The following is a 57,671-nucleotide window of genomic DNA, read 5'->3' as shown; positions in this document are numbered from 1 at the left end:
GTGGTAGATCGGCTTGAGGGCCTCGAAGACGCGGTGCTGGTCGCTGGCCGCCTGCCAGATGTCGAGCTTCGACCAGTCGGCCGGATCGGGCCGGGACGGGGTGAAGAAGCGGTACTCCATCGAGACCTGGTTGCCGTCCACGATCTGGGTGGGCTCACGGCGGCCAGGGTTCGTCGAGACGTTGTAGCCGCCGGTGTAGAAGACCGTCGGGCGGGAGACGTCCTTGTGCAGCACGGTGATCCGCTGCTGGAACGTGCCCTTGGACGGGTGCCGGTGGTCGATCGGCTGGGTGTAGTTGAGAACGAAGAAGCGGTAGCCGGTGTACGGCTTCTCCTCGATCAGGCTCATGCCCGGTATCGCGAGCAGCCTGTCCTTGATGTCGGTGTCCGTGCTTGTGGTGCCTGGTGCGGCCTCCGGCTGGGCGGCGGTGGCCGCTCCCGCCGTGCTCAACGTGCCTATGAGCACCGTGAGCGCCAGCAGCCATCTGAGCGCCTTGCGCATGCACACTCCCCTGTGAAACGGATGTGCGCTGGAAGCTATCGGAGCAACTCACAGGCGCACCAGGGGAGATGGGGAAAACCCTATGGGAAGGCTGTGTTCTTGCCGGCTCAGCAGAGGATCCAGTTCGAGCTCACCGAACCCGATCCGACCGAGCCCTTGACGCGGACGCAGCGGTGGCCCGCGTGGACGGTCACCGGGCCCGCGTGCTGCGAGAAGCTGCCCTGGTCGACCACGGGGCGGCTGCCGCGCGCCTGCACGCTGACGGACATCGACCGCTTGCGGGACTGCTGCTCCTTGGGGACGGTCATCGCGCAGACATAGCCGTCGCGCTTGTAGATCTGGATGGAGCCGGTCGAGAAGGTGAGCGTTCTGACCTTGCGACCCGAGCAGTACGAGTCGGCCGCTTGCGCGCTGCCTGGGCTCATCAACGCCATCAGCCCGGCCGCGGTCAACACCGCAAGGCCCAGCGCCAGGCGCCGGCGTATCGCACCACCACGGTCCACTGTCGTCCTCCCCCGGCCATTCAGCGTACTGGTGTACGGACGCAGGACGTACATCGGATGGTTGCCTTCGCCCGAGAGAGGTTTTCTTCCATGTTTGGGGCAACCACACCTCTTTGTTCGGTGTCCAACTGGTCAGAAAAACGAACGAAAGGTGCTCATCCATGTCCCGCACGTCACGTTCACGTACGGCCGTCGGCGCGCTCGTCGGCGCGGCGCTCCTCGCCACGGCGGGTGCCTCCGTGCCCGCGTTCGCCGGCTCCAGCGCTCCCCCGCCCGCCCGCAGCGGTGCCAACGGTCCCGCCTACGACCGGGTGGCCGACTTCTACGGCGCCTACGTCGACGCGGTCACCGACGAGGGAAGCGGTCACCTCGGCTCCCAGTTGCGCACCTTCTACCTGACCAAGGATCTCCGCACCCGCCTGGCGAAGTGGGAGAGCCGCGAGCACGCCGACGGGGTGCTCCGCGCTCAGGACGTGCCGCGGGCGTGGAAGGTGACGGCGGGAGACAGCGGCGCGGGCCACACCTGGTCGACGGTGCGCCTCACCTGGGGCTCCGCCCAGCACCCCACGTACACCTATCTGACCGTGCAGTCGGACCTGGCCACGAAGAAGATCTCCGACATCAAGGCGAAGAGCTGAACTCAGGCCGATGAGGGAACCGGCTCTTCCTCCTCCGGGGCCCCGATGAACGTCCTCCACAACTCCGCGTAATGGCCGCCTCGCTGGAGGAGTTCGTCGTGGGTGCCGTCCTCGGCGACGCGGCCGTGGTCCATGAGCACGACCCGGTCGGCGCGGGCGGCCGTCGTCAGGCGGTGGGCGACGACGAGGGTCGTACGGCGTCCGGCGAGGCGGTCGGTGGCCTGGTTGACCAGGGCCTCCGTCGCCAGGTCCAGCGCCGCCGTCGCCTCGTCGAGGAGCAGCACGTCCGGGTCCACGAGTTCGGCGCGGGCCAGCGCGATCAGCTGGCGCTGGCCCGCGGAGAGGTTGCGGCCGCGCTCGGCGACCTCGTGGAGGTAGCCGCCGTCGAGCGTGGCGATCATGTCGTGGGCGCCGACCGCACGGGCCGCGGCCTCCACCTCGGCGTCGGTGGCGTCGGGGCGCCCGTAGGCGATGGCGTCCCGGACGGTCCCCTGGAAGAGGTACGCCTCCTGCGGGACGACGCCGAGCCGGTGCCGGTACGAGGTCAGGTCGAGCGAGCGCAGATCCGTGCCGTCGACCGTCACCCGCCCGCCCGTCGGGTCGTAGAACCGGGCGACCAGCTTCACCAGTGTGGATTTGCCCGCGCCGGTCTCGCCGACGAAGGCGACGGTCTGTCCGGCGGGGATGCTCAGCGAGATCCCGCTGAGCGCCGCCTCCGCGTCTGCCTCGGCGGCGGAGCCGTACGCGAAGTCGACGTCCTCGAAGGCGATGTCTCCCCGCAGGGAGAGGACGTCCAGCGGTGCCTCGGCGGCCTTCGTCGAGGTCGGCTCCTGGAGCAGTTCCTGGATGCGGCCCAGCGAGACCGTGGCCTGCTGGTAGCCGTCGAAGACCTGCGAGAGCTGCTGCACCGGCGCGAAGAACAGGTCGATGTAGAGGAGGTAGGCGACCAGCGCGCCCGTCGTGAGGGTGCCGGCGTCCACCCGGTGCGCGCCCACGATCAGCACCGCGGCCGACGCGACCGACGCCAGCAGCTGCACGAACGGGAAGTAGATCGATATCAGCCACTGACCGCGGATGCGCGCCCGGCGGTAGCTGTCGCTGCCCTCCGCGAACCGCTGCCCGCCCGAGCGCTCGCGCCGGAACGCCTGCAGGATCAGCAGTCCGGAGACCGACTCCTGGAGATCGGCGTTGACCGCCGACACCCGCTCGCGGGCGAGTTCGTACGCCTTCACGCTCGCCCGGCGGAAGAAGAAGGTGCCGATGACCAGCGGCGGAAGGGTGATGAAGACGACCAGCGCGAGCTGGACGTCGATCACCAGCAGCACGCCCATGATGCCGAAGAAGGTGACGACCGAGACGAACGCGGTGACCAGGCCCGTCTGGAGGAACGTCGACAGCGCGTCGACGTCCGTCGTCATCCGGGTCATGATCCGGCCGGTCAGCTCCCGCTCGTAGTAGTCGAGTCCGAGGCGCTGGAGCTGCGCGAAGATCTTCAGGCGGAGGGAGTAGAGGACCCGCTCGCCGGTCCGGCCCGTCATCCGGGTCTCGCCGATCTGCGCGGTCCACTGGACGAGCACGGTGACCAGCGCCAGCGCCGCGGCGGCCCACACCGCGCCGAGGGCCATCCGGGACACACCCTGGTCGATGCCGTGCCGGATCAGCACGGGCAGCAGCAGGCTCATGCCCGCGTCCACGGCCACGAGACCGAGACTGACGAGCAGCGGGAGACCGAAGCCGCGCAGCAGCCTGCGCAGCCCGTACGACTCCTCGGGCCTGACCGCACGCGCCTCGTCGATGCCGGGGGTGTCGGTGGCCGGGGGCAGCGCCTCGACCAGGGTGAGGAGTTCGGGCGTGGCGGGCATGCCGGACAGGGCGTTGTCCTTGGGCTCCCGGTCGCCGGTCCACAGATGGGGAGTGACCCCGCGCTCGGCGTCGAACTCGGCGTCCAGCTCGTCCCGTACGGAGGTGTCCTCCTGGGGCACGGCGGGCTGGGCGTGTCCGGGCGAGACGCCGCCCAGCTCGTCCGGGTCGGTCAGGAGGCGGCGATACAGCGGGGAGCGCTGCTGGAGTTCCTCGTGGGTGCCGATGTCGGCGAGGCTGCCGCCGTCGAGGACGGCGATGCGGTCGGCGAGGTTGAGGGTGGAGCGGCGGTGGGCGATGAGGAGGGTGGTGCGCCCCTCCATGACCTGCGTGAGCGCCTCGTGGATCTCGTGCTCGACGCGGGCGTCCACGGCGGAGGTGGCGTCGTCGAGGACGAGCAGGCGCGGGTCGGTGAGGATGGCCCGGGCGAGGGCGACGCGCTGGCGCTGGCCGCCGGAGAGCGTGAGGCCGTGCTCGCCGACCTTGGTGTCGTAGCCCTCGGGCAGCTCGGCGATGAAACGATCCGCCTGCGCGGCGCGGGCCGCGGTCTCGATCTCCTCCTGGGTGGCGTCCGGACGGCCGTAGGCGATGTTGGCGCGCACGGTGTCGGAGAAGAGGAAGGAGTCCTCGGGGACCAGGCCGATCGCGGCGCGCAGCGACTCCTGCGTCAGTTCGCGGACGTCGTGGCCACCGATGAGGACGGCTCCGTGCGTCACGTCGTAGAAGCGGGGCATCAGGAGCGAGACCGTCGACTTGCCGGAGCCGGAGGAGCCGACCACGGCGAGGGTCTCGCCGGGGCGGATCTCGAAGCTCAGCCCGTCGAGCACCGGCTGCTTTTTCGAGGTGCCCTCGTACGCGAAGGACACGTCGTCGAACTCGACGGTCGCGGGCGCGTCGGCCGGAAGGGTCTTGGTGCCGTCCTTGATCGACGGCTCGGTGTCGATGAGTTCGAGGACGCGCTCGGCGCCCGCGCGGGCCTGCTGCCCGACGGTGAGGACCACGGCGAGCATCCGCACGGGTCCCACGAGCTGGGAGAGGTACGAGGAGAACGCGACGAAGGTGCCGAGCGTGATCTGTCCCCGTACGGCGAGCCAGCCGCCCAGCGCCAGCATCGCGACCTGGCCGAGGGCGGGCACGGCCTGGAGGGCCGGGGTGTACTTGGCGTTGAGCCGGATGGTCCGCAGCCGCCCCGCGAAGAGCCGCCGCCCGACGTCCCGGAGCTTCCCGGTCTCCTGGTCCTCCTGCCCGAAGCCCTTCACCACGCGTACGCCGCTGACGGCGCCGTCGACGACACCCGCCACGGCGGCGGCCTGCGCCTGCGCGTACCAGGTGGCGGGGTGCAGCTTGGAGCGGCTGCGCTTGGCGACGACCCAGAGAGCGGGGGCGACGGCGAGCGCCACCAGGGTGAGGGGCAGGGAGAGCGAGGCCATGATCCCGAGGGAGATCAGGAAGAGCAGCACGTTCCCGATGGTCATCGGGAGCATGAAGAGCAGGCCCTGGATCAGCTGGAGGTCGCTGGTGGCGCGGCCGACGACCTGGCCGGTGGACAGCTCGTCCTGGCGTCGTCCGTCGAGCCGGGTGATCGTCCTGTACATCTCGGTCCGCAGGTCGTGCTGGACGTCGAGGGCGAGGCGGCCACCGTAGTAGCGGCGGATGAAGGTGAGGACGTAGACGAGGACGGCGGCGCCTATGAGCGCGCCCGCCCAGGGCGCCATGGCCTTGCTGTGGTTCCCGATGACGTCGTCGATGATCACCTTGGTGATCAGCGGGACCACCGCCAGGACCGCCATGCCGCCGAGCGAGGAGCCGAGCGCCAGCAGGACGTACTTCGGGTACCGCCACGCGTACCCGGCGAGCCGCTGCGCCCAGCCGCCCTTGTCCCCTTGCTCGAATGCCACGCCGGTGCCTTCCGTAGATCTCACTCCACCGGAAGACACCAACGCTGAAGGAAGCGGATTTCATCCCTCCGCAATAATCAGCCGTTCACCGTGTGTGGCAGGCGGGCGCTCAGGGAGTACAGGCGGGTGGTCTGGACGGCGTTCTGGTTGTCGTCGCTGACCAGGAGGAGCCTGAGACGGCCGTCCGGGGTGCGGCCGGTGATCGTCAGGCCCTCGATGTTGTCGAGGAGGGGGTTGGGCTGGGGCTGCTTGGCCTGGGCGCCCAGTGAAGGACAGTTCACGAGGTCGGCGAGGAGCGTCTTGCGGGCGAGCCGCACACCGTCCTGGCCGGTCAGGGTGTCGACGCGGCGGGTGTCCGTGGCGTGGCGGAGGTCGGCGAGATAGAGGCGGACGGTGTTGCCGACGCCCGCGGTGAAGCCGCGCTCCAGGACGAGAAGGCGGCCGTCGGGGGTGGCCTGCGCCTCGGAGACGCCGAGGCCGGAGTCGGTGCGGTAGCCGTACTGTGCGGCGAGCCGGAAGTCACCCTGCCGGGTCGTGCGCTCCCAGGTCTGGAAGCGCACGATGCCGGCGGTGTCACCGCTCAGTGACCCCTCCATGGCGGCGAGCAGGGTGTGGCCGCCGGGCAGGAGCGTGAGCCCTTCGAAGGTGAGGTTGGAGGTGGCGCGGCCCGCGGGAGCGACCTTGAGCGCGTCCGGTACGGGGAGGCTCCCGACGAGGGTGCCGTCGCGCTCGTAGCGGCGTACGGAGGGCTCGGTCTCGGAGGTGACGAGGCGGGTGCCGTCGCCGTCCACGGCGAGGCCCTCGGAGTCGAGCGCGGCGCCCTTCTCGTCGACGAGTTTCACGACGCTCGTCGGCTTCAGCGTCTCGCGGTCCAGGGTGAAGAGCGAGGACCGGTCGGAGAGCGCGGCGATCCGGCCGCCGCGGTCGACGGCGAGCGCGGAGAGGTTGCCGACGAAGGTGGCGTCGTACGTCGTCTTGTCGAGCGCGTCGGAGTAGCCCGTGATCGAGACGGCGGGCGAGCAGGCGTGGGCGCTCGGGGCTGTGCCGCTCTGGGCGTTGACCGGAGCGGCGGCGGTCACACAGGTGGCCGCCGCCAGCCCGGCGGTGACGGTGGCGAGTACGGTTCTCAGGCGCATGCCGGTCACGGTAGGACGGCCGGGTGACGCGCGGGAGACCGCCTCGTGAAGCGTCAGCCCGCGGACGGCACCGCCGGGATCGCTTCCTGGGGGTTGCTCGTGGGCACGTACCGCAGCACGCTCGCGCTGGTCGTGGACGGCACCAGGTCCTTGTGGATGGCCTTGGCGACGGCCTGGATGGTGTTGACGCCGTACTGCATGGTGCTGTTGTCCTGCGTCAGCACGGTGATCATGTAGTCGTGGCCCGCGCCGTTGAAGGTGCCGATGCTGTGCACCCGCCAGCCGTGCGTGGCACGCGACAGCCAGCCGTTCTTCACGTGCACGGCGACCGAGGAGGGCGCTCCGGCCGGGGTGCCCCAGCGCTGCGAGGAGATGACCTTGCCCATCAACTTCAGCTCGTAGGCGCGGGAGTTGTCGCTCAGCACGGAGTTCTTGGCGGTGAGGAGCGCGAGCAGCTTCTGCTCGTCCCGGACGGTGATCTGGGTGAGACCCCAGTAGTTGTTGGCACCCGGCTTGGTCTGCGTCATCCCGGCGGCGGTGAGGAAGCCCTTCACCTTGGTCACACCGAGCTGCCTCCACAGCGTGCTGGCGGCGTCGTTGTCCGACTTGGTGATCATGGCCGTGGCGAGGGTCTGCTCGCGGCTGGTCAGATACCGGTTGTGCTTCTTGGCGTCCCACAGCAGCGTGGCCAGCACGGTGGCCTTGACGACGCTGGCGGAGTCGTACGCCGTGCTGCTCCGCAGGGTGCAGGTGGTCTTTGTCGAACGGTCGTAGAGACCGACGGCGACGGTGCCGGCGCGGCCCCTGAGCGCCGTGGTGATGTCATTCTGCAGCTTGGCGGCCAGGCCCGTCTTGCTCGACGTACAGCTGACCTGCGGTGCCGTGGCGGCGGCGGCCGGTGCGGCGGCGGCCGCGAACGGCACGATCACCCCGGCGCCGAGGCTCGCAGCGAGCACACGGGCACGCCGGGATATCCGGTGAGTCATGGAGGTTCCCCATCCCCTTCAACCAATACGAGCGCGCCTGTGGCGCACTCGTCTCTCATGACTCGTTCAGGTCGCCGAAAGTTGTACGTGTGTTCCCAGGAGGGAATTTCGAGGCAGGGAAGTTCAGGGTCCGGTGGCTGAGGGCATCTGGAGGGTTGCGGTGAGTGACAGGAAGGCGGGCTCCCCTGCTCTCCGCGATGCGGTGTACATCACGCAGCGCCTCGGCCATGCGGGCCGCCAGGAAGCGGAGTTGGACGGCAGTGACCTTGTGGTCGTCGAGCATGTCGGCCGCATGATCGAGGAGTACGGCGGACATCCCCAGCTGCACGCTCTCGACGGTGTCCGCGACCCGGGAGAGGTAGCCGGTCCCGTCACCGACGAGATAGCAGGGCTTGCCGCCCTCGCCGGACCACGGGAGCAGCCGTGCCGTTTCCGTCCCGCCGGTGATCACGGGGCCACCTCCACACCGTGGATGAGCCGCGGCCCGATGTCGACGCCGTGCACGGCCAGCCACAGGGCACGCCGCCGGGCCCGCTGCCTGCGCGCCTCCTCACTCCGTTCATGGGCGACGAGGTAGGGGCGGACGATCTCATGGTCCTCGCCGCGCAGAGGTCGAGAACCAACGCGGCGGGTCGTCTGACCAGGGGCGTACAAGAGGGTGGGACGTCGGTACGCCGGAGCGGTGACGGTGGCCACGCGACGGCGGCGCCCCGAACCGGGGAACAGCAGCCGCAACAGCGGCTCGAAGAGGCGGGCGACCCGGTGACTCATGTCGTCAACTCCGTTGGGTTCAGACTCAGGGGCATCGCTTTGCGTAGCGATCCACTTACAGAGTGAGACGGGTCGGGCTAGGCTCGCCAGGGGGTGGGATGTGACCAGGCATTTGTCACAAGGGAGTTGGCCATGACCAGCACGTACGGTGACTGGCTGAAGCAGCAGCGTGAGACGGCGGGGCTGACGCAACAGCAGCTGGCCGACGCGGCGGTCATGACCCGTTCGCACATCGCGCACATCGAGGCGGGGCGCCGGATTCCCTCCCGGGAGGACGCGCGACGGCTGGACAGGGCGCTGAACACGGGGAATGTGCTGAGCAGCTTCCTGCCAGTCGAGGACGCGGCGGTCGCCGACTACTTCGAGGCCGCGCGGCTGCTCGAACAACAGGCGGTGATGATCAGGGAGTTCGCCCTGTCGTTCGTCCCTGGCATCCTTCAGACGGAAAGGTACGCACGTGCGGTTCTGAGCACGTCCTTCCCTCCCACGAGTGAAGAGGAGTGTGACAGGCTCGTTGTCACACGCCTTGAACGCGCGAAGATCCTCGACGACCCGGTGACGCCGGTAGTCTGGGCGCTGCTTGACGAGGCGGTGCTACGTCGTGCCGTGGGCGGCCGGGATGTCATGGCGGAGCAGATCATGCACATGGTTCGTCTTGCCGAGAGAGGCCGCGTACGCCTCTATGTGTTGCCCTTCGAACTCGGCGTCCATCCGCTCATGCAGAGCATGCTGACGCTGATGAAGTTCGAGGACCAGCCGCCGGTCGCTTACGGCGAGGGCCTGCATATGGGCAAGGTCCATGACACACCTGCCATGGTCGATCGGCTCGAAGGCATCTACGATCTCGCGCTAGGCGACGCGATGCCGCTGAAGGAGTCACTGGCCCTGATGAGGGCGACAGCAAAGGACTACGGACGCCATGACTGAACGCACCATCCTGGACGCGGCCGCACTGGCTGGCTGGCGTAAGTCGTCCTACAGCGGGAACGAGGGCGGCAGCTGCGTCGAGGTACTGGACCACCACCCCTCCGGCGTCCCCGTGCGCGACTCCAAGGTCCCGCACGGCCCCGCGCTGGTCTTCTCGGCCGCGGACTGGTCGTCGTTCGTCGCGGCGGTCAAGCACCGCAGGTTCCCTGCCTGAACAACAACGGACGGGCGTCAAGGCGGAGTTCACCGTCGGGCATGAAGGCAACGACGACGGCTTCCAGTTCCGAACCCACGGAAGGGAAGTCCTCTGGAGGGACGTGCCTGCCCCCATCCGCAAGCAGGACGAAGTCGATGAACGCCGGGGGCTTCTCCGTGTCCGAGATGATCTCCACCTCGACGCCGAACCGCCCACGGTGCCCCGTGACCCGGCACCGCACCACGGTGCCTCGAAAGAGCCCGGTACGTCGTTGCAGTTCCGCGTCATCGGCCACCACTCGTGCTCCTTTTTTGGGGGGGGAGGGGAGTTGACCCGGCTCGGACCTCAATCCCGCGGGGTGAGGCCCAGCCCGGCCACGTCGTCGTGGCGGCGGCACATCTCCTCGACCCGGGCCTCGACGAAGGCGAGTGCCTCGTCGAGGCCGAGGCCGTCGGCCCGCTGCCGGTACGGGGTGTGGACCCCGGCCGGCCACTCGCCCATGTCCCGCTCCAGGTCGAGCCGGACGAACGCCTCCACCGCGATCCCCGCCCCGGTGAAGGTGAGGGTCACGGCCAGGCGGTACTCGCTCGGCTCCTGGTCGCGGGTCAGGTCCATCCAGGTGATGGCATGGTCGAGCGTCACCTGCGGTGAGCCGCCCACGGCGTCGAGCCGTACCTGTGGGCTGAGTGCCGAATCGCCGTCGTCCCCGGAATCGCTGCCGAAGTCGCACGCCAGGTAGGCGCCGAGCATGAACTCGGCCAGTTGCTTCTGGAACCGGTCCAGCGACAGTAGGAGCACCGCGAACCGCTGTTCCACGGAAGGCACTGCGACACTCTCCTACGCTCACCAGGCCGGCAACGTGCCACCACCGACGGGATCGTCGCGACCGTCACCTGCCCCGTCCGTGAGGCAATCGACGAGGACCGAACCGGATATCGGGCCGACGGTGACTCACCGTCGGCCCGACATACCGTTTTCGGACTTCCCAGGACGTCAGTCCTCGTCGTCCTCCAAGTACCACCCTCGCTCGACCATTTCCGCCTTCAGTTCCTCCACCCGCTCAGCGGACGGTTTCCTGATGGACAGGGCCGCTGCCGCCTGGTTCCGCACCACATGCCGGTCAAGACCGAAGGCGGCTTCCACCACCACGCCGAGGTTTCGTTCCGACAGGAGGTCGGACACGATCACGAGCAGCGGCCCGTAATCGTCATCGTCCTCTCGGACGCCCGCGGGAAATACCTGGCCGAGCTGGTCGACGACTTCGGCGAGGTGGGGTTCCAGATCTGTCATTTTCCCATCCATGATGCTGGTGCGCGCACGATTCATCGAGCAAGCATTTACCTGTGCATGACGTGACGTGCGCCATATGAAGGGTGCTCGGATCCACAGCTGACCCCCAGGCAGACCACAGTGCGCACTCATCACCCCCCGGCACGGTGCAGTGGTGACGTCTGCCACCGATCCGCATCCCCACGCCTCCGCGCCCCTCGCGGCCGACACCGACTCGCCGCCTTCCGCGCGGTCCGGACCACCGGAGACACAGTCCGGCCCGCCGGAGAAAGCGCCCCGCTGGTCCCTCCCCGCCCTGATCGCGATCATGGCGCTGGCCACGGTGCTGTACTCCTGGAACCTGTCCGGCTCCGGCCTCAACAGCTTCTACAGTTCCGCGATCTACAGCGGAACCCAGAGCTGGAAGGCGTGGTTCTTCGGCTCGCTCGACGCGGGCAACTTCCTGACCGTCGACAAGCCGCCGCTCGCACTCATGGTCATGGGCCTGTCGTGCCGGATCTTCGGCTTCGGCACCTGGCAGATGATGCTGCCGATGATCGTGGCCGCCCTCGGCACGATCTGGATCCTTCACTCCTCCGTGAAGCGGGTGTTCGGCCACGCCGCCGCCGCGCTCGCCGCGCTCGTGCTCACGCTCACCCCGATCACCGTCGCCATCAACCGTGACAACAACCCCGACACCCTGCTCCTCCTCCTGATGGTGTCGGGCGCGGCCCTCGGACTGCGCGCGACCCGCGACGGCAGGCTGCTGCCGCTGCTCGGCTCGGCGGTCTGCTTCGGGCTCGCCTTCAACACGAAGATGCTCCAGGGCTACATCGCGCTGCCCGCCGTCTTCGCGGTCTATCTGTACGCCTCGCACCTCGGCTGGGCGAAGCGGATCCGCAACCTGCTGCTGGCCGCCGTGGCCCTGGCCGTGTCCAGCTTCTGGTGGGCGACGGCCGTCTCGCTGGTGCCCGCCGACGACCGTCCCTACATCGGCGGTTCGACGGACGGCACCGCCTGGAACCTGATCTTCGGCTACAACGGCTTGGGCCGCGTCCTCGGCGGTGAGGGCAACGGCGGTGGCGGAGGAGGAGGTGGCGGCGGCTTCTCCGGTTCCGCGGGCCTCGGCCGGCTGTTCAACGACATCCTGGGCGGCCAGATCTCCTGGCTGATCCCCTTCGCGGGCATCGCCCTCGCCGGCGGCCTGGTGCTGTGCGGGCGCGCCCCGCGCATCGACCCGACCCGTGCGGCGCTGGTGCTGTGGGGCGGCTGGCTGCTGCTGCACTACCTGACGTTCGCCACCGCCGAAGGCACCATGCACCCGTACTACACGACCGCGGTCGCGCCGGGCATCGCGGCCCTGTGCGGGGGCGGCGGCGTCATGCTGTTCCGTGCCTTCCGCGGCGGTGACGTCCGCTGGTCCTGGGTGCTGCCCGCCGGGCTCGCGGTCACCGGCATCTGGGCGGTCGTGCTGTTGCGCCGGGCCACCGACTGGAACACCTGGCTGTGGCCGGCCATCGCGGTGGTCATGGCGCTGGCCGTCGTCGGCCTGTTCGTCTTCCGCTCCGGCAACCGCGTACGGCTGCTGGCCGCGTCCCTGGCGGCGGCGGTCGTCGCGGCTCTCGCTGGCCCGGCGACGTACTCGTTCGCCGTCCCGGCCAGTGCGGGCGGCGCGGGCGGCGGCATGGGCGGCACCAATCCGACCGCCGGACCGTCCACCGGCCAAGGCGGCTTCGGCGGCGGCCGGGGTGGCCCCGGCGGCAACGCGGGCGGTCCGGGCGGCGGCGAGATGCCCGGCGGCGACCAGGCGGCCGGCCAGGAGGGCGGCCAGATGACGCCCGGCGGCGGTGGAACCGGCGAACTGCCCGGCGGCGCCCCACAGGGCGGTGAGAACGGCGGCTTCCCGGGCGGCGGCACGGGCGGCCAGAACGGCGAGTTCCCGGGCGGCCAGGCCGGTGGCGAGAACGGTACGGCTCCGGGCGGCACGGGCAGTCAGCGCGGCGGTTTCGGCGGCGGTGGCGGCATGGGCGGCGAGACCAGCAGCGAGCTGATCTCGTACCTGGAGAAGCACCAGGACGGCGCCAAGTGGCTGCTCGCGGTGTCCAATTCGCAGAGCGCCGGGCAGCTGATCCTGAGCACCCACAAGCCCGTCATCTCCATGTACGGCTTCACCGGCACCGACAAGGGCATGACGGTCGCCAGGCTCAAGGAGCTGGTGAAGAAGGGCGAGCTTCACTACATCCAGGTCGGCGGCTCGGGCATGGGCGGCGGAATGGGCGGCAACAACAGCACCAGTTCCGCGGTCACCGCCTGGGTGCAGAAGAACGCCACCGCGGTGAAGGAGAGCGCCTACAGCAAGACCTCGTCGTCCGAGTCGAGTTCGGCCACGGGCTCCGAGTCGGAGAACGGCCAGTCGGCCCAGTCGGCCTCGACGCTCTACCGCCTGGACCCGTCCGACGTGAACTGACCCGCACTCGCACCGAAGGGCCTCCGACCATTTCACCTCTGGTCAGGGGCCCTTCGGCATGCCATCTCGCGCGCACAACAAGCGACTTGCCGGTTTCCGTCACCCAACCGACACGCTCCGTTCATTCCCTGAAACGCATGTTCATGTCACGCTCCGGTTGCCCGCTCAATCAACCCGCGTAGAACGGACGCCCCCACCATGCCCGCCACGCACATACGCCGCTGGAAGACGCTGGCTCTGACCACCTCGGCCGTCCTGGTAGGCCTCACCCTGCCGACGATGACCGCCACTCCCGCGAGCGCCACGACGACCGCGTACGACAGCACGTACTACAAGAACGCGGTCGGCAAGACCGGCAGCAGCCTGAAGTCCTCGCTGCACACGATCATCAGCAGCCAGACGAAGATCTCGTACTCCGCCGTCTGGGACGCCCTCAAGGTCACCGACCAGGACCCGAACAACAGCAACAACGTGATCCTGCTGTACAGCGGCACCTCGCGCGCCAAGTCCCTCAACGGCGGTGACACGGGCGACTGGAACCGCGAGCACGTGTGGGCCAAGTCCCACGGCGACTTCGGCGAGGTGACGGGTCCCGGCACGGACCTGCACCACCTGCGTCCCGCGGACGTCCAGGTCAACAGCATCCGGGGCAACAAGGACTTCGACAACGGCGGCAGCACGGTCAGCGGCGGGGGCGGCAGCCTCACCGACTCCGACTCGTTCGAGCCGCGCGACGCCGACAAGGGCGACGTGGCCCGCATGATCCTCTACATGGCGGTGCGCTACGACGGCGGCGACGGCTTCGCCGACCTGGAGCCCGACGAGAAGGTCAACAACGGCAGCGCGCCGTTCATGGGCAAGCTCTCCGTGCTCAAGGAGTGGAGCGACGAGGACCCGCCGAGCGCCTTCGAGGAGAAGCGCAACCAGGTCATCTACGACACCTACCAGCACAACCGCAACCCGTTCATCGACCACCCGGAGTGGGTCGACGCGATCTGGTAGACGGCCGGAGTGGCGGTCGACCGGCTACGGCCCGGGCGAGCAGGCCGTAGCCGGTCGACCGGGCCGTCAGCTCCCGAGGTGGGTGGGTGCGAACATCCGCAGCACCGCCGGGAGCAGCACCACGGACGGGCCGGGGCTCGCGAAAGCCTTCGCCAGGTCTTCCTCCAGGGTCTCGGGGGTCGTACGGACCCCCGGGACGCCGAAGGACTCGGCCAGCGCCACGTAGTCGGGGCGGGTCAGCTCCGTCGCCGTGGGCTGGCCGAAGGCGTCGGTCATGTACTCGCGCAGGATGCCGTAGCCGCCGTCGTCGACGATCAGCCAGGTGACGTTCAGGTCGTACTGCCTCGCCGTGGCGAGTTCGGCGATCGAATACAACGCGCCGCCGTCGCCGGAGACCGCGAGGACCGGGCGGGTGGGATCGGCCGCCGCCGCGCCGAGGGCCGCCGGGAAGCCGTAGCCGAGGCCGCCCGCGCCCTGGGCGGAGTGCATGGTGTTCTTTCCGCGCGGGTCGAAGGCGGACCAGGCCCAGTACGCCAGGATGGTCATGTCCCAGAAGGACGGGGAGGTGGACGGGAGGGCCCGGCGGACGGACGCCAGCACCTCCTGTTCCAGGGTGAGTTCCTGTGCGGCGATGCGCTCCCCCACCCGGTCGAGCAGCACGCGGACGCGGTCCGCCGCCGTCGGGTCGGGGCGGTCCTCGACGGTCTCCAGGAGCGCGGAGAGCGCGAGCCTGGCGTCCGCGTGGATGCCGATCGCCGGGTGGTTGGACTCCAGCTTGCCGAGGTCGGCCTCGATCTGGACGACCCGGCCGCGGGGCTTGAACGTGTGGTAGTTCGAGGACAGTTCGCCGAGGCCGGAGCCGACGACCAGCAGGACGTCCGCGTCCTCCAGGAAGTCCGTGGTGTGCCGGTCCTCCAGCCAGGACTGGAGCGAGAGCGGGTGGGTCCAGGGGAAGGCGCCCTTGCCGCCGAAGGTGGTGACGACCGGCGCGTTCAGCTTCTCCGCCAGCGACTTCAGCTTGCCGGACGCGTCCGACCGTACGACCCCGCCGCCCGCGATGATCGCGGGACGGGCCGCCGTGGACAGCAAGTGGGCCGCCAGCGCGGTGAGTTCGGGGCGCGGGACGACGTCCTCAGGGGTCGCGTCCATCGCGGTGACCTGCGGCAGGTGGGTCTCGGCGAGCAGGACGTCCTGCGGGATCTCCACCCAGACGGGGCCGTGCGGGGCGGTCAGGGCCGACTCCCAGGCCGCCGCGATCGCGGAGGGGATCTGCGACTGTGTACGGACCGTGTGGACGGACTTGACGACGCCCCTGAACGACGCCTGCTGGTCAGGGAGTTCGTGCAGATAGCCGTGGCGTCCGCCGCCCAGTCCCGCGGTGGGGATCTGGCTGCTGATGGCGAGGACGGGGGCGGAGGCCGCGGCGGCCTCCTGGAGCGCGGCCAGGGAGGTCAGCGCTCCCGGGCCGGTGGACAGCAGCAGGGGCGCCGCCTCACCCGTGATGCGGCCGTACGCGTCGGCCGCGAACCCCGCGTTGTTCTCCACCCGCAGGCCGATGTACTGCAACGAGGAGCGGCGCAGGGCGTCGAACATGCCGAGTGCGTGCTGGCCGGGCAGGCCGAAGACGGTCGTGGCGCCGAGACCGGAGAGGGTCTCCACGACCAGGTCTCCGCCGTTGCGGCCGGGGGGCGGATTCAGCGCGGCCTCCGTCTGCGCCGCTGACGGACGGAGCACCAGGTCGTGGTCGTGAGTCACTTGTTCCCGGCCTCCTGAGCCCTGGCCGCCGCGATCTGGCGGGACATGATCGTCGTCAGTTCGTACGCCGTGTGGGACGCGGCCACCGCCGTGATCTCGGCGTGGTCGTACGCGGGCGCGACCTCGACCACGTCCGCGGAGACCAGGTTGCAGGAGGACAGTCCGCGCAGGATCTCCAGCAGCTCGCGGGAGGTCATGCCGCCGGCCTCCGGCGTGCCCGTGCCGGGGGCGTGCGCCGGGTCGAGGCAGTCGATGTCGATGGAGATGTACAGCGGGCGGTCGCCGATGCGCTGGCGCAGCTGGTCGGCGACCTCGTCCGCGCCACGCCGGTAGATGTCGGCGGACGTGACGATGCCGAAGCCCATCTTCTCGTCGTCCGTGAGGTCCTGCTTGCCGTACAGCGGGCCGCGGGTGCCGACGTGGGAGAGGGCCTCCGTGTCCAGGATCCCCTCCTCCACCGCCCGGCGGAACGGGGTGCCGTGCGTGTACTCGGCGCCGAAGTAGGTGTCCCAGGTGTCCAGGTGCGCGTCGAAGTGGAGCAGGGCCACCGGGCCGTGCTTCTTGGCGACGGAGCGCAGGAGCGGGAGGGCGATGGTGTGGTCGCCGCCCAGCGTCATCAGGCGGGCGCCCGTGCCGAGCAGCTCGTCGGCCGCGGCCTCGACCGTCTCCACGGCCTCGTTGATGTTGAACGGGTTCGCCGCGATGTCGCCGGCGTCGGCGACCTGGGCGAGGGCGAAGGGGGAGGCGTCCTGCGCCGGGTTGTACGGGCGCAGCAGGCGGGAGGCCTCGCGGATGGCGTTGCCGCCGAAGCGGGCGCCCGGCCGGTAGGAGACCCCGGAGTCGAAGGGCACGCCGACCACGGCGACGTCGGCGCGGCCGACCTCGTCGAGGCGCGGCAGCCGGGCGAAGGTCGCGGGGCCCGCGTACCGCGGGACGCGGGACGAGTCGACGGGGCCGCGTGGCTGGCTGCCGCCTGCTGCCGGGAACTCGGTGCTGCTCATCGTCGGACTCCTCCAGGTGATACGGGTGATGCGTGGTACGGGTGATGCGTCGTGCAGGCGGCGCGTCGTACAGGTGATGCGTCGTGCAGGTGGCGCGTCGTGCAGGTGGTGCTTTCCAGTGTCGCGGACCCCGCTGACCGGGGGCCGCCCGGCCCGGTCGCCGTGCGGCGGCCGGGCCGAAGTTCTTCGGGGGCTGGGGCGACGTGCGGCGGCTAGGCGACCACGGCCGCCGGCTCGGCCTCGGCCTCGGCATCCGCGCCGCGCCCGGCCAGCCGCTCGCGCCAGGCGGCCAGGACCGCCGGGTCGGTCGCGGGTGTGGCCAGGGAGACGATCACATACGCGGCCAGCGAGGACAGCAGCCCGTAGTAGACGGGCTCGTTCGCAAGGATGCCGTATGTCGCCATCAGCCCGACGACCGCGAGCCCGCCGACGACGACGGAGGCGAGCGCCCCGTGCACGGTCCCGCGCTTCCACAGCAGTCCGCCGAGGATCGGGACGAGCAGGCCGCCGACGAGGAGGTTGTACGCGACGGTCAGCGCCTCGACGACGTTGTTGAGGGCGATGGCGGTACAGATCACGGCGACGCCCATGACGAGGATGAAGAGCCGGTTCCCCTTGACCTCGTCGTGCGCCTCGCCGTCACGCACCCCGCCGTCGCGGCGTACGGCCCCGCGCAGCTTGGACCAGATGTCGTTGTTGGCGACGGTGGCGCAGGCGATGAGGGCACCGGAGGACGTGGACATCACGGCGGCGAGGGCGGCAGCGAGCACCAGGCCCCGCACGCCGACCGGAAGCTCGTCCTTGACGATGGTCGCGAAGGCGGTGTCGGCGCTGGGCAGCGTCGGGTAGAGCACCTTGGCCGCCGTGCCGATGACGGCGCCGGCGAGGGCGTACACCAGGCAGTAGGTGCCGGCGACAGTGCCGCCCCACTTGGCGGTCTTGTCGCTGCCGGCGGTGAACACGCGCTGCCAGATGTCCTGGCCGATGAGCATGCCGAACGTGTAGATCAGCACGTAGGTGAAGATCGTCTCGCCGCCGATGCCCAGCGGGTCGAAGTACTCCGTGGGCAGCTTGGCCTTCATCTCGCTGAACCCACCGGCCTTGATCACCGCGATGGGGAGCAGGAGCAGCAGCACGCCGACGGTCTTCACGACGAACTGCACCATGTCGGTGAGGGTGATCGACCACATGCCGCCGAGCGTGGAGTACGCGACGACGATCGAGCCGCCGATGATGATCGCCAGCGTCCGGTTCATGTCGAAGAGGACGTCGAAGATGGTGGCGTACGCGATGGTCGAGGTGACCGCGAGCATCAGGGTGTACGCCCACATGACGACACCGGAGATGACACCGGCCCGGCCGCCGTAGCGGAGGTCGAGCATCTCGGAGACGGTGTAGACCTTCAGGCGGGCGATGCGGGCGGAGAAGAAGACGGAGAGCGCGAGGAGCCCGAGGCCGATGGCGAACACCATCCAGGCGCCGGAGAGCCCGTACTGGTATCCGAGCCCGACGCCGCCGATGGTGGACGCGCCGCCGAGGACGATCGCGGCCATGGTCCCGGAGTACATCGCGGGGCCCAGGCGCCGCCCGGCCACCAGGAACTCACTCTTCGACTTGGCGCGGCGCATGCCCCACCAGCCCATGGCCAGCATGCCGGCCAGATAGACGACGATCACTGTGTAGTCGACGGCCATAGGGGGCCCTCCTTCGCGCACTCATCGGTGGCGTGTCGTGCAGATGGACGTGGGGACGCGGGCCGGGCGAGCGATACCCGGCCGGGAGTCCGGCAGCTGATCGCGGGGACATACGCCCGTACCCGCGGCTGCCGACGGCACTGACCTTAGGTGGCCGGAAGATGACTCTGAAGTGTACGTTTCATCCATTGCAGCCGATCCGGATGGAGGGAACGTCCACCATGCCGGACACATCCGCCACACCAGTCCCACCCACCCCACCTATCCCGCTGTCCGCCCTCCTGGCCCGGGAGGACCTCGGCCTGCGCCACATCGCGGGCCCCATCGACCCGGACACGGTGATCCACTGGGCGCACACGTCGGAGATGGCGGACCCGTACCCGTATCTGCTGGGCGGTGAGCTGCTGCTGACCGCCGGGGTGCACATCCCGGAGGCGGCGGGCTCGGGCACCTACTTCGACGACTACGTCTCCCGGATCGTGGCGGCGGGCGGCGCGGCGCTCGGCTTCGGCCTGGCGCCGGTGCACGACACGGTCCCGCGCGCCCTGGTCGCGGCCTGCGACACCTACGGCCTGCCCCTGCTGGAGGTCCCGCCCCAGACCACCTTCTCGGGCGTGGCCCGCGCGGTGTGGCAGCTGATGGCGCAGGCCCGGCTGGCGGAGCTGCGGCGCGTCACCGAGGCCCAGCAGAGCCTGGCGGCCGCCGCGGCGCGCCCGGACCCGGTGGCGGCGGTACTGCGGCAGCTGGCCCAGCGGGTGAGCGGCTGGGCGGTGCTGTACGGCCCGGACGGCGCGGAGCTGGCCCGCGCGGGGAGATCGCCGGAGGCGGGCCCCGTGACCGCCCTGGGCACCCTGGCCGCCGTCGTGCGTCCCGGGGGAACCCAGACCGCGGGCCCCCAGGGCCCCACCCCCGCGTCCACTCCCCCCTCCGCCCCCACCCCCGCTCCCACCCCCTCCTCCGCCACCGACACCGTGGGCGGCACCCACCTCGCCGCGTACGCCCTCGGCGGCGGGCAGGGCTTCGTCCTCGGGGTCGCGGCGCCGCGCCGGGACCCCGGGGACCACACCATCGCCTCCGTCGCGGCCGTCCTCCTCTCCCTCCTCACCGGGGAGCAGCAGAGCGGGAGCGGCGCGGCGCGCTCGGCGGCGCTCGTACGACTCCTGCTGGGTGCCGCGCCCGAGGACGTGGCCCCGCTGCTCGGCGAGGACCGGTGGACCGTCGTGCACGCCCGCCCCGCGGCGGACGGCCCGGCGCCGGACGCCCTCGCCGCGTCCGCGCTGGGGGCGGCACTGGGCTCCGCGCTCATCGACACCGGCGGGGGTGTCGTACGCGTCCTCGTCCCCGGTGACCGCGAGCCGACCGCGCAGGAGGGCTGGATCTGCGGGGTCAGCGCGGCGGTCGGCCCGCACGAGTGGGCGTCCGCCGACGGGCAGGCGGCCCGCGCCCTGGCCCGCGCCCGGGCGACCCGCACGCCCCTCGTCCGCCACGGTGAGCGCCCCGCCCTGGCGGACCTCGTGCCCCCCGCCGACGCCCAGGCCCACGCGCGCGCCCTCCTCGCCCCCATCGCCGCCACCCCCGCCCTCACCGAGACCCTCCGCACCTGGCTGTCCCTGCACGGCAGTTGGGACCGCACGGCCGTCGCCCTCTCCGTCCACCGCAACACCGTCCGCCAACGCATCGCACGGTGTGCGGCGTTGCTGGAGGCGGACCTCGACGACGCTGACGTACGGATGGAGTTGTGGTTCGCGCTGAGGGAAACCTGAGAACCCCGGAAACACACCCCTCGCCCCTCGTCTCTCAACACGCCGATTCGAGCGGGTGGGCGGGAAGACAACAACGGTCGTCTCACGCCGAGTGACCCACATCCCACGGTTCAGGACAACCGCCCTCCCGACGGAGCGCCCCGGCACAATGGGTGGCATGCCGATATCCGGGACCCCCAGCCGCACTGAGCTCGTCGACCACCTCGTGACGACCCGTATCGCGGGCGACGTCGCCACGCCCCGCGAGAACAACCTCTCCCACTACCGCAAGCTCGCCAACGGCGACCGCAACTTCTGGCTCGGCCTGGAACTCGGCGACCGCTGGACCGACGAGCAGGACGTGCTCGCCGTGATGGCGGAGCGGTGCGGTGTGAACGACGACCCGGAGTACCGCTACGGCCAGGACACCATCGACCCCGAGCTGACCGTCGACGCCCTGGACCGGATGGCGGCGCGGCTGCGCAAGGCGGCGGACGGTGAGCAGCGGGTGCTGTTCGCGACCGGCCACCCCGGCGGCCTGCTCGACGTGCACCGTGCCACCGCCGCCGCGCTGCGCGGCGCCGGCTGCGAGATCGTCGTCATTCCGGACGGGCTGCAGACGGACGAGGGGTACGTCATGCAGTTCGCGGACGTGGCGGTGCTGGAGCACGGGGCCACACTGTGGCACACCCACTCGGGCGAGCCGATGCGCGCGATCCTCAAGGGCCTGGAGGGCGCGGGCCAGCCCCTGCCCGACCTGGTCGTCGCGGACCACGGCTGGGCCGGCTGCGCGGGCCAGCTCGGCATCGACTCCGTCGGCTACGCCGACTGCAACGACCCGGCCCTCTTCCTCGCCGAGTCCGAGGGCACGCTCCAGGTGACGGTCCCCCTCGACGACCACGTCACAAGCCCGCGGTTCTACGACCCGCTGACGGCGTATCTGCTGGCTTCCGCCGGTCTGACCTGAGCCATTCCGAGCGCCCGGAGATCATGTCCAGGTCAAATAAGAGGCAATAAATCGGCAAACGACCACCAAGCGACGGCAAGATCATCGCAAATACGCCGTACCCCAAAACATCACAGAGGTGACAGAACACCAACTCCCCACCCACATCCGCCGGTTCACCGTTGCTACGTTTCGCCGCGGCCTTGGCATGACCATCCGGGCCACCAGGCCCCTGACCTGACCAGCCAGGGCTCACAACAGAACACAAACGGGAGAACACAGTGCGGAAGCTGGCAGTAGGCGCCCTCGCAGCGGGCCTTTTCGCCATGGGGGCAGGATCCGCGATCGCCGCCTCGTGGCACACCATCCCCACGCTCACCACCGGTGGCGCGGAGTTCAACTCCGGCCAGTACACCTTCTGGCCCTCGGGCACGAAGCACGGTGGCTTCGAGTGGAAGGGCAACCTCAAGGACGCCGACAACGGCGACGGACACAACGTCTACATGCAGGTGCGCATCGAGGGCTACGACTGGAACCGCTACAGCGGCACCCAGAAGAAGTCCGTTCCGCTCGACTACGTCAACTGGAGCGGAGACGAGCTGTACACGCAGGACGCGTACATACGTGTGTGCCGGGACCGGGGTTCCCTCCACCCGGACAACTGCTCTGTGACCAAGCACTACAGCCGGTAGACCCGGCACCGGCCAGGTAGACCAGGCACTGCCGGGCCACGCAGCGAACTGGCTTGACCCGGGCCCAGGTTCTGCACCTGGGCCCGATCGCTTCTTGGGGGAAGCCATCAGTACGTCAGAGATCCTCAGCACGTCAGCGATCCTCTCCGCGACGGGAGTCGACCTCTCCTACGGCAACCAACTCGCCGTCCGGGATGCCCACTTCTCCGTCGCCCCCGGCGAGGTCGCCGCCGTCACCGGACAGAGCGGTTCCGGCAAGTCCTCGCTCCTGTACTGCCTGGCCGGGGTGCTTCCCGCCCAGCGCGGGCAGGTACGTTTCGAAGGACGGTCGCTCGGTGACCTCGGCGACGAAGAGATCAGCGCACTGCGCCGCGAACGCTTCGGATTCGTCTTCCAGTACGGCGAGTTGCTGCCGGAGCTGACCATCGAGGAGAACACCGCCCTGCCGCTGCGCCTGGCCGGGCAGCGCAAGCAGCCCGCCCTCGCCGCCGCGGGCACCGTCCTCGAACGGCTCGGGCTCGGCGAGCTGCGCGGCCGCCGCCCCTCGCAGGTCTCCGGCGGCCAGAGCCAGCGCGTCGCCGTCGCGCGGGCCCTGGTCCACCGCCCCGCCGTCGTCTTCGCGGACGAGCCGACCGGCTCCCTGGACAGCGCCAACGCCTCCGCCGTCCTCAAGGAGTTCCTCGACCTGGCCCGTTCCCAGAGCACCGCGGTCGTCCTGGTGACGCACGACCCCGCGGTCGCGGCGCAGGCCGACAGCCACTACACGATGTCCGACGGCGTCCTCACCCCCCGGAGCGCGGCGTGAGGGAGTTCCTGCTCGGACTGCGGCTGCTGCTCGGCGCCGGCCGCGGCAACCGCGTACGTTTTCTGCTGATGGCGGCCGGCGGCTCCCTCGGCGTGTGCTGCCTGGCCCTGGTCCTCACCATCCCGGCGATCCTCGACGCCCACGACGGACGCGCCGCCGCCCGGGCCCTGCGGACCTCCGCCGCCCGCACGACGAGCGCTCCCCTCGTCCTGGAACGCTCGGACCCGCACGGCTCCAAGGCGTTCACCCGCATCTTCGTCGCCCCCGGCACCGGGAAGGACACGGCGGCAGAGGTTCCTCCCGGGCTGCCCCGGCTCCCCGCCCCCGGCGAGGTGTTCGTCTCCCCCCGCGTCCACGACCTGCTGCGCGCCGAACCCGCCCTCAAGGGCCTGCTCCCGGGCACCGAGAAAGGCCTGATCGGCGGCGCGGGCCTCACCGACCCCGACGAGCTGTACGCGTACGTCGGCACCACCCGCGCGGAACTGGCCCACAAGGGCCGGGCGTTGACCGGCTTCGACCTCGGCTACGCGCCGACCCCCGCCGTCGACCCCTCCACCCTCACCATCCTCCGCTTCGCCCTCGCCACCCTGGTCCTGCTCCCCCTGGGCGTCTTCCTCTCCGTCTGCGCCCGGCTCTCCGCCGCCAGCCGCACCCGGCGCCTCGCCGCCCTGCGGCTGCTGGGCCTGAGCGCCAAGGGCACCCAGCGTGTGAACGCCGCGGAGACCGTCGTGGCGGCCCTGTTCGGCGCGCTGCTCGGGCTCGGCGAGTACTGGGTCCTCAACCAGGTGATGTCCAGGACCGGGCTGCCCGATCTGAAGTGGTACCCGGCGGACGGCGCCCTGTCCGCGTCCACGATCGCCATCTGTCTGCTCGGCTGCCCGGCGCTCGCCTGGTTCGTCGGCCGGGCGAGCGCGCGCACCGCGGCCGCCAACCCGCTGGCCGCACGCCGCACCGCCGTCCCGCGCCCCCCGTCGAAGTGGGGCGGCCTGCTGCTCGTGACCGGCCTGGGCATCGTCAGCGGCTACTGCGTGACCGGCCTGACCGCCCACCCGGCCTCCAGCGACGGCCCCTCCGCGCTGCTCGTCCCGGCGGGCGTCCTGCTGACCGGCGGCGGCCTCGTACTGACCCTGCCGCTCCTCACGTACGCCCTCGCCCGGGGCCTCGCCGACCGGACCCGCTCCCTGACCCTGAACCTGGCGATGCGCCGCAACGAGGTGGAGCCCGGCAGCACCATGCGGGTCGTCACCGGCCTCGTCCTGCTCGTGTACGCCGCCTCCCTCGCCCAGGGCATCCTGATCGAGGAGAACCAGGTCACCCGGCCGGACAGTCCCGCGCAGGACTACTCGATCGCACTGTCCGGCCTCACCGACCGCCAGCGGCACGAACTCGCCTCGGTGCCGGGCGTGCGTGCGCACGCCCTGACGATGGACTCCTGGACCGACCCGCACTACTCCGGCTCCGCCGTCCAGTCACGGGCGACCGCCCTCGTCGCCACCTGCGCCCAACTGACCGAGCTGGTACGGCACTCCGAGGGCTGTGTGGACGGACGGGTGCTGCGGCTCACCGATCCCGACACGGCCGCGGACCCGGGCGTGCGCACCGGGGCCACCTTCCCCTACCGCTTCCAGCAGGGCGGCCGGCAGAAGACCTTGTCGATCACCCTCCCGTCCGCCGCGATCGCCTATCGCGCGTACGACCCCTCGGCGGTCGGCGGTGCCGCCGTCCTCGTCCCGCCGTCCGCGCTGCCGGCCGACGCACGGCCGGCCTCGGCGCAGTACGTGCTGACCAGCGATTCGCAGCCGGACACCGTACGCCGGGTGCTGGACGGCATCGGAGCCTTGGCGCCGACCGCCGACGTCAACCCGATCGGCGTCAACATCGACGGGCTGCAGCAGATCGCCGTCATCGAGACGCTGCTGGCACTCGGCATGGTCATGGGCCTGGTCATCGGCATCGCGGCGTTCATGGTCTCCGTGACGGACCGGGCCGTGGAGCGCCGCGCGCACATCACCGCGCTCTCCCTGATCGGGGCCCGTGCGAGAACCCTGCGGGCCGTGCAGTGCGCCCAGGTCGTGCTGCCGCTGGGCATCGGCCTGGCCCTGGCCCTCGTGGCGGGCAAGCTCGCCGAGTCCAGCTATCTCGTCACCGGCGGCGGTGCGGTGTTCTGGGACGGCGCCGGCCTCGCGCCGCTCGCTCTCGTCGCCGTGGGCGCGGTGGCGGTGGCCGCGCTCGGCACGCTCCCACTGGTCGGCCGCCGAGTGAACCCGGAGCTGATCCGCCGCGACTGAGCACCCCGGGTCGCCCTCACGGCCAAGGGTTCAGTCCCTCGTGGCGGCGCTGGGCGTACCCCGGTGTCGGGTCGAGGTACACCCGGCTCACCACGTCCAGTACGGCCTCGACGTGCTCCACGGCGAGCAGTTCGGCCCGGATCCGCTCCCGCATCGGCTTGGGGAGGGGGCGGCCGATCAGCAGCTCGGCGTTGGAGCGGCCGAGGACCCAGGCGACGTACAGCAGCAGGAGACCGATGCAGAGAGACGCGACGCCGTCCCAGACGCCGGAGCCGGTGAGCTGTCCGCCGAGCAGGCCGCCCGCCGCGAGGACGAGGCCGATCAGAGCGGCCGAGTCCTCCAGGACCACGGCCTTCACGGCGGTGTCCGGGGTGTACCGGAGGTAGCGCTTGAAGGGCGCCCCCATACGCTCCACTCCCCCGCGCGCCTGTTGGACACCCGTGATCGGCGAAGACGCCGCCGAGAAAGTCACGGCGGCGAACATCGCCGAGCATCGTCCAGATTTGGCGCCCTCCCCGTTCCAACGGAACGGAGATTCTGGTCCGCGCCGACCAACGGCGCCACCGCGGGTTCCTTTCTCTACGGTCCGCCCGCGCAGCTCACCTCGGCACCCGGACCACACCCTCCTGGATCACCGAAATGGCCAGCCGTCCGTCCTGGGTGTAGATGCGGGCCTGGCCGAGGCCGCGGCCTCCGGAGGCGGACGGCGACTCCTGGTCGTACAGCAGCCATTCGTCGGCGCGGAAGGGGCGGTGGAACCACATCGCGTGGTCCAGCGAGGCCCCGACGACGTCCCCGGTCACCCAGCCACCGCGCCCGTGCGCGAGCAGGATCGAGTCGAGGAGCGTCATGTCGGAGACATAGGTGGCGAGGACGACGTGCAGGAGGGGATCGTCGGACAGCTTGCCGTTCGTGCGGAACCACACCTGGGAGTGCGGTTCGCGGGTCTCGCCGACCGTGCCGTACGGAGGCGCGTCGACGTAACGCAGGTCGACGGACTCACGCGCTTCGAGGAGCCGTTCGACGACGACGGGGTCCTTGATGACATCGGCGTACAGCGGCAGCAGTTCGGCGGCCGTGGGCAGCGTCTCGGGGTCGGGCGCGCTCGGCATCTCGGCCTGGTGCTCCATGCCCTCCTCGTACGTCTGGAAGGACGCGGAGAGGTGGAAGATCGGCTGTCCGTGCTGGATGGCGACGACGCGGCGGGTGGTGAAGGAGCGCCCGTCGCGGATGCGGTCCACCGTGTACACGATGGGCGCGCCGGGGTCCCCCGCACGCAGGAAGTACGCGTGCAGGGAGTGGGCGTGCCGGTCCTCGGGGACCGTGCGCCCGGCGGCCACCAGTGCCTGCGCCGCCACCTGCCCGCCGAAGACGCGCGGGACGACGGCGGAGCGGGACTGGCCGCGGAAGATGTCCTGCTCGATCCGCTCCAGGTCGAGCAGATCGAGCAGGGACTCAAGTGCCTGACTCATGCGTCAGTTGTACCGCGCAGTTGTTTCCGGTGATCTTTCGCGGGCCCTTACAGGCCCATGTCCTTCGCGATGATCGACTTCATGATCTCGCTGGTGCCGCCGTAGATACGGTTGACGCGGTTGTCCGCGTACAGGCGGGCGATCGGGTACTCGTTCATGAAGCCGTAGCCGCCGTGCAGCTGGAGGCAGCGGTCGATGACGCGGTGCGCGACCTCGGTGGCGAACAGCTTGGCGCTGGCCGCCTCGGCGGGGGTCAGCTCACCGGCGTCCAGGGCCTCGGTGGCCCGGTCGACGACGGCCTCGGCCGCGTCCACCTCGGCCTGGCAGGCGGCCAGTTCGAACTTGGTGTTCTGGAAGGCGGCGACGGGCTGGCCGAAGACGACCCGCTCCTGCACGTACTGCTTGGCGAACCGGACGGCGGCCTTGGCCTGGGCGTACGCGCCGAAGGCGATGCCCCAACGCTCGGAGGCGAGGTTGTGACCGAGGTAGTAGAAGCCCTTGTTCTCTTCGCCGAGGAGGTCCTCGACCGGGACCTTCACGTCGACGAACGCCAGCTCGGCGGTGTCGGAGGTCTTCAGGCCGAGCTTGTCGAGCTTGCGGCCCACCGAGTAGCCCTCGGCCTTGGTGTCCACCACGAAGAGGGAGATGCCGTGGCGCCGGTCCTCCTTGGTGGCCGCGGAGGTGCGGGCGCAGACGATCATGCGGTCGGCGTGCACGCCACCCGTGATGAAGGTCTTGGCGCCGTTGAGGACGTAGTGCGTGCCGTCCTCGGAGAGCTTCGCGGTGGTCTTCATGCCCGCGAGGTCGGAGCCGGTGCCCGGCTCGGTCATCGCGATGGCCCACATCTCCTCGCCGGAGACGAACTTCGGCAGGAAGCGCTTCTTCTGCTCGTCGGTGGCGAGCAGCTTGATGTAGGGCAGGCCGAGCAGCACGTGCACACCGGAGCCGCCGAAGGAGACACCCGCGCGGGCGGTCTCCTCGTACAGGACGGCCTCGAACTTGTACGAGTCGATGCCGGCGCCGCCGTGCTCCTCGTCCACGCGGATGCCGAAGACGCCGAGCTCGGCGAGCTTGTAGTAGAAGTCGCGCGGCGCCTGGCCCGCGGCGAACCACTCGTCGTAGACGGGAACGACCTCGGCCTCTATGAAGGCCCGCAGGGTCTCCCGGAACGCCTCGTGATCCTCGTTGAACACCGTACGGCGCACCGCCGGCCCCTCTCTGCGCCTGAACCGGCGCCGCTCTCGCGGATGTGGTCGCTCGCCGTCGGGGCTGCTCAATGGATGGCTGCGGTCCCTTGGCTAAGCGCTTGCTCAGATGCCAGGTTACCCGTCGGTCACGACGACCGTCCAGAGTCATCGGCCGCCCTCCCCCATGACGCTCGTCACGCCCGCTCCGGCCCGGCCGGCCCGGCCGGGCGAGAACGCGCGAAGGTCGTCAGCCCGTCCCACGATCGCGAATCACGGATCAACGCGCCCAAGGACCCCACCACTTGGGCGGCAGTGGGTCGGCCGGTGCCGAAGTCGGCTGATCGGGATGGAGGCCGAGCCGGCGCAGGGTGTCGGCGCGCACACGGACGACGACGGTGCCGTGCCAGTGGCCGTCCGACCGGACCCCGCACATGAGGTCGATCCGGACATCGCACACGGCGAAGGGGTCCCAGTCGATGCCCCGGTCACGCAGTCAAACCGCCATCAGCCGCCCCGGCCGCGGGCGGCCGGGAACGTTCTCGAAGCGGAAGAGGGTCACCCATTCGGAAGCGGGTCCGTCCACGGCCCTGCGTCCGCCCGTGGCCGTGTGTCCGTCCACGGCCCTGCGTCCGTCCGTGGCCATATGTCCGTTCATGGTCGCCATCATGGCGCAGGGGACAGAGCCGCCGCTCGCAAAAAAACCCGAATCCGAAAAACCCGAATCAAAGAACGGCGTCCCCGGCGGCCGCCGCGAAGGCGCCCCGCGCCATCCGGTGCAGCAGGGCCGCCGTCACTCCGCGCCCCGGCAGCGCCCCGGGCCGCCCGAGGTGGGGTGTCGAGTTCAGCAGGCCGAAGACCGAGTGCACCGCCGAGCGGGCGGTGGGTTCGGTGAGGGCCGGATACACCTCGCGCACGACCTCCACCCACAGCTCGACGTACTGCCGCTGCAACTGCCGCACGAGCTTGCGGTCACTGTCGCGCAGGCGGTCCAGCTCGCGGTCGTGCAGGGTGATCAGGGGACGGTCGTCGAGCGCGAAGTCGATGTGCCCCTCGACGAGCGAGTCGAGGACCGCCTCCGCACCCCCGTCGGCCTCCGCCACCCGGCGCTTGCCGCCGGTGAGCAGCTGCCCGCTGATCCCCACCAGCAGCTCGGCAAGCATCGCGTCCTTGCCCGCGAAGTGCCGGTACAGACCGGGGCCGCTGATGCCGACCGCCGCTCCTATCTCGTCCACCCCGACGCCGTGGAAGCCGCGCTCGGCGAAGAGCCGGGCAGCCTCCTTGAGGATCTGCTCGCGTCGGGTGGGGGCGTCGGTTCTCGTGGCCATGGAAGCAATTCTAGACAGGGAGGTTAGCGGTCGTTAACCTGGATGACATGCGTTAACGCTCATTAACTGGTGGACCACTGGTGAGGGGACCGCGGGACATGCACGAAGCACCGGAGCTGACGAGCGCGGCAGATCCCGCGTCGGAGGCCTGGCGGGCCAACGAGGCGGCCCATCGCGCCCTCGGCGAGGAGCTGCGCGCCAAGCTCGCCGAGGCGCGCCTAGGCGGCGGTGAGCGGGCCCGGGAGCGCCACACCGCGCGCGGGAAGCTGCTCCCGCGCGAGCGCGTGGACACACTCCTCGACCCGGGCTCGCCCTTCCTGGAGCTGGCCCCGCTGGCCGCCCACGGGATGTACGACGGGCAGGCCCCGGCCGCGGGGGTGATCGCCGGGATCGGCAGGGTCAGCGGTCGCGAGTGCGTGATCGTCGCCAATGACGCCACCGTCAAGGGCGGCACGTACTACCCGATGACCGTGAAGAAGCACCTGCGGGCACAGGAGGTGGCACTCGAGAACCGCCTCCCCTGTGTCTATCTCGTCGACTCCGGAGGCGCCTTCCTGCCCATGCAGGACGAGGTCTTCCCGGACCGCGAGCACTTCGGACGGATCTTCTACAACCAGGCGCGGATGTCGGGGGCGGGGATCCCGCAGATCGCCGCGGTCCTCGGCTCGTGCACGGCCGGCGGCGCGTATGTCCCGGCGATGAGCGACGAGGCCGTGATCGTGCGCAATCAGGGCACGATCTTCCTCGGCGGGCCCCCCTTGGTGAAGGCCGCCACCGGCGAGGTCGTCACCGCCGAGGAGCTGGGCGGCGGCGAGGTCCACGCGCGTGTGTCGGGCGTCACCGACCACCTCGCGCAGGACGACGCGCACGCGCTGCGGATCGTACGGAACATCGCGGCCACCCTCCCCGCGCGCGGGCCCCTCCCCTGGGCGGTCGAGCAGTCCGTCGAGCCCAAGGTGGATCCGTACGGGCTGTACGGCGCGGTGCCCGTCGACTCCCGCACCCCCTACGACGTACGCGAGGTCATCGCACGCGTGGTGGACGGCTCGCGCTTCGCCGAGTTCAAGGCGGAGTTCGGGCAGACCCTGGTCACGGGCTTCGCGCGCATCCACGGACACCCGGTCGGGATCGTCGCCAACAACGGCATCCTGTTCTCCGAGTCCGCCCAGAAGGGCGCCCACTTCATCGAGCTGTGCGACCAGCGCGGCATCCCCCTGGTGTTCCTGCAGAACATCTCGGGCTTCATGGTGGGGCGCCAGTACGAGGCCGGCGGCATCGCCAAGCACGGCGCCAAGATGGTCACGGCCGTCGCCTGCACCCGCGTGCCCAAGCTGACCGTGGTGATCGGCGGTTCGTACGGCGCGGGCAACTACTCGATGTGCGGCCGGGCGTACTCGCCGCGCTTCCTGTGGATGTGGCCCGGCGCCAAGATCTCCGTGATGGGCGGCGAGCAGGCCGCGTCCGTTCTCGCGACCGTCAAGCGCGACCAGCTGGAGGCGCGCGGGGACTCCTGGCCCGCCGAGGACGAGGACGCCTTCAAGGCCCCGATCCGCGCCCAGTACGAGCGGCAGGGCAGCGCCTACTACGCGACGGCCCGTCTCTGGGACGACGGCGTGATCGACCCGCTGGAGACCCGGCAGGTGCTGGGACTCGCACTGACCGCCTGCGCCAACGCGCCACTGGGTGACCCCCAGTTCGGCGTCTTCCGGATGTGATGAGGGTGCCCGAGATGTTCGACACAGTCCTTGTGGCCAACCGGGGCGAGATCGCCGTACGCGTCATCCGCACCCTGCGCGCGCTCGGCGTCCGCTCGGTCGCCGTCTTCTCCGACGCGGACGCCGACGCCCGGCATGTGCGCGAGGCGGACACGGCGGTACGGATCGGTCCGGCGCCGGCCGCCGAGAGCTATCTGTCGGTGGAGCGGCTCCTCGAAGCCGCCGCTCGCACCGGCGCCCAGGCGGTGCACCCCGGGTACGGCTTCCTCGCCGAGAACGCCTCGTTCGCGCGCGCGTGCGCCGAGGCCGGGCTCGTCTTCATCGGCCCGCCCGCGGACGCGATCGCGCTCATGGGCGACAAGATCCGCGCCAAGGAGACGGTGAAGGCGGCCGGTGTCCCGGTCGTTCCCGGCTCGTCCGGCAGTGGGCTCACGGACGCGGAACTCGGCGAGGCCGCACGCGAGATCGGCATGCCCGTGCTGCTCAAGCCGTCGGCTGGCGGTGGCGGCAAGGGCATGCGGCTGGTGCGGGACGCATCGGCGCTGGGCGACGAGATCGCCGCGGCCCGCCGCGAGGCCCGCGCCTCCTTCGGTGACGACACCCTCCTCGTCGAGCGCTGGGTCGACCGCCCCCGGCACATCGAGATCCAGGTCCTGGCCGACGGCCACGGCAACGTCGTCCACCTGGGCGAGCGCGAGTGCTCCCTCCAGCGCCGCCACCAGAAGATCATCGAAGAGGCGCCGAGCGTGCTCCTCGACGCCGGCACCCGCGCCGCGATGGGCGAGGCGGCGGTCCAGGCGGCCCGCTCCTGCGGGTACGAGGGCGCGGGCACGGTCGAGTTCATCGTCCCCGGCTCCGACCCGTCGTCGTACTACTTCATGGAGATGAACACCCGCCTCCAGGTGGAGCACCCGGTCACCGAACTGGTCACGGGGCTCGACCTGGTGGAGTGGCAGCTGCGGGTCGCCGCGGGCGAGCGACTGCCCTACGGGCAGGAGGACATCACCCTCACCGGGCACGCGGTGGAGGCACGCATCTGCGCCGAGGACCCCGCACGCGGCTTCCTGCCGTCCGGCGGCACGGTCCTCGCCCTGCACGAACCCCAGGGCGACGGCGTGCGCACCGACTCGGGGCTGAGCGAGGGCACGGAGGTCGGTTCGCTCTACGACCCGATGCTGTCCAAGGTGATCGTGTACGGGCCCGACCGCGCGACCGCGCTGCGGAAGCTGCGCGCCGCCCTCGCCGAGACGGTCACGCTCGGCGTGCAGACCAACGCCGGGTTCCTGCGACGTCTGCTGGCCCATCCGGCGGTGGTGGCGGGAGACCTCGACACCGGGCTGGTGGAGCGGGAGGCGGAAGGGCTGCTCTCCGGCTGCGGTGACGTACCGGAGGAGGTGTACGACGCCGCTGCCGCGGTACGGCTGTCGTCGCTGGCCCCGGCGGAGGGCGGCTGGACCGACCCCTTCTCGGTGCCCAGCGGTTGGCGCCTGGGCGGCGAGCCCGCACCCGTGGTCTTCCACCTGCGCGCGCCGGGACTCGAACCCGTCGCTCACCGTCCGCGAGGCACGAGAACCGTCACCCCCGGCCAGGTCTCCGTCACCCTCGACGGCGTACGCCACACCTTCCACCGCGCCGGCGACTGGATCGGCCGCGAGGGTGACGCCTGGCATGTGCGCGACCACGACCCCGTGGCCGCCGCCCTCACCGGCGCGGCACACGCCGGGATGGACTCGCTCACCGCGCCCATGCCCGGCACGGTGACCGTCGTGAAGGTGGCCGTGGGCGACGAAGTGATCGCGGGACAGAGTCTGTTGGTGGTCGAGGCGATGAAGATGGAGCACGTCGTCTCCGCCCCGCACGCCGGGACCGTCAGCGAGCTGGACGTCACTCCGGGCACCACGGTCGCCATGGACCAGGTGCTGGCCGTGATCACGCCGTACGAGGAGACGACACCGTACGAGGAGACGACATGAGCACCCCCGAACTCGGCCTCCCCATGGTCGTACCGGCCCCGGACCTGCCCGCGCGGGTGCGGATCTACGAGGTCGGCGCGCGCGACGGGCTGCAGAACGAGAAGGCGACCGTGCCGACGGAGGTGAAGGCCGAGTTCGTCCGGCGCCTCGCGGACTCGGGGCTGACCACCATCGAGGCCACCAGCTTCGTCCACCCCAAGTGGGTGCCCCAGCTGGCGGACGCGGAGCAGCTGTTCCCGCTCGTGAGCGACCTGGGCAGGTCCTCGGGGGTGCACCTTCCGGTCCTCGTGCCCAACGAACGGGGTCTGGACCGGGCGCTGGCCCTCGGCGCCCGCCATGTCGCCCTGTTCGCCAGCGCGACGGAGTCCTTCGCGAAGGCGAACCTCAACCGGACCGTCGACGAGTCCCTGGCCATGTTCGAGCCGGTGGTGTCCCGGGCCAAGGCGGACAAGGTGCACGTCCGCAGCTATATCTCGATGTGTTTCGGCGACCCCTGGGAGGGGCCAGTCCCCATCCACCAGGTCGTACGCGTCTGCAAAACCCTGATGGACATGGGCTGCGACGAGCTGAGCCTCGGCGACACGATCGGCGTGGCGACGCCGGGTCATGTGCAGACCCTCCTCGCCGAGCTGAACGAGGAGGGCGTGCCGACCAGCGTGCTCGGTGTGCACTTCCACGACACCTACGGCCAGGCGCTCGCCAACACCCTGGCCGCCCTCCAGCACGGCGTCACCACCGTCGACGCCTCCGCGGGAGGCCTCGGCGGCTGTCCCTACGCCAAGTCCGCCACCGGCAACCTCGCCACCGAAGACCTCGTATGGATGCTCCAGGGCCTCGGCATCGACACCGGTGTCGACCTCGCCCGCCTCACCGCCACCAGCGTGTGGATGGCCGAGCGACTGGGCCGACCCAGCCCGTCCCGCACGGTCAAAGCCCTCTCCCACAAGGAATGATCCCCATGTCCCTGGACCACCGCCTCTCCCCCGAACTCGAAGAACTCCGCCGCACGGTCGAGGAGTTCGCACACGACGTCGTGGCCCCGAAGATCGGCGACTTCTACGAGCGGCACGAGTTCCCGTACGAGATCGTGCGGGAGATGGGCCGCATGGGCCTGTTCGGACTGCCCTTCCCCGAGGAGTACGGCGGCATGGGCGGCGACTACCTCGCCCTGGGGATCGCCCTGGAGGAGCTCGCCCGCGTCGACTCCTCCGTCGCCATCACCCTGGAGGCCGGCGTCTCGCTCGGCGCGATGCCGATCCACCTCTTCGGCACGGAGGCCCAGAAGCGGGAGTGGCTCCCCCGCCTCTGCTCCGGCGAGATCCTCGGCGCCTTCGGCCTGACGGAGCCGGACGGCGGCTCGGACGCGGGCGCGACCCGCACGACCGCCCGCCTCGACCCGGACACGAACGAATGGGTGATCAACGGCAGCAAGTGCTTCATCACCAACTCCGGCACGGACATCACGGGCCTGGTCACGGTCACCGCGGTCACCGGCCGGGGGCCCGGCGGCAAGCCGCTGATCTCCGCGATCATCGTCCCGTCCGGCACCCCCGGCTTCACGGTCGCCGCCCCGTACTCGAAGGTCGGCTGGAACGCCTCCGACACCCGTGAGCTGTCCTTCGCCGACGTCCGCGTCCCGGCAGCGAACCTGCTCGGCGAGGAGGGCCGCGGCTACGCCCAGTTCCTGCGCATCCTGGACGAGGGCCGCATCGCCATCGCGGCCCTGGCGACCGGCCTCGCGCAGGGCTGTGTCGACGAGTCGGTGAAGTACGCCAAGGAGCGGCACGCGTTCGGACGCCCGATCGGCGCGAACCAGGCCATCCAGTTCAAGATCGCCGACATGGAGATGAAGGCCCACATGGCCCGCGTCGGCTGGCGCGACGCCGCGTCCCGCCTCGTCGCGGGCGAGCCCTTCAAGAAGGAGGCGGCGGTCGCCAAGCTCTACTCCTCCACCATCGCCGTCGACAACGCCCGCGACGCCACCCAGGTCCACGGCGGCTACGGCTTCATGAACGAGTACCCGGTGGCCCGCATGTGGCGCGACTCCAAGATCCTGGAGATCGGCGAGGGCACGAGCGAGGTACAGCGGATGCTGATCGCGAGGGAGCTGGGGCTGACGGGCTGACGGGCTGACGGGCTGACGGGCTGACGGGCTGACGCCAGGCGTTCATACGCCGATGGTGGAAATGGATTGCCGAGCCGCCACCCCATCACCGCCCACCTCGAACCACAGCAGCTTCCCGGCACCCCGCCCCAGGACATCGTCGCCGAGCGACCAGCCGCCCCACGAGTCCGCGCATTCCTGCACGAGGAGCAGCCCTCGCCCACCGCCGGCGTCCGCCGGAACACGGGAGCGACCCGACTGCCAGGCGGCTGGTCGAAGGGCGCCGGGATGTACGGGCTGCTGTCCCACACTCCCACCCGTAACCGCCCGCCTCCCAACGCGGTCAACCGCAGGGAGGCGGGCCCTTGCGTGTGCCGGTACGCATTGGTGACCAATTCGGACGTCAACAACTCGACCACGTCGAGGACGTCGCGCAGACCATGCCCGTGGAGTGCGGCACGCACGGTCATCCGTGCGACGCGTGCGGCGCGGGGGTCAGGGGGCAGTCGAAGGGCGTACACCTCGGCGGCGGCCCGGCCACGATCACCACCGCCGACCTCGCGGACCTGCACGCGGCCGTGCTCAAGGGCTGCGGCGCTCCCGCGGACGGGATCATCGCCGACCCGCTGAGCTGTACTTGGGATCCGGCGGCCATCCGGTGCGAGGCCGGGCAGACCTCCACGAGCGACGACTACTGCCTGACCGCGGATCAGGTCGCCACCCTGCGCCGGATCTACGCGGGACCGACCGACGAGAACGGCAAGCTGCTGTACCCGGGTTACCAGTTGCGCGGCTCCGAGCTGAACTGGGCCGGGATCATCACGTCGGCCACGGCCACCGGCGCCTCCGGCGACATCAGCTTCGTCCGCGAGACCCTCCGGTACCAGATCTTCGACAGCCCGCAGCCGACCCTGACGTACAAGGACGTCAAGTTCACCGCGGCCTACTACAAGAAGGTCATGGCGCCGGGCGAGGGCATGTACGACGCGACCGACCCGGACCTGAAGTCCTTCAAGGCGGCCGGCGGCAAGCTGATCCTCTGGCACGGCCTGGGCGACCAGCACATCCCGGCGGTCGGAACCATGGCGTACTACAAGGCGGTTGAGAAGGTCATGGGGGGCAGTGCGGCCACGCAAGGCTTCGCCCGGCTGTTCCTGCTCCCCGGCGTCGCGCACTGCGGCGGCGGCCAGGGCCCGGACACCTTCGACGCGCTGACCGCGATGACCGACTGGGTCACCATGGGTGAGGCCCCGAGCAGTCTGACGACCAGGTCCGTGGACAGCGGCGGCAACACCACCGCCACCCGCCCCGTCCATCCCTTCCCCTACGTCGCCAAGAACACCACGGGCGGCCCGGCGAACGACGTGGGCAGTTACACGCCCGTCAGGTCCACCGCCGAGGCCAACCTGGCGCTGAACCGGCTCGGTTCCTTTCGCTCCGGCTACGAGACCGTCGGCAACTGGGTGCACGGCGAGTGGGTGGTGTCCAAGGGCAAGGCCTGACCGCCCGATCGGCACACGGGCGACCCACAGGTCCGGGCGGACGGCGCCCGCCCTCTGGACAAGTGGTGAGGTTAGGCTAACCTACCTTCGAACTTGTCCGGCGGGCGCTACCGCCCCGTGCCGAAAGCAGCCACACACATGTCCAACGCCCGTGCCACCCACCTCACCCGACGCGGCATCCTCGCCGCCGGCGGCGCCCTCGGTCTCGGTGCCGTTCTCGCCGCCTGTGGCGACGAGGACGGCAAAAGCGGTGGCTCGGAGTCGACGAAGGCCGCCGCCAAGTCCGGTCCCTGGACCTTCAAGGACGACCGCGCCACGACGGTGAAGCTGGACAGGATCCCGGCGAGCATCGTCGCCTTCACCGGTGTCGCCGCCGCCCTCTACGACTACGGCATCGAGGTCAAGGGCGTCTTCGGCCCGACCACGACCAAGGACGGCAAGGCCGACGTCCAGGCCGGCGACATGGACGTCAGCAAGCTGACCGTCCTCGGCAACGAGTGGGGCCAGTTCAACATCGAGAAGTACGCGACCCTCGCGCCCGACGTGCTGATCTCCACCATGTTCGACTCCGCGGGCACCCTCTGGTACGTCCCCGAGGAGTCCAAGGCGAAGATCCTCAAGCTCGCCCCGAGCGTCGGCATCTCCGTCTACGACCGCCAGATGCCCGTGTCGCTGCAGCGCATGCTCGCGCTCGCCGTGTCGCTGGGTGCCGACGAGAAGTCCGCCAAGATCGCCGAGGCGAAGAAGAAGTTCGAGACGGCCGCCGAGCGGCTGCGCACCGCGGCCAAGGCCCGCCCCGAGATCAAGGTGCTCGCCGGTTCCGCGAGCCAGGACATCTTCTACGTCTCCGGCTCGAACCTCTCCATCGACCTGGAGTACTTCAAGGCACTCGGCGTGAACATCGTCGAGCCCTCCGCCAAGGCCCTGAAGGCCAGCGGCGGCTGGTTCGAGAACCTGAGCTGGGAGAACGTCGACAAGTACCCGGCGGACATCATCATCATGGACGACCGCAGCGCGACCATCCAGCCGGCCGACATCACCGAGGCCACCTGGAAGAAGCTGCCCGCCGTCAAGGCCGGCCAGGTCATCGCCCGCTCCCCCGAGCCGATCGTGTCGTACGACAAGTGCACCCCGCTCCTCGACAACCTCGCCGAGGCGATCGAGAAGGCCAAGAAGGTCGCCTGACACCCCCTGACGTGACCACCTGACGATGACTCAGGAGCACTTATGACGACGGCCGTAGCCGCCCCGTTCCGTTTCTTCTCCCTCCAGGTCGTACGGACGAGGCGGCTCGGCCCGTCGCTGGTCCGGATCACCTTCGCCGGCGACGACCTGGTGGCCTTCGCCTCCCACGGCCGGGACCAGAGCCTCTCCCTCTTCCTTCCGCACCCCGGCCAGACCGAGCCGGCTGTCCCCTACGAGCTGGGATGGGGGTCCCCCCGCTCGAGCGAAGCCGAGAGTGGGGGAGGCTGGTGGCAGGGCTGGCGCGAACTCCCTGACGACGTACGGGCGGTGATGCGCTCGTACACGCTGCGGGCGCTGCGCCCAGGCGCCCGGGGCCGTACCAGCGAGATCGACATCGACTTCGTCCTGCACGGCGTGGAGCCGGACGCCGAGGTCCCCGCGGGGCCGGCGTCCCAGTGGGCCTCCCGCGCGGCGGCCGGTGACCGAGTCGTACTGCTCGGCCCGGCGGTCGAGGACAACCGGGCGATCCGCTTCCGTCCGCCCGCCGACACCGACCTGGTCGTCCTGTGGGCGGACGAGACCGCGCTGCCCGCCGCCTCCGCGATCCTCGAATCGCTGCCCGCCGGCACCCGCGTCCGGGCCTGGCTGGAGGTCCAGCACTCCGAGGACATCCAGGACCTGCTGGTCACCGCAGAGGCGGAGATCACCTGGCTCGTGCGCGACGACGGGGCCCCCATGGCCGTCGACGCGGTACGGGCCGCCCGGCTTCCGGCCACCGAGAGCCCGTACGCCTGGATCGCGGGCGAGTCCGGGTGCGTGAAGGAGATGCGCCGTCATCTCGTGCGCGAGCGCGGCATCGACCGCAGGCGGGTCACCTTCGTCGGCTACTGGCGGCGCGGGCTGACCGAGGAGCAACTGCGCGAGCAGGAGTGACCGTTCACGAAAAGTCACAGGTGGGGCGGGGTCGCAGATCGACTTAGGTTAGGCTAACCTAAGTCGAACGCCGGGACCCCGCCCCACTTCTCGTCCCGGCCCAGCCCTCGCCCCACCCGTCCCGCTCGGACTCTCCCGCACGGAGGACCCCCACATGCGCTCGCACCTGCTCAATGACACGACCGCGGAGCGGTACCGCCGCTCCGTGACCGAAGGAATCGAGCGGGTGGCGGCCAAACTCGCCACCACCGACCGACCGTTCACGGGTGTCACGGTCGACGCCCTCGCTCCCCGTATCGAGCGGATCGACCTGGACCGCCCGCTGCACGACACCAGCGCCGTCCTCGACGAGCTCGAAGAGGTCTACCTCCGGGACGCGATCTACTTCCACCACCCGCGCTACCTCGCACACCTCAACTGCCCGGTGGTCATACCCGCCGTGCTCGGCGAGGCCGTCCTGTCCGCCGTCAACTCCTCCCTGGACACCTGGGACCAGTCCGCCGGCGGCACCCTCATCGAGCGCCGGCTCATCGACTGGACCAACGAGCGCATCGGCCTCGGCCCCGCCGCCGACGGCGTGTTCACCAGCGGCGGCAGCCAGTCCAACCTCCAGGCCCTGCTGCTGGCCCGCGAGGAGGCCAAGCCGGGGAGTGAACCGGGCGACACCGCCGCCAAGCTCCGCATCTTCGCCTCCGAGGTCAGCCACTTCAGCGTCAAGAAGTCGGCCAAACTCCTGGGCCTCGGCGCGGACTCCGTCGTCTCGATCCCCGTCGACCACGACAAGCGCATGCAGACGCTCGCCCTCGCCCACGAGCTGGAGCGCTGCGAGCGCGACGGTCTGATCCCGATGGCCGTCGTCGCCACCGCCGGCACCACCGACTTCGGCTCCATCGACCCGCTGCCCGAGATCGCCGAGCTGTGCGCCCAGTTCGGCGCCTGGATGCACGTGGACGCGGCCTACGGCTGCGGACTGCTCACCTCCCTGAAGAACCGGGACCGCCTCGACGGCATCGAGCGCGCCGACTCCGTCACCGTCGACTACCACAAGTCCTTCTTCCAGCCCGTGAGTTCGTCCGCCGTGCTGGTCCGCGACGCCGCCACCCTGCGCCACGCCACCTTCCACGCGGAGTACCTGAACCCGCGCCGCATGGTCCGGGAGCGCATCCCCAACCAGGTCGACAAATCCCTGCAGACCACCCGCCGCTTCGACGCCCTCAAGCTGTGGATGACGCTGCGCGTGATGGGCGCCGACGGCATCGGCGAACTCTTCGACGAGGTCTGCGACCTGGCCCAGGAGGGCTGGAAGCTGCTCGTCGCGGACCCCCGCTTCGACGTGGTGGTCGAGCCGTCCCTGTCCACCCTCGTCTTCCGCTTCATCCCGGCCGCCGTCACCGACCCGGCCGAGATCGACCGCGCCAACCTCTATGCCCGGGGGGCCCTGTTCGCCTCCGGCGACGCCGTCGTCGCGGGCACCAAGGTCGGCGGCCGCCACTACCTGAAGTTCACCCTGCTCAACCCCGAGACCACGGCCGACGACATCACCGCCGTGCTCGATCTGATCGCCGGCCACGCCGAGCAGTACCTGGGAGAGTCCCTTGACCGCGCTTCCTGAATCCGCCGAAGCCACTGGAAAGACCTACGACTTCGTGGGCATCGGGCTCGGGCCCTTCAACCTCGGCCTCGCCTGCCTCACCGAGCCGATCGCCGAACTGGACGGCGTCTTTCTGGAATCCAAGCCGGACTTCGAGTGGCACTCCGGGATGTTCCTGGAGGGCGCGCACCTCCAGACCCCGTTCATGTCGGACCTGGTGACCCTCGCCGACCCGACCTCCCCGTACTCCTTCCTCAACTACCTCAAGGAGTCAGGGCGGCTGTACTCCTTCTACATCCGCGAGAACTTCTACCCGCTGAGGGTCGAGTACGACGACTACTGCCGCTGGGCCGCCTCGAAACTGAGCAGCGTCCGCTTCAGCACGGCGGTCGAGGAAGTGACGTACGAGGGCGATCTGTACCACGTACGGACGGCGACCGGCGAGGTGTTCCGCGCCCGCCGTCTGGTCCTCGGCACCGGAACACCCCCGTACATCCCCGAGGCCTGCGCGGACCTCGGTGGCGACTTCATCCACAACTCCCGCTACCTCCAGCACAAGCGGGAGCTCCAGGCGAAGAAGTCGATCACGCTCGTCGGCAGCGGCCAGTCCGCCGCCGAGATCTACTACGACCTGCTCAGCGAGATCGACGTCCACGGCTACCGGCTGAACTGGGTCACGCGCTCTCCGCGCTTCTTCCCGCTCGAGTACACCAAACTCACGCTGGAGATGACCTCCCCGGAGTACATCGACTACTTCCACGCGCTGCCCGAGCCGACTCGCTACCGCCTCCAGACGGAGCAGAAGGGCCTGTTCAAGGGCATCGACGGCGAGCTGATCGACGCGATCTTCGATCTGCTCTACCAGAAGAACCTCGGCGGCCCCGTCCCGACGCGACTGCTCACCAACTCCTCCCTGAACACGGCCGCTCACGAGGACGGCACGTACACCCTGGGCCTGCGCCAGGAGGAGCAGGGCAAGGACTACGAACTGAGCTCCGAGGGCCTGATCCTGGCCACCGGCTACAAGTACGCCGAGCCCGCGTTCCTGAAGCCGGTCCGCGACCGGCTGCGCTACGACACCCGCGGCAACTTCGACGTGGCCCGCAACTACGCCATCGACACCACGGGCCGCGGTGTCTTCCTCCAGAACGCGGGCGTCCACACCCACAGCATCACCAGCCCCGACCTGGGCATGGGTCCGTACCGCAACGCGTCCATCATCCGAGAGCTGCTCGGCACCGAGTACTACCCGGTCGAGAAGACGATCGCCTTCCAGGAGTTCGCCGTTTGACGTCTCCCCGCCCCTCCGGGGCGGGGACTCCCACGGCTCGCGCCATGGTATTTCCTGCTTCGTTGCCGACCGCCCGCCCGGAGGAACTCCGTTGAGGTCTTACACCGGCTCCACAGGCCGACACCGCCAGCCCGGCGGCCAGAATGTTCTGAGCGGCATTGTGGTCCCGGTCATGGCGGATGCCGCAACCTTCGCATGTCCATTCGCGGACACTGAGAGGAAGTTCGTCACAAATCAAACCGCACGTCGCGCACGTCTTGCTCGATGGGAAGAAGCGGTCGATCGCAACGAGTTCGCGTCCGTACAGGCACACTTGTATTCCAGCATGGAACGCAGCTCTCCCCACGAAGCGTCGGAGATCGAACGTGCCAGCGCACGATTGCCCAGCAGATTGTGGACGCTCAGGTCCTCGATCACGACCAGTTGGTTCTCCTGGACGAGCCGAGTGGACAGTTTATGCAGGAGGTCTCGCCGCCGATCGGCGATCCTCGCATGAATCTTCGCTACTTTCAGGCGGGCCTTGGCCTGGTTCTTGGACCCCTTCTCTTTACGCGCAAGGTCTCTCTGGGCAACCGCCAGCCGAGCACTGTCCTTCCTCTCGAACTTCGGATTGACGACCTTCTCCCCCGTAGAAAGCGTCACAAGGCTGCTGATTCCGACGTCGACGCCGACGGCGCCGCCATCGGCCGGAAGAGGCCGCACGCCAGGGTCCCCAACCAGAAGCGACACAAACCAGCGCCCAGCCGCATCGCGGGAGACAGTCACCGTGCTCGGTCCCGCGCCATCCGGCAAAGGACGCGACCAGCGGATATCAAGGGGTGCACTCATCTTGGCCAGCGTCAGCCGACCATCGCGCCACTTGAACGCCGACCGTGTGTACTCCGCAGCCACTCGGGACTGTTTCCTCGACTTGAAACGCGGGTATTGTGCACGCTTTGCGAAGAATTTCGTGAAGGCAGCCTGCAAGTGCCGCAGGGATTGCTGGAGGGGCACCGAGGACACCTCAGCCAGATAGGCCAGCCCTTCGGTCTTCTTCCATTCCGTCAACATCGCAGAGGTCTCCGCATAGGAGATCCTCCGGTGTTCGTCGGCCCACGCCAAACTACGGGCGTCCAATGCCATGTTGTAGACCTTGCGCACACACCCGAACGTGCGGAGCAGTTCCTCCGCCTGTTCCGCCGCCGGATAGAAGCGGTACTTGAATGCCCGCTTCACGTGCTGGATCGCCATTCCTCAGACGTTAGCCGCCCTCCAGCATGCACGATGCGGTTTTCGTGAAAGTCCACACCACAATCGATCAACACGTTTTCCGGACCCTCCCCCATGACGGGGAAATCTGCACAAGGAGTTCCCGATGAGCGCCGTCGCCCAGGTCGGCACCTTCACCATCCGCCCCCTCGACCCCATCCAGGACGCCGAGTTGCTGCACGGCTGGGTGACGCATCCCAAGGCCGCCTTCTGGATGATGCAGGAGGCGAAACTGCACGACGTGGAGCGCGAGTACATGGCCATCGCGGCCGGCGAGTACCACGACGCGTTCCTGGGGTCGCTGGACGGCGAACCCGTGTTCCTGATGGAGCGGTACGACCCGGCGCACGTGGAGCTGGTCGGTCTGTACGAGCCCGCGCCCGGAGATGTCGGCATGCACTTCCTGGTCGCGCCGACGGAGACGCCGGTGCACGGGTTCACCCGGGCGGTGATCACCGCGGTGATGGAGCACCTGTTCGCCGATCCGACGACCGCGCGGGTCGTCGTCGAGCCCGACGTGCGCAACACCGCCGTGCACGCGCTGAACGAAGCCGTCGGGTTCGTGCCCGAGCGCGAGATAGAGAAGCCGGAGAAAAGGGCGTTGCTGAGCTTCTGCACCCGGGAGCGGTTCGAGCAGGCGGCGGGGGTGGCCGTATGAGCGTCGCCGACGCCGTGGCCCATCTCTCCCCCGAGCGCTGGGAGCGCGCGGGCCGCCTCCTCGTCCGCAAGGCCCTCGCCGAGTTCGCGCACGAGCGCCTCATCACTCCGGAGGCCGACGGCGACGGCGGGTACGTCGTCCGTAGCGACGACGGCCTGACCCGCTACCGCTTCACCGCCACCCTGCGCTCCCTCGACCACTGGCAGGTCGACCCCGAGTCGATCACCCGCCACCGCGACGGGGCCGAACTCCCGCTCGCCGCACTCGACTTCTTCATCGAGCTGAAGACGTCACTGGGCCTGAGCGACGAGGTGCTGCCGGTCTACCTGGAGGAGATCTCCTCCACTCTCTCGGGCATCTGCTTCAAACTCACCAAGCCGCAGATCCCGTCCGCCGAGCTCGCGAAGGCCTCCTTCCAGGAGATCGAGACCGGCATGACCGAGGGCCACCCCTGCTTCGTCGCCAACAACGGGCGGCTCGGCTTCGGCGTGCACGAGTACCTCTCGTACGCGCCCGAGACCGCGAGCCCGATCCGGCTGGTGTGGCTGGCAGCGCACCGCTCCCGGGCCGCTTTCACCGCGGGTGTGGGCATCGAGTACGAGTCCTTCGTCCGCGCGGAGCTGGGCGCCGGGACGGTCGAGCGGTTCGCCGCCACCCTCACTGAACAGGGCCTGGACCCCGAGGACTACCTGCTCATCCCCGTCCACCCCTGGCAGTGGTGGAACAAGCTCTCGGTGACCTTCGCGGCCGAGGTCGCCCAGCGCCACCTGGTCTGCCTCGGCGAGGGCGACGACGAGTACCTGGCCCAGCAGTCCATCCGGACGTTCTTCAACACCACCAGCCCCGGGAAGCACTATGTGAAGACGGCGCTGAGCGTCCTCAACATGGGCTTCATGCGCGGTCTGTCCGCCGCCTACATGGAGGCGACCCCGACGATCAACGACTGGCTGGCCCAGCTCGTCGAGAACGACCCGGTGCTCAAGTCCACCGGCCTGTCGGTCATCCGCGAGCGCGCCGCCGTCGGCTACCGCCACCTCGAGTACGAGGCCGCCACCGACCGCTACTCCCCGTACCGCAAAATGCTCGCGGCCCTGTGGCGCGAGAGCCCGGTCCCCTCGCTCCAGGAGGGCGAGAGCCTGGCCACCATGGCCTCCCTCGTCCATGTCGACCACACGGGCGCCTCCTTCGCGGGCGCGCTGATCAAGCGGTCCGGGCTGACCCCCGTGGAGTGGCTGCGCCGCTATCTGCGCGCCTACTTCACGCCCCTCCTGCACAGCTTCTACGCCTACGACCTGGTCTACATGCCGCACGGCGAGAACGTCATACTCGTTCTCAAGGACGGCGCCGTGCAGCGCGCGATCTACAAGGACATCGCCGAGGAGATCGCCGTCATGGACCCGCAGGCGGTGCTGCCGCCCTTGGTCGAGCGGATCCGCGTCGAGGTCCCCGAGGACAAGAAACTCCTGTCGATCTTCACGGACGTCTTCGACTGCTTCTTCCGCTTCCTGGCGGCCGACCTGGCCGGCGAGGGCATCCTCGACGAGGACGACTTCTGGCGGACGGTCGCCGAGTCCGTACGCGAGTACCAGGCGTCGGCACCCGAACTCGCCGACAAGTTCCGGCAGTACGACATGTTCGCGCCCGAGTTCGCGTTGTCCTGCCTGAACCGGCTCCAGCTGCGCAACAACAAGCAGATGGTGGACCTGGCCGATCCGTCCGGCGCTCTCCAGCTGGTCGGCAGCCTGAAGAACCCGATCGCGGGTCTCTGAGGCCGATGGGGCTCAGGAGTACGGTCCTCCTGAGCCCCATCTTTCCCGTCAACGCCGCTTACGCCGTGGGCCAGGGCACCTGGGGCGAGCGGTAGTAGCCGATCCCCAGGGCCTCCCAGCGCGGCCCCTGCGCCGCGAGCCGCACCTTGTAGGTGTCCCAGTCGTGCGTCGACGCGGGCGACCAGCCGAGCTCGGCCGCTCCGGGCAGCCGCGGGAAGGTCATGTAGTCGATGTCGGCCCCCGTGACGATGGTCTCCGTCCACAGCGGCGCCTCGACGCCCCGGATCGCCGAAGCCGGGGCTCCCGGAAGGTAGGCGCCCGGATCCCAGTCGTACGACCGCTTCACCTCCACCAGGCCCGCCCAGTCCTGCCCGAGCGGGGTGTCGGCGGTGTACTTCATGTCGAGGTAGACCCGGTCGGCGGGCGACAGCACGAGCCCCGTCCCGTTCCGCGCGGCCTCGGCGACCTGCGCCTTCTCCGTGGCACTGGTGTCGTCGAGCCCCCAGTACTGCGCGATCGCGCCCTTCACCGGGTGCGCCCCGGTCAGCTGGTGCCAGCCGACCACCGTCTTCCCGTACTTGGCGACGACCGGCTGCACCGTGTCCATGAAGGCGACGTAGTCGGCGTGGCTGGTGGAGTGGGCCTCGTCCCCGCCGATGTGGAGGTACTTGCCCGGCGTGAGTGCCGCCAGCTCCCGCACGACGTCGTCCACGAAGTCGTACGTCACGGGCTTCGCCACGCACAGCGAGCTGAATCCGACGTCGGTGCCGGTGTAGAGCGGGGGCGCGGTCCCGTTGCAGTTCAGCTGGGCGTACGAGGCGAGCGCGGCGTTGGTGTGGCCCGGCATGTCGATCTCCGGGACGACCTCCAGATAGCGGGAGGCCGCGTACCGCACGATCTCCTTGTAGTCGGCCTTGGTGTAGTAGCCCCCGTGCCCGCCTCCGACCTGCGTGGACCCTCCGTACGTGGCGAGCCGCGGCCAGGAGTCGATCGCGATGCGCCAGCCCTGGTCGTCGCTCAGGTGCAGATGCAGTTTGTTGACCTTGTAGAGGGCCAACTCGTCGATGTACCGCTTGACTTGCGCGACGCCGAAGAAGTGCCGGGAGACGTCGAGCATCGCGCCGCGGTAGCCGTAGCGCGGGCTGTCTTTGATGGTGCCGCCCGCGACGAGCCAGGGGCCGGGCTGCACGGAGTTCTTCTCGACGGCGGCGGGCAGCAGTTGGCGCAGCGTCTGGACGCCGTGGAAGAGCCCGGCGGGCGCGGCGGCCGTGATGGTGACGCCGCTGTGCCCGCTGTCCAGGCGATAGCCCTCGGCGCCCGTGGACCCCGCCGCGATCCGCAGCCGGATACCGCCCGTGCCGTGCGTGGTGACGGGCAGCCGGTACCCGGTGGAGGGACGCAGGACGTCGGCCAGATACGTGCCGACCCGGCGGGCCTGAGGCGAGTCCTCGACCCGGATACGCGTGCTGTCGGTGATGCGATACGGGGATCCGCCCGCGTCGACCGAGGCGGGGGCCGGCACCACCTGCCCGAGCGGGGTCGCGGTGCGGCCCGACTCGGAGTGTGCCGCACCGGCGACTGAGATACCGGCGGCCGCCACGAGCAGCAGCGTACCGAGGAGGCGGGGCGTTCTGTGCTGTCTCACATGCGCTCCCTTCGAAGGACCCTGCAAACGAATTGCGGATGGGTATAGACCACTCTTCCGCAGACCCGGTGAAACAATCCCCCTCATGGCGGAAATCATCCAGAAGGACGGGACGTGGACCTTCGACGGCGACGCGCTTCGGCTGACTCCCGGGCGCGACAAGAACGTGAGCCTGCTCCGCAAGACCTTGGGTGAACTGACTGTCCCGCTGGGAGCGTTGGCGGGGATTTCCCTCGAACAGGGCAAGAAGTGCGGGCGGTTGCGGCTCCGGCTGCGCGACGGCGCCGACCCGCTGCTCCAGGCGACTGGCGGCAAGCTCGCCGAGCCGAACGACCCCTACCAGCTCGCCGTGGAGTCCGACCGCTACGGCGTCGCCGAGTACGTCGTCGACGAGGTCCGGGACGCGCTGCTTCTGGACCGGGTGCCGGCCGACCCGGTCGACAGCTATCTGCTCCCGGGCCCCTCCGTACCGCTGTCCGTCTCCGCCGGCGACGGCACCGCGAGCTTCGACGGCGAGCACGTACGCCTGGAGTGGAACTGGAAGACCGAGGACTCCAAGTCCGCCGCCGGAGCCCGCTCGCTTCCCCTCGCCGACCTCACCACCGTCGAGTGGCACCCCGCGGTCGGCCTGGAGAACGGCTACCTGCGCTTCACCGTCCGCGGCGCGGAGACCAAGGCCCCACCGAAGTACGACCCCAACTCCGTCGAGCTGTGGGGCTTCAAGAAGGACCCGCTGATGGCCCTGGTCGCGGCGGCGGTACAGGCCCGGCTCCCGCATCCCACGGCGTCCCCGGAAGCCGCGCAGGCGGCGGAGCAGCCCGCCGCGATCGCCCCGGAGGACGACCACGACGCCCTGCTCCGCCGCCTGCGCGAACTGGGCGACCTCCACAAGTCCGGCATTCTGACGGACGAGGAGTTCGCCCTGGCCAAGCAGGCGGTCCTCAAGCGAATGTAGAAACCCCGCTCGAGGACCGCCCAGGTCGTCCCGCCCCGCCTTCCAGGCATACGACCACATGCTTTTAGGGGCGCGGGGAACTGCGCGACCAGCCCCCACTCACCCGCACCTAACGAGCTCGTCGAGCCACCGTGAAGTGGTCAACTTCGGCACCCGTCTCGGCAATGCCCCGCACCGTCAGCGTGGCCAGCCGGCCCTTGTGCGCGGGCGTGACGTCCACCCGGAGGAACGAGTAGTTGAGGTACCGCACCCGGGACCAGGCGACCGTCTCGTTCTGCTTGCCGTCCTTGAGGTTGATGAAGGAGGCGACGGAGTCGACCTCGTTCTCGTGACCCTCGTACGACTCCGGGGCGGTGAACGCGTACAGGCTCCGCCCGGCCGCGCCCGCCGTCACGTACACGACACCGTCGGTCTCCGGGTACGCCGTGCCGCCGATCGGCAGCTTCTTGGTGACCGCGTTGCCCTTGATGACGTCCGTGCGCTCGTACTGGTGGTTGTGGCCGTTGATGACCAGGTCCACCGTGTACTTCTCGAACAGCGGCACCCACTCCTGTCGCACGCCCCCCTCCGAGGCGTGCGCCGTGGAGGTGCAGTACGCGCAGTGGTGGAAGAAGATCACGATGAAGTCGACGTCCTTGGACGCCCGGAACTTCTTGAGCTGGCCCTCGAGCCACTTCGTCTGCGTTCCTCCGGATATGCCCAGGTTCGCCGGGATCTCGAAGGAGATGTCGTTGGCGTCCAGCGAGATGATCGCCGTGTTGCCGTAGACGAAGGAGTAGACGCCGGGCAGGTTCTTCTTGTCGGGCCCGTTGTCCGGAAGCGACCAGCGGGCCTCTTCGCCGCCGTAGCCGTTGGGCGAGTACCAGGCCTCCATGTCGTGGTTGCCGTACGCGGGCATCCACGGGACCTGCTTGGCGACCGTCTCGGTCTGGGCGAGGAACTGGTCCCAGATGCGCGAGTCGAAGCCGGTGTCCTCCTTCTTGCCCGCGCCGGCCGGGTCCGCGTACGCGATGTCGCCGGCGTGCAGGTGGAAGGCCGGGTTCTGGCCGAGCAGCAGGGCGTCGTTGGCGAGGCCGTGGTAGCCGACACCCTCGTCACCGAAGGCCGTGAAGGTGAACGGCTCGGCGTGCGAGGGCGCGGTGGTGAAGGTGCCGAGCGTGCCCAGCAGGTGGGGCGCGCAGGGGTCGAAGCCCGCGTGGCCGACACCGTAGTAGTACGTCTTGCCGGGGCGCAGGTGGGTGAGCTCGGCGTGCAGGTAGTACTGCGTGTGGTCGCCGCTCGCGCCGACACCCGCCGGGGTGTAAAGGGTGCGGACCTCGGCCTCGATCTTGCGGGAGAGGTCCCAGGGGTGGGCACCGATGCGGATGAACGGCTTCTTCACCTCGGCCGGAACCTGCCAGGAGACCGTGATCTCCGTACGCGGGTCATTGCCGAAGGCGAGGTGACGGCCGAAGGGGGCGACGAGGGCGCCGTCGACCTTCTCGGTCGAGGTGGCGGTGGCCCGCGTCGGGACCGCGGCCTGTGCGACGGCGCCGGGCACGAAGGTGCCGCCCGCGACGGCGCCGAGGGTCACGGCCCCGCCTCTGATCATGTTGCGCCGGGAGAACTTGGCGCGGAGATACTCGTGCTGCTCTGCCATGGTCATGCGCTCGGCGAGCTTCTCCGGTACGCCCATGCGTGGAGTGTCCATGGCCACAGAAGTTGCTCCCGGCAATCGACGCGGCACAAGACGCAGGATGGACAGCTTGCTAACAGCCCCCCATAAGACCTTCAACAGCCACTTGCCCGATATCGGGCAGGATTCTTGCGAAACGGCTCTTGGTACCCCAGGATCAACGGGTGCACGACGAACTTGTTGATCACCTGACGCGCTCCACCCCCCTCAACCGGGGCGAGGCACTGCGGGTGGTCCAGGACGTGCTCGCCTACTTCGACGAGACGACCGAGGACTACGTCCGTCGCCGCCACCGCGAGCTCCAGGCCCAGGGCCTGGTCAACGCGACGATCTTCGAACGGATCGAGGCGGACCTGAAGTACCGCGCGGTCGCGCCGCCGGAGCTCACGCTCAGGCAGCTGCGCCGCATTGTCTACGGCTGAGGAATACATATATATGTGCGGAATCGTCGGATACATCGGCAGGCGTGACGTGGCACCGCTGCTGCTCGAAGGCCTCCAGCGCCTGGAGTACCGCGGCTACGACTCGGCGGGCATCGTCGTCACGACGCCGAAGTCGGCCGCTCTGAAGATGGTCAAGGCCAAGGGCCGGGTCCGTGATCTTGAGGCCAAGGTCCCCGCACGCTTCAAGGGCACCACCGGCATCGCCCACACCCGCTGGGCCACTCACGGCGCCCCCTCCGACGTGAACGCGCACCCCCACATCTCCGGCGACAGCAAGGTCGCGGTCGTCCACAACGGCATCATCGACAACGCCTCCGACCTGCGCAAGAAGCTCGAGGCGGACGGCGTCGAGTTCCTCTCGGAGACCGACACCGAGGTCCTCACCCACCTGATCGCCCGCTCCCAGGCCGAGAAGCTCGAGGACAAGGTCCGCGACGCACTCCGGGTGATCGAGGGCACGTACGGCATCGCGGTCCTGCACGCCGACTTCCCCGACCGCATCGTGGTGGCCCGCAACGGCTCCCCGGTCGTCCTCGGCATCGGCGAGAAGGAGATGTTCGTCGCCTCGGACATCGCCGCCCTGGTCACCCACACCCGCCAGATAGTCACTCTGGACGACGGCGAGATGGCCACCCTCAAGGCCGACGACTTCCGTACGTACACCACCGAGGGCACCCGTACGACGGCCGAGCCGACCACCGTGGAGTGGGAGGCGGCCTCGTACGACATGGGCGGCCACGACACGTACATGCACAAGGAGATCCACGAGCAGGCCGAGGCCGTGGACCGGGTGCTGCGCGGCCGTATCGACGACCGGTTCTCCACCGTGCACCTCGGTGGCCTGAACCTGGACGCCCGTGAGGCGCGCCAGATCCGCCGCGTGAAGATCCTCGGCTGCGGCACCTCGTACCACGCGGGCATGATCGGCGCCCAGATGATCGAGGAGCTCGCCCGCATCCCCGCGGACGCCGAGCCGGCCTCCGAGTTCCGCTACCGCAACGCGGTCGTCGACCCCGACACCCTGTACGTGGCCGTGTCCCAGTCCGGTGAGACGTACGACGTACTGGCCGCCGTGCAGGAGCTGAAGCGCAAGGGCGCGCGGGTGCTCGGTGTGGTCAACGTCGTCGGCTCGGCGATCGCCCGCGAGGCGGACGGCGGCATGTACGTCCACGCGGGCCCCGAAGTCTGCGTCGTCTCGACGAAGTGCTTCACCAACACGACCGTCGCGTTCGCGCTGCTCGCCCTGCACCTCGGCCGCACCCGCGACCTGTCGGTCCGCGACGGCAAGCGGATCATCGAGGGCCTGCGCAAGCTGCCCGCGCAGATCTCCGAGATCCTGGAGCAGGAGGACGAGATCAAGAAGCTGGCCGAGGAGTACGCCGAGGCCCGCTCGATGCTCTTCATCGGCCGCGTCCGGGGCTACCCGGTGGCCCGTGAGGCCTCCCTGAAGCTCAAGGAGGTCTCGTACATCCACGCCGAGGCCTACCCCGCCTCCGAGCTCAAGCACGGCCCGCTGGCGCTCATCGAGCCCGCGCTGCCCACGGTCGCGATCGTCCCCGACGACGACCTCCTGGAGAAGAACCGCGCCGCCCTGGAGGAGATCAAGGCCCGCAGCGGCAGGATCCTCGCGGTGGCGCACCAGGAGCAGGAGAAGGCCGACCAGACGATCGTCGTCCCGAAGAACGAGGACGAGCTGGACCCGATCCTCATGGGCATCCCGCTGCAACTCCTCGCCTACCACACGGCGTTGGCCCTGGGCCGCGACATCGACAAGCCGCGCAACCTGGCCAAGTCGGTGACGGTGGAGTAAAAATCCACAGGCCCACCGAAGCGACAATTGAGAAACCCCCGCGGCGAGCAACCACTTCCGCGAGAGCGGCGCCGGTTTAGGCGCAAAACACGAGAACGGGTCCCTGTGCCACGCCACCAGCGCACAGGGACCCGTTCTTTCAGGGGGCCGGGGCCGCCCATGCCCCGGCCCGCGCCGACTTCAGCCGGTGGCCGTCACCCCCCGGCCGGCGGCGCGTCCCGGAAGCGTGGTGGGCCAGTGAGCCATGGCCGCCGTGGCCCCGTACCAGGCGAGCGCTCCGCCGGCGACGGCGAACCAGCCGCCGACCTTCCCCAGACCCCCGCTGTCGCCGAACTGCCCGACGGCCAGCAGGAGAAGGGCGACGAAGAGCAGCGCGTACGTTCCTCGGGTGAGAAGTGCGGCGCCGCTCGCGCCCGCGGTCAGGCTCAGCGCGACGAGCGCGAACAGGAGCAGGAAGAGACCGGTCGCGTTGGCGGACATCTGCGTGCCGGCCGTGACGCCCCAGGTGAACCAGAACGCGCCGAGCGCCGTGAAGGCCGTACCGGTGAAGGCGTCGTGGTCGCGGAAGGCGAACAGCCCGGCTACGAAGAGCGCGATGCCACCGACATAGGTGGCGAGGGAGACGGAGTCGGCCGCTGTCACGCCGTCGATCACTTGGGTGTGACCGAGGCCGAAGAGCAACAGGGTGAGGCCGAGCGCGAGGTGGCCGAGGGTCGAGGTGATGCTTCCCGCGGAGACGTCATTGTCCACGGCGGGCTCCCTTCATGCATGTGCAGTTGTGCTGCGTGGTACCGGCCGTACGGTTGGTCCGGTGGCCGGTATGTACCCTTCACAAGGGCACAAACCACCTCTACGCGCGAGTAGATTCATGCCGTTCCAGGCACCCGCCAAAGGGAGTTGACGGTAGGTCAGGGGGCGTCGGAGGATGCGTCAGGGGATGACGATCACCGGGCGCCGCGCACGCTTCGCGAGCCGTCCGGCCACCGAGCCGAAGATGCGCCCGACGATGCCGTGCGTGGAGCCGACGACGATCGCGTCCGCCTCGTACTCCCGCCCGACCTCTTCGAGTTCGTGACAGATGTCACCGCCGCGCTCGACGAGGATCCAGGGCACCTCGGCCAGATATTCGGCACACGCGAGTTCGAGACCGAGCACCTCGGTGCGGTGGTCGGGCACGTCGACGAAGACCGGTGGTTCACAGCCCGCCCACACGGTGGTGGGCAGCCGGTTCGCGACATGCACGATGATCAGGCCCGAGCCGGAGCGGTGGGCCATGCCGATCGCGTAGGCGAGGGCGCGCTCGCTGGACGTCGAGCCGTCGAAACCGACGACGACGCCGTGCTTGAAGGCAGGATCGCAGGACTGGCGGGGTTCTTCCGCCGCCAGGGGCTCGGCCGACGTGGGATCGGCGAGCGGGCGCTTGCGGTCCGCGGGATCGAAGAATTCGTGACCGGCCATGGGTATCTCGGCGTTTAGATCCTCGTGGTGGGGACGACATCGTGCGGCAGAGCTGTGTCCGGGAATCATCTTCCCAACCCCATACCCCCAAGGGTACGGCGGCACGCCTCCTCTGCCCAGATCTCGCGCGCACTGCGCGGCGTTCCCCGGAGCATGCATGAGAGGCGCCCTTAACGCAATGGTTGCTGCCCCGTACAGGCGGTTTGCACAGGGTTCACCCAGGCGCGCGGTCTTTCGTAGGTGACCGGCGGGTCGAACACGCGTTGAACCGATGAGCCACCGCCATGGAGAGCACTGGAGTACCAGGGAACCAGGGAGCAGACCGTGCCAGGACCAGAGACCGCGTCCCACCCCTCCTCCCCGGCGCCCGCCACGTCACCCGGGCCGGACACGGCGAGCGAGGTGGTGCGGTGGGCGGCCTTCAGCTGCGTCCTGGTCCCCGTCGTCCTCGTCTGGTTCGGCACCTCCCTCGCCGGCGCGGCCGGTACGGCGCTGGGCCTGGCGGCCGTCACCGGTGCCTGCCGGGTCCTCCTGCGCCAGTCCGAGCGCGTCGCGGCCCGCCTCCACGCGGACGAGCCGGTCGCACCCCGGGCCCGGCACAGCAGGACCGGCCTCCACGGCGGCGTCCCGCACCACCACCACGCCCGCCCCGGGCGTGGCCGCCGGGGTCGCACCGGGGCGCCTCGCGGGGAGAGAGACCCCGGCGCCCGGGACGACGGGATCCACGGCGAGACGGCCCACGCCGAGGGGACCACCCCCGGCACCCGGAACCCCGGGGCCGGGGCCGGGGCCGGGACCGGGAGCGGGGCCAGGGCCGGGGCCGGGACCGGGACCGGGAGCGACCAGGGCCGCGCCGTGCGGGGCCGGAACGGACGGGACCGGGACGGACGGGACCGGGACGCACGGAATCCGGACGCACGGAATCCGGACGCACGGAATCCTGGCGCACAAGCCCAAGACACGGCGAACCCGACCGGACAGGACCGGACCCCGGGAAACCTGGCCGAACGAGACGGGCACCCGGAGAACCTGATCACCTGGGACCGGGCCCCGCAGAACCTGATCACGTGGGACCCGAGCGACTGAAACCGGGACGCGCAGGATCCGGACACCCGGGTCCAGGACACACAGGATCCGGACACCCGCGTCCGGGACGCTCGGGGCCGGGACACGCGCGACCAGGACACACGGCGCGAGGCCCCTCGCGGCGGCGTCCCGCTCGAGCGCCCGGCACGGCACCGTGGCACGCAGGATTTGGCCGACTCGCACATCATGAACGGCTTGCAGGGCAGTAGTGGCTCGGGGGCGCACAGGGGCGGGCGTCACGGCGGAGGAAAGAAGCCGGTTGACTGACCGGTTTGCGCGCACGCCCCCGGTTCTTTTCAGCCAACTTCGGTCACCCGCGCATCCCTTGCTCGAACGACCCCCCAACCCGCGTTCCACCTGCGCCGAAAGGCCTCTGGAGGGCGCACGCACCCTATGGGGATTGGCCACTGACACGAGGCGCACTTCCCTGCAAGGCCCACGAGTGCAACGCTTCGTGATCGAATGCTTCACGCCAAGTTGCCATGTCGACATTCTGCCGAGTGCCGAACTGGTCACCTTGGCGCCACGGGACACAGTAGATTCGATCTTGACTGTCTTACGGCGGGGGACTCGTGCAGGACCGAGGGGAAACGTGCAGGAGCGACACAACCGAGGAGCCGCGACCACCGAGGGGGGCTTAGCAGTATGAGCCACGACTCCACTGCCGCGCCGGAAGCCGCGGCCCGGAAACTTTCCGGGCGACGCCGCAAGGAGATCGTCGCGGTGCTGCTGTTCAGCGGCGGCCCCATCTTCGAGAGTTCCATACCGCTGTCGGTGTTCGGGATTGACCGCCAGGACGCCGGCGTGCCGCGCTACCGACTTCTGGTGTGCGGCGGCGAAGAAGGCCCGCTGCGGACCACAGGGGGCCTGGAACTCACCGCGCCGCATGGCCTGGAGGCGATCTCGCGGGCGGGCACCGTCGTGGTGCCGGCCTGGCGTTCGATCACCTCTCCGCCACCGGAGGAGGCGCTCGACGCGCTGCGCCGGGCGCACGAGGAGGGAGCCCGCATAGTCGGACTGTGCACCGGCGCCTTCGTGCTGGCCGCCGCCGGACTGCTGGACGGCCGACCGGCGACGACCCACTGGATGTACGCACCGACGCTGGCCAAGCGCTACCCGTCGGTCCACGTCGACCCGCGAGAACTCTTCGTGGACGACGGGGACGTGCTGACCTCCGCGGGTACGGCGGCCGGAATCGATCTCTGTCTCCACATCGTGCGGACGGACCACGGCAACGAGGCGGCCGGCGCGCTGGCCCGCCGTCTGGTCGTGCCCCCGCGCCGGAGCGGCGGTCAGGAGCGCTATCTCGATCGGTCTTTACCAGAGGAGATCGGCGCCGACCCCCTCGCGGAGGTCGTCGCCTGGGCGCTGGAGCACCTCCACGAGCAGTTCGACGTCGAGACGCTGGCGGCACGCGCGTACATGAGCCGCCGCACCTTCGACCGCCGGTTCCGCTCGCTCACGGGGAGCGCTCCCCTGCAGTGGCTGATCACTCAGCGCGTACTGCAGGCGCAGCGGCTGCTGGAGACCTCCGACTACTCGGTCGACGAGGTCGCCGGACGCTGCGGCTTCCGTTCGCCGGTCGCGCTGCGGGGTCACTTCCGGCGCCAGCTCGGCTCGTCCCCGGCCGCGTACCGGGCGGCGTACCGCGCGCGCAGGCCGCAGTCGGAACGCCCGTCGGACGTGGACGGCTCCGCGGGCCAGGCCGGGCCACCGCCCGTCCTGAGCCAGGAGAGCCCGGTGCCGCTGCAGACCCGCCGCACGGCGGCCGCCACCGCCCTGGGCCCCTCGACGTCCCTGTCGACGGAGCCGGGCAAGACGGGCACCGAGCTGTACGCGGCCGGGCGCCTGCCGGGGCAGCGCAGCGCGCCCTGAGGCAATGACGCGAGACGGTGGCGGCCCGGAACCCGACGAGGGTCCCGGGCCGCCGTACCGGGCCACCACGCAGGTCACCGCCGTCCCGGATCTGCCCGTGCGCCGGAGCGCGCCGTAGGGTTAGGGCCATGAACGATCGCATGGTGTGGATCGACTGCGAGATGACCGGGCTCTCGCTGTCGGAGGACGCACTCATCGAGGTGGCCGCGCTGGTCACCGACTCGGAACTGAACGTGCTCGGCGAAGGGGTGGACATCGTGATCCGCCCGCCGGAGCGGGCGCTGGAGACGATGCCGGACGTGGTGCGCCAGATGCACACGGCCTCCGGCCTCCTCGACGAACTGGCCGAGGGCACGACCCTGGCCGACGCCGAGGCACAGGTCCTCGCCTACGTACGTGAGCACGTCAAGGACCCTGGCAAGGCCCCGCTGTGCGGAAACTCGGTCGGCACGGACCGGGGTTTCCTGTCGCGCGACATGCCGGCCCTCGAGGACTACCTCCACTACCGCATCGTGGACGTCTCCTCGGTGAAGGAGCTGGCCCGCCGCTGGTACCCCCGGGCCTACTTCAACAGCCCGGAGAAGAACGGCAACCACCGCGCCCTCGCAGACATCCGCGAATCCATCGCGGAGCTCCGCTACTACCGCGAGGCGATCTTCGTCCCGCAGCCCGGCCCCGACTCGGACACCGCCCGCGCCATCGCGGCGAAGCACGTGGTGTCCGCCGAATGACGCATGTCCGGGGCCCCGAGGGACCCCGGAGAAAGCCTGGCGCGAGCACCCCTTCGGACCCTGTACACTTTTTCTCGGCCGGTCAGGGAAACCAAGACCGGTCGTGGTGGGTGTAGCTCAGCTGGTAGAGCACCTGGTTGTGGTCCAGGATGTCGCGGGTTCAAGTCCCGTCACTCACCCCACGAGACAGGCCCATGATCTGTGGAAACACAGGTCATGGGCCTGTCTGCCGTTTGGCCACGGCCGAACCACGGCGCCTCCACCCGCGATCCGAGTCGTCCGGGAAGGAGCGATAGCCGTCAGTCCGCATGGAACCTCGCTCCGCGTATACGTCCGGTCACATCCTGTGTAGCTGCTCGCGCACCGCATGGGCCAAGTGCCGCGCCCCGGTCTTCCGGCACGCTCGCCGCGTTGTCGAGGGCCAGCAGCCGAGCCACCTCGGCTGCGGCCGACAGGAATGTCGGTGCCTCTGCGCTGACCGAGGCGCTTGGAGACCCGTTGGCTCGTTGCAGGCCATTAGCCTGTCGGTATGTCAGAGCGTGTCATGCCCGGTCGCACGGACGGCCTGATCACCCTGGGTGCCGCGGACGCTCTCTGGGTCGATTTGACGGCCGACAGTGCTGTGCCGACGGCTTCTGGGGCATTCACCTGCTCTCCTGCCCGTGCCCGGGTGGGGTACGTCCTGCTCGGCGGCCGCATGGTGGCGACGGTGAGGGCGAGCGGCGGTCAGTGGAGCGTTCCGGAGGTTGAGGTGCGCCGGGCGGCCGGGGAACTGAACGCGGTGCGGATGGATCGGCAGGACCTGGTCCGCATCGGTCCGTTTCGTGGGGCGCCGAGGCAGGAGTGCACCGAGGAAACGCCGCTGCGCTGGCGACGGCGCATCATGGGGGAACTGCAGGAGCTGGGCGGCCCCGAGCGGGCAGCACGACGTGAAGTCGGCCGCTCGTACCATCTGGCGGGGAT

At 69.9% G+C, this 57,671-nt stretch carries 48 protein-coding genes, 1 tRNA gene and 4 pseudogenes (1 of these 53 running past the window's edge); 29 read left to right on the top strand and 24 right to left on the bottom strand.

The features are described 5' to 3' along the window. Together ACFVWD_RS37725 and ACFVWD_RS37720 are read right to left on the bottom strand one after the other, a co-directional pair. Positions 1–501 carry the 5' end (the start) of a S28 family serine protease gene (locus ACFVWD_RS37725; RefSeq protein WP_389602537.1) on the bottom strand. 948 nt of this gene lie to the left of the window's left edge, so the window shows 501 of its 1,449 coding nt (coding positions 1–501); its start codon is at positions 499–501; its stop codon lies off the left edge, out of view. A gap of 107 nt (positions 502–608) precedes the next feature. After that, a complete protein-coding gene (locus tag ACFVWD_RS37720; RefSeq protein ID WP_389602545.1) occupies positions 609–935 on the bottom strand; it encodes a hypothetical protein in 327 nt (108 codons plus the stop codon). Positions 936–1,165: 230 nt separating this feature from the next. Between ACFVWD_RS37720 and ACFVWD_RS37715 the strand changes: the two genes are divergently transcribed. Continuing rightward, positions 1,166–1,642: a hypothetical protein gene (locus ACFVWD_RS37715; protein ID WP_389602536.1), complete on the top strand. Its 477-nt coding sequence runs from the start codon at positions 1,166–1,168 to the stop codon at positions 1,640–1,642. A 2-nt stretch (positions 1,643–1,644) separates the two neighbouring features. Here the strand turns inward: ACFVWD_RS37715 and ACFVWD_RS37710 are convergent, their stop codons facing one another. The 5 genes and pseudogenes from ACFVWD_RS37710 to ACFVWD_RS37690 all read right to left on the bottom strand — a co-directional run bounded on the left by ACFVWD_RS37710 (position 1,645) and on the right by ACFVWD_RS37690 (position 8,293). After that, positions 1,645–5,400, bottom strand: a complete 3,756-nt coding sequence (locus ACFVWD_RS37710) for an ABC transporter ATP-binding protein (RefSeq protein WP_389602535.1) — start codon at positions 5,398–5,400, stop codon at positions 1,645–1,647. A gap of 77 nt (positions 5,401–5,477) precedes the next feature. Further along, entirely contained in the window at positions 5,478–6,536 is a 1,059-nt protein-coding gene (locus ACFVWD_RS37705; protein ID WP_389602534.1) for an esterase-like activity of phytase family protein, read from the bottom strand. A 53-nt stretch (positions 6,537–6,589) separates the two neighbouring features. Continuing rightward, entirely contained in the window at positions 6,590–7,522 is a 933-nt protein-coding gene (locus ACFVWD_RS37700; RefSeq protein ID WP_389602533.1) for a serine hydrolase, read from the bottom strand. Between the two features lie 169 nt (positions 7,523–7,691). Further along, positions 7,692–7,973, bottom strand: a pseudogene (locus tag ACFVWD_RS37695) (hypothetical protein); the annotation flags it as partial. Beyond that, the gene (locus ACFVWD_RS37690) at positions 7,970–8,293 is read right to left on the bottom strand and encodes a hypothetical protein (RefSeq protein WP_389602532.1); all 324 of its coding nucleotides are present in this window, start codon (positions 8,291–8,293) and stop codon (positions 7,970–7,972) included. The pseudogene ACFVWD_RS37695 and the gene ACFVWD_RS37690, both read right to left, overlap by 4 nt. Positions 8,294–8,425: 132 nt before the next feature. Here ACFVWD_RS37690 and ACFVWD_RS37685 point away from each other — a divergent pair, with 132 nt between their 5' ends. After that, on the top strand, positions 8,426–9,220 hold the full coding sequence (locus tag ACFVWD_RS37685) for a helix-turn-helix transcriptional regulator (RefSeq protein WP_095854521.1): 795 nt from the start codon (positions 8,426–8,428) through the stop codon (positions 9,218–9,220). Then, positions 9,213–9,434: a DUF397 domain-containing protein gene (locus ACFVWD_RS37680; protein WP_389602531.1), complete on the top strand. Its 222-nt coding sequence runs from the start codon at positions 9,213–9,215 to the stop codon at positions 9,432–9,434. Before ACFVWD_RS37685 ends, ACFVWD_RS37680 begins: the two co-directional genes overlap by 8 nt. Here ACFVWD_RS37680 and ACFVWD_RS37675 read toward each other — a convergent pair. From ACFVWD_RS37675 to ACFVWD_RS37665, 3 genes are all read right to left on the bottom strand, one after another. Further along, positions 9,409–9,711 carry a hypothetical protein gene (locus tag ACFVWD_RS37675; RefSeq protein WP_389602530.1) on the bottom strand — a complete coding sequence of 101 codons (303 nt, stop codon included), beginning with the start codon at positions 9,709–9,711 and terminating at the stop codon, positions 9,409–9,411. The two genes, ACFVWD_RS37680 and ACFVWD_RS37675, sit on opposite strands and share 26 nt — an antisense overlap. A 50-nt stretch (positions 9,712–9,761) precedes the next feature. Further along, on the bottom strand, positions 9,762–10,241 hold the full coding sequence (locus ACFVWD_RS37670) for a hypothetical protein (protein WP_389602529.1): 480 nt from the start codon (positions 10,239–10,241) through the stop codon (positions 9,762–9,764). Between the two features lie 168 nt (positions 10,242–10,409). Further along, a complete protein-coding gene (locus ACFVWD_RS37665) occupies positions 10,410–10,742 on the bottom strand; it encodes a hypothetical protein (protein WP_389602528.1) in 333 nt (110 codons plus the stop codon). Positions 10,743–10,860: 118 nt separating this feature from the next. On the opposite strand from ACFVWD_RS37665, the gene ACFVWD_RS37660 reads away from it, so the two are divergent. Then, positions 10,861–13,152, top strand: coding sequence for a glycosyltransferase family 39 protein (locus ACFVWD_RS37660; protein ID WP_389602527.1), 2,292 nt, complete (start codon positions 10,861–10,863; stop codon positions 13,150–13,152). A gap of 198 nt (positions 13,153–13,350) precedes the next feature. Further along, complete coding sequence (locus tag ACFVWD_RS37655) at positions 13,351–14,154, top strand: endonuclease I family protein (RefSeq protein WP_389602526.1); 804 nt, start codon at positions 13,351–13,353, stop codon at positions 14,152–14,154. A gap of 66 nt (positions 14,155–14,220) precedes the next feature. Here the strand turns inward: ACFVWD_RS37655 and ACFVWD_RS37650 are convergent, their stop codons facing one another. The 3 genes from ACFVWD_RS37650 to ACFVWD_RS37640 form a co-directional block, all read right to left on the bottom strand. Next, on the bottom strand, positions 14,221–15,909 hold the full coding sequence (locus ACFVWD_RS37650) for a thiamine pyrophosphate-binding protein (protein ID WP_389602525.1): 1,689 nt from the start codon (positions 15,907–15,909) through the stop codon (positions 14,221–14,223). Continuing rightward, positions 15,906–16,910 carry an agmatinase gene (speB, locus tag ACFVWD_RS37645; RefSeq protein WP_067380849.1) on the bottom strand — a complete coding sequence of 335 codons (1,005 nt, stop codon included), beginning with the start codon at positions 16,908–16,910 and terminating at the stop codon, positions 15,906–15,908. The genes ACFVWD_RS37650 and speB overlap by 4 nt, the downstream gene beginning before the upstream one ends. A 212-nt stretch (positions 16,911–17,122) precedes the next feature. Beyond that, positions 17,123–18,604: a sodium:solute symporter gene (locus ACFVWD_RS37640; protein WP_389602524.1), complete on the bottom strand. Its 1,482-nt coding sequence runs from the start codon at positions 18,602–18,604 to the stop codon at positions 17,123–17,125. A gap of 221 nt (positions 18,605–18,825) precedes the next feature. Between ACFVWD_RS37640 and ACFVWD_RS37635 the strand changes: the two genes are divergently transcribed. The 5 genes from ACFVWD_RS37635 (at position 18,826) to ACFVWD_RS37615 (ending at position 25,077) form a co-directional block, all read left to right on the top strand. Beyond that, positions 18,826–20,367 carry a PucR family transcriptional regulator ligand-binding domain-containing protein gene (locus ACFVWD_RS37635; RefSeq protein ID WP_389602523.1) on the top strand — a complete coding sequence of 514 codons (1,542 nt, stop codon included), beginning with the start codon at positions 18,826–18,828 and terminating at the stop codon, positions 20,365–20,367. A 157-nt stretch (positions 20,368–20,524) separates the two neighbouring features. Continuing rightward, positions 20,525–21,313, top strand: coding sequence for a phosphatase (locus tag ACFVWD_RS37630; protein ID WP_389602522.1), 789 nt, complete (start codon positions 20,525–20,527; stop codon positions 21,311–21,313). 305 nt (positions 21,314–21,618) lie between these two features. Then, on the top strand, positions 21,619–21,984 hold the full coding sequence (locus ACFVWD_RS37625) for a hypothetical protein (RefSeq protein ID WP_385369101.1): 366 nt from the start codon (positions 21,619–21,621) through the stop codon (positions 21,982–21,984). Between the two features lie 94 nt (positions 21,985–22,078). Beyond that, positions 22,079–22,789 carry an ABC transporter ATP-binding protein gene (locus tag ACFVWD_RS37620; RefSeq protein WP_389602521.1) on the top strand — a complete coding sequence of 237 codons (711 nt, stop codon included), beginning with the start codon at positions 22,079–22,081 and terminating at the stop codon, positions 22,787–22,789. After that, positions 22,786–25,077 carry an FtsX-like permease family protein gene (locus ACFVWD_RS37615; RefSeq protein WP_389602520.1) on the top strand — a complete coding sequence of 764 codons (2,292 nt, stop codon included), beginning with the start codon at positions 22,786–22,788 and terminating at the stop codon, positions 25,075–25,077. The genes ACFVWD_RS37620 and ACFVWD_RS37615 overlap by 4 nt, the downstream gene beginning before the upstream one ends. A 16-nt stretch (positions 25,078–25,093) precedes the next feature. On the opposite strand, the pseudogene ACFVWD_RS37610 reads toward ACFVWD_RS37615, so the two are convergent. From ACFVWD_RS37610 to ACFVWD_RS37585, 6 genes and pseudogenes are all read right to left on the bottom strand, one after another. Beyond that, positions 25,094–25,519, bottom strand: a pseudogene (locus ACFVWD_RS37610) (cation transporter); the annotation flags it as partial. Positions 25,520–25,676: 157 nt separating this feature from the next. Next, positions 25,677–26,549: an acyl-CoA thioesterase II gene (gene tesB, locus ACFVWD_RS37605; RefSeq protein ID WP_389602519.1), complete on the bottom strand. Its 873-nt coding sequence runs from the start codon at positions 26,547–26,549 to the stop codon at positions 25,677–25,679. A gap of 47 nt (positions 26,550–26,596) precedes the next feature. After that, positions 26,597–27,754 carry an acyl-CoA dehydrogenase family protein gene (locus tag ACFVWD_RS37600; RefSeq protein WP_389602518.1) on the bottom strand — a complete coding sequence of 386 codons (1,158 nt, stop codon included), beginning with the start codon at positions 27,752–27,754 and terminating at the stop codon, positions 26,597–26,599. 259 nt (positions 27,755–28,013) lie between these two features. After that, entirely contained in the window at positions 28,014–28,193 is a 180-nt protein-coding gene (locus ACFVWD_RS37595) for a hypothetical protein (protein ID WP_389602517.1), read from the bottom strand. A gap of 36 nt (positions 28,194–28,229) precedes the next feature. Beyond that, entirely contained in the window at positions 28,230–28,391 is a 162-nt protein-coding gene (locus ACFVWD_RS37590) for a hypothetical protein (RefSeq protein ID WP_389602516.1), read from the bottom strand. Positions 28,392–28,458: 67 nt separating this feature from the next. Continuing rightward, complete coding sequence (locus tag ACFVWD_RS37585; protein WP_067380873.1) at positions 28,459–29,061, bottom strand: TetR/AcrR family transcriptional regulator; 603 nt, start codon at positions 29,059–29,061, stop codon at positions 28,459–28,461. Positions 29,062–29,159: 98 nt separating this feature from the next. Here ACFVWD_RS37585 and ACFVWD_RS37580 point away from each other — a divergent pair, with 98 nt between their 5' ends. The 9 genes from ACFVWD_RS37580 to ACFVWD_RS37540 all read left to right on the top strand — a co-directional run bounded on the left by ACFVWD_RS37580 (position 29,160) and on the right by ACFVWD_RS37540 (position 41,355). Beyond that, complete coding sequence (locus tag ACFVWD_RS37580; RefSeq protein ID WP_389602515.1) at positions 29,160–30,776, top strand: carboxyl transferase domain-containing protein; 1,617 nt, start codon at positions 29,160–29,162, stop codon at positions 30,774–30,776. A 14-nt stretch (positions 30,777–30,790) separates the two neighbouring features. Further along, positions 30,791–32,749 carry an acetyl-CoA carboxylase biotin carboxylase subunit gene (locus tag ACFVWD_RS37575; protein WP_389602514.1) on the top strand — a complete coding sequence of 653 codons (1,959 nt, stop codon included), beginning with the start codon at positions 30,791–30,793 and terminating at the stop codon, positions 32,747–32,749. After that, positions 32,746–33,702 (top strand): hydroxymethylglutaryl-CoA lyase, encoded by a 957-nt coding sequence (locus tag ACFVWD_RS37570; RefSeq protein ID WP_389602513.1) that lies wholly within the window; start codon positions 32,746–32,748, stop codon positions 33,700–33,702. The genes ACFVWD_RS37575 and ACFVWD_RS37570 overlap by 4 nt, the downstream gene beginning before the upstream one ends. 11 nt (positions 33,703–33,713) lie before the next feature. Further along, positions 33,714–34,874, top strand: coding sequence for an acyl-CoA dehydrogenase family protein (locus ACFVWD_RS37565; protein ID WP_075029291.1), 1,161 nt, complete (start codon positions 33,714–33,716; stop codon positions 34,872–34,874). A 350-nt stretch (positions 34,875–35,224) separates the two neighbouring features. Then, the gene (locus ACFVWD_RS37560; protein ID WP_389602512.1) at positions 35,225–36,355 is read left to right on the top strand and encodes a tannase/feruloyl esterase family alpha/beta hydrolase; all 1,131 of its coding nucleotides are present in this window, start codon (positions 35,225–35,227) and stop codon (positions 36,353–36,355) included. A gap of 138 nt (positions 36,356–36,493) precedes the next feature. Next, a complete protein-coding gene (locus ACFVWD_RS37555) occupies positions 36,494–37,540 on the top strand; it encodes an ABC transporter substrate-binding protein (protein ID WP_389602511.1) in 1,047 nt (348 codons plus the stop codon). Between the two features lie 42 nt (positions 37,541–37,582). Next, positions 37,583–38,473, top strand: a complete 891-nt coding sequence (locus ACFVWD_RS37550; protein WP_389602510.1) for a siderophore-interacting protein — start codon at positions 37,583–37,585, stop codon at positions 38,471–38,473. A 154-nt stretch (positions 38,474–38,627) separates the two neighbouring features. Then, positions 38,628–40,085: a lysine decarboxylase DesA gene (gene desA / locus ACFVWD_RS37545; protein ID WP_389602509.1), complete on the top strand. Its 1,458-nt coding sequence runs from the start codon at positions 38,628–38,630 to the stop codon at positions 40,083–40,085. Further along, on the top strand, positions 40,069–41,355 hold the full coding sequence (locus tag ACFVWD_RS37540) for a lysine N(6)-hydroxylase/L-ornithine N(5)-oxygenase family protein (RefSeq protein WP_389602508.1): 1,287 nt from the start codon (positions 40,069–40,071) through the stop codon (positions 41,353–41,355). Before desA ends, ACFVWD_RS37540 begins: the two co-directional genes overlap by 17 nt. Before the next feature lie 51 nt (positions 41,356–41,406). Here ACFVWD_RS37540 and ACFVWD_RS37535 read toward each other — a convergent pair. Beyond that, positions 41,407–42,585 (bottom strand): annotated as a pseudogene (locus ACFVWD_RS37535) (RNA-guided endonuclease InsQ/TnpB family protein); the annotation flags it as partial. Positions 42,586–42,709: 124 nt separating this feature from the next. On the opposite strand from ACFVWD_RS37535, the gene ACFVWD_RS37530 reads away from it, so the two are divergent. Together ACFVWD_RS37530 and ACFVWD_RS37525 are read left to right on the top strand one after the other, a co-directional pair. After that, positions 42,710–43,261, top strand: a complete 552-nt coding sequence (locus ACFVWD_RS37530) for a GNAT family N-acetyltransferase (RefSeq protein WP_389602507.1) — start codon at positions 42,710–42,712, stop codon at positions 43,259–43,261. Then, the gene (locus ACFVWD_RS37525) at positions 43,258–45,030 is read left to right on the top strand and encodes an IucA/IucC family protein (RefSeq protein ID WP_389602506.1); all 1,773 of its coding nucleotides are present in this window, start codon (positions 43,258–43,260) and stop codon (positions 45,028–45,030) included. The genes ACFVWD_RS37530 and ACFVWD_RS37525 overlap by 4 nt, the downstream gene beginning before the upstream one ends. A 58-nt stretch (positions 45,031–45,088) precedes the next feature. Here the strand turns inward: ACFVWD_RS37525 and ACFVWD_RS37520 are convergent, their stop codons facing one another. Then, positions 45,089–46,675: a beta-N-acetylhexosaminidase gene (locus ACFVWD_RS37520; RefSeq protein ID WP_389602505.1), complete on the bottom strand. Its 1,587-nt coding sequence runs from the start codon at positions 46,673–46,675 to the stop codon at positions 45,089–45,091. Positions 46,676–46,760: 85 nt separating this feature from the next. Between ACFVWD_RS37520 and ACFVWD_RS37515 the strand changes: the two genes are divergently transcribed. Further along, positions 46,761–47,630: a DUF4429 domain-containing protein gene (locus tag ACFVWD_RS37515; RefSeq protein ID WP_389602504.1), complete on the top strand. Its 870-nt coding sequence runs from the start codon at positions 46,761–46,763 to the stop codon at positions 47,628–47,630. Between the two features lie 109 nt (positions 47,631–47,739). Here ACFVWD_RS37515 and ACFVWD_RS37510 read toward each other — a convergent pair whose 3' ends face one another. Next, positions 47,740–49,305, bottom strand: a complete 1,566-nt coding sequence (locus ACFVWD_RS37510) for a purple acid phosphatase family protein (RefSeq protein ID WP_389602544.1) — start codon at positions 49,303–49,305, stop codon at positions 47,740–47,742. Positions 49,306–49,469: 164 nt separating this feature from the next. Here ACFVWD_RS37510 and ACFVWD_RS37505 point away from each other — a divergent pair, with 164 nt between their 5' ends. Both ACFVWD_RS37505 and glmS read left to right on the top strand, forming a co-directional pair. Then, a complete protein-coding gene (locus ACFVWD_RS37505; RefSeq protein WP_075029205.1) occupies positions 49,470–49,727 on the top strand; it encodes a hypothetical protein in 258 nt (85 codons plus the stop codon). Between the two features lie 13 nt (positions 49,728–49,740). Beyond that, positions 49,741–51,558, top strand: a complete 1,818-nt coding sequence (glmS, locus tag ACFVWD_RS37500) for a glutamine--fructose-6-phosphate transaminase (isomerizing) (RefSeq protein ID WP_389602503.1) — start codon at positions 49,741–49,743, stop codon at positions 51,556–51,558. Positions 51,559–51,738: 180 nt separating this feature from the next. On the opposite strand, the gene ACFVWD_RS37495 is transcribed toward glmS, so the two are convergent. After that, the gene (locus ACFVWD_RS37495) at positions 51,739–52,308 is read right to left on the bottom strand and encodes a GPR1/FUN34/YaaH family transporter (protein WP_168508828.1); all 570 of its coding nucleotides are present in this window, start codon (positions 52,306–52,308) and stop codon (positions 51,739–51,741) included. Between the two features lie 180 nt (positions 52,309–52,488). After that, entirely contained in the window at positions 52,489–53,016 is a 528-nt protein-coding gene (locus ACFVWD_RS37490; protein ID WP_384918831.1) for a universal stress protein, read from the bottom strand. A gap of 324 nt (positions 53,017–53,340) precedes the next feature. Between ACFVWD_RS37490 and ACFVWD_RS37485 the strand changes: the two genes are divergently transcribed. From ACFVWD_RS37485 to ACFVWD_RS37465, 5 genes and pseudogenes are all read left to right on the top strand, one after another. Next, positions 53,341–54,102, top strand: a complete 762-nt coding sequence (locus ACFVWD_RS37485) for a hypothetical protein (protein WP_389602502.1) — start codon at positions 53,341–53,343, stop codon at positions 54,100–54,102. 645 nt (positions 54,103–54,747) lie between these two features. Further along, positions 54,748–55,977 (top strand): helix-turn-helix domain-containing protein, encoded by a 1,230-nt coding sequence (locus ACFVWD_RS37480; protein WP_101405028.1) that lies wholly within the window; start codon positions 54,748–54,750, stop codon positions 55,975–55,977. 128 nt (positions 55,978–56,105) lie between these two features. Then, positions 56,106–56,708, top strand: coding sequence for an oligoribonuclease (orn, locus tag ACFVWD_RS37475; RefSeq protein ID WP_099922506.1), 603 nt, complete (start codon positions 56,106–56,108; stop codon positions 56,706–56,708). A gap of 106 nt (positions 56,709–56,814) precedes the next feature. Further along, positions 56,815–56,890: transfer RNA gene (locus ACFVWD_RS37470), tRNA-His, on the top strand. A gap of 347 nt (positions 56,891–57,237) precedes the next feature. After that, a pseudogene (locus ACFVWD_RS37465) lies at positions 57,238–57,671 on the top strand (recombinase); the annotation flags it as partial.

This window comes from Streptomyces sp. NPDC058086 (assembly GCF_042885015.1).
In the GTDB taxonomy this organism is placed as follows: Bacteria; Actinomycetota; Actinomycetes; order Streptomycetales; family Streptomycetaceae; genus Streptomyces.
Note: the sequence above shows the minus strand (reverse complement) of the source record. Positions and strands in the feature narration are given on the sequence as shown.

Coding starts and splice junctions, on each gene's coding strand:
- ACFVWD_RS37720 (WP_389602545.1), bottom strand. CDS start 935: ATGGCGTTGATGAGCCCAGGCAGCGCGCAAGCGGCCGACTCGTACTGC.
- ACFVWD_RS37715 (WP_389602536.1), top strand. CDS start 1,166: ATGTCCCGCACGTCACGTTCACGTACGGCCGTCGGCGCGCTCGTCGGC.
- ACFVWD_RS37705 (WP_389602534.1), bottom strand. CDS start 6,536: ATGCGCCTGAGAACCGTACTCGCCACCGTCACCGCCGGGCTGGCGGCG.
- ACFVWD_RS37700 (WP_389602533.1), bottom strand. CDS start 7,522: ATGACTCACCGGATATCCCGGCGTGCCCGTGTGCTCGCTGCGAGCCTC.
- ACFVWD_RS37690 (WP_389602532.1), bottom strand. CDS start 8,293: ATGAGTCACCGGGTCGCCCGCCTCTTCGAGCCGCTGTTGCGGCTGCTG.
- ACFVWD_RS37685 (WP_095854521.1), top strand. CDS start 8,426: ATGACCAGCACGTACGGTGACTGGCTGAAGCAGCAGCGTGAGACGGCG.
- ACFVWD_RS37680 (WP_389602531.1), top strand. CDS start 9,213: ATGACTGAACGCACCATCCTGGACGCGGCCGCACTGGCTGGCTGGCGT.
- ACFVWD_RS37665 (WP_389602528.1), bottom strand. CDS start 10,742: ATGAATCGTGCGCGCACCAGCATCATGGATGGGAAAATGACAGATCTG.
- ACFVWD_RS37655 (WP_389602526.1), top strand. CDS start 13,351: ATGCCCGCCACGCACATACGCCGCTGGAAGACGCTGGCTCTGACCACC.
- speB (WP_067380849.1), bottom strand. CDS start 16,910: ATGAGCAGCACCGAGTTCCCGGCAGCAGGCGGCAGCCAGCCACGCGGC.
- ACFVWD_RS37640 (WP_389602524.1), bottom strand. CDS start 18,604: ATGGCCGTCGACTACACAGTGATCGTCGTCTATCTGGCCGGCATGCTG.
- ACFVWD_RS37635 (WP_389602523.1), top strand. CDS start 18,826: ATGCCGGACACATCCGCCACACCAGTCCCACCCACCCCACCTATCCCG.
- ACFVWD_RS37630 (WP_389602522.1), top strand. CDS start 20,525: ATGCCGATATCCGGGACCCCCAGCCGCACTGAGCTCGTCGACCACCTC.
- ACFVWD_RS37625 (WP_385369101.1), top strand. CDS start 21,619: ATGGGGGCAGGATCCGCGATCGCCGCCTCGTGGCACACCATCCCCACG.
- tesB (WP_389602519.1), bottom strand. CDS start 26,549: ATGAGTCAGGCACTTGAGTCCCTGCTCGATCTGCTCGACCTGGAGCGG.
- ACFVWD_RS37590 (WP_389602516.1), bottom strand. CDS start 28,391: ATGAACGGACATATGGCCACGGACGGACGCAGGGCCGTGGACGGACAC.
- ACFVWD_RS37585 (WP_067380873.1), bottom strand. CDS start 29,061: ATGGCCACGAGAACCGACGCCCCCACCCGACGCGAGCAGATCCTCAAG.
- ACFVWD_RS37580 (WP_389602515.1), top strand. CDS start 29,160: ATGCACGAAGCACCGGAGCTGACGAGCGCGGCAGATCCCGCGTCGGAG.
- ACFVWD_RS37575 (WP_389602514.1), top strand. CDS start 30,791: ATGTTCGACACAGTCCTTGTGGCCAACCGGGGCGAGATCGCCGTACGC.
- ACFVWD_RS37570 (WP_389602513.1), top strand. CDS start 32,746: ATGAGCACCCCCGAACTCGGCCTCCCCATGGTCGTACCGGCCCCGGAC.
- ACFVWD_RS37555 (WP_389602511.1), top strand. CDS start 36,494: ATGTCCAACGCCCGTGCCACCCACCTCACCCGACGCGGCATCCTCGCC.
- ACFVWD_RS37550 (WP_389602510.1), top strand. CDS start 37,583: ATGACGACGGCCGTAGCCGCCCCGTTCCGTTTCTTCTCCCTCCAGGTC.
- desA (WP_389602509.1), top strand. CDS start 38,628: ATGCGCTCGCACCTGCTCAATGACACGACCGCGGAGCGGTACCGCCGC.
- ACFVWD_RS37530 (WP_389602507.1), top strand. CDS start 42,710: ATGAGCGCCGTCGCCCAGGTCGGCACCTTCACCATCCGCCCCCTCGAC.
- ACFVWD_RS37525 (WP_389602506.1), top strand. CDS start 43,258: ATGAGCGTCGCCGACGCCGTGGCCCATCTCTCCCCCGAGCGCTGGGAG.
- ACFVWD_RS37515 (WP_389602504.1), top strand. CDS start 46,761: ATGGCGGAAATCATCCAGAAGGACGGGACGTGGACCTTCGACGGCGAC.
- ACFVWD_RS37510 (WP_389602544.1), bottom strand. CDS start 49,305: ATGGGCGTACCGGAGAAGCTCGCCGAGCGCATGACCATGGCAGAGCAG.
- glmS (WP_389602503.1), top strand. CDS start 49,741: ATGTGCGGAATCGTCGGATACATCGGCAGGCGTGACGTGGCACCGCTG.
- ACFVWD_RS37490 (WP_384918831.1), bottom strand. CDS start 53,016: ATGGCCGGTCACGAATTCTTCGATCCCGCGGACCGCAAGCGCCCGCTC.
- ACFVWD_RS37480 (WP_101405028.1), top strand. CDS start 54,748: ATGAGCCACGACTCCACTGCCGCGCCGGAAGCCGCGGCCCGGAAACTT.
- orn (WP_099922506.1), top strand. CDS start 56,106: ATGAACGATCGCATGGTGTGGATCGACTGCGAGATGACCGGGCTCTCG.